This window comes from Pseudomonas sp. 2hn, from assembly GCF_019646095.1.
Classification (GTDB): domain Bacteria; phylum Pseudomonadota; class Gammaproteobacteria; order Pseudomonadales; family Pseudomonadaceae; genus Aquipseudomonas; species Aquipseudomonas peradeniyensis.
The window spans coordinates 1,526,103-1,583,347 of the sequence record NZ_CP081016.1 but is presented as its reverse complement, the minus strand read 5'-3'; the positions used below and the strand labels follow the sequence as shown (position 1 = coordinate 1,583,347).

The 57,245-nt window shown below is 65.2% G+C and carries 48 protein-coding genes (2 of these 48 cut by a window edge); 23 read left to right on the top strand and 25 right to left on the bottom strand.

What is annotated here, in order from left to right:
* The 10 genes from astD to acs all read right to left on the bottom strand — a co-directional run.
* Window positions 1-941, bottom strand: the 5' portion of a protein-coding gene (astD, locus tag K2O50_RS07355) for a succinylglutamate-semialdehyde dehydrogenase (protein WP_050706732.1). The gene continues 523 nt to the left of window position 1, outside the view; only the first 941 of its 1,464 coding nucleotides appear in the window; the start codon lies at window positions 939-941; the stop codon falls past the left edge of the window.
* Window positions 942-1,970, bottom strand: a complete 1,029-nt coding sequence (gene astA, locus K2O50_RS07350) for an arginine N-succinyltransferase (protein WP_050706733.1) — start codon at window positions 1,968-1,970, stop codon at window positions 942-944.
* Window positions 1,971-2,025: 55 nt separating this feature from the next.
* A complete protein-coding gene (gene aruF / locus K2O50_RS07345) occupies window positions 2,026-3,045 on the bottom strand; it encodes an arginine/ornithine succinyltransferase subunit alpha (protein ID WP_050706734.1) in 1,020 nt (339 codons plus the stop codon).
* Between the two features lie 136 nt (window positions 3,046-3,181).
* Entirely contained in the window at window positions 3,182-4,402 is a 1,221-nt protein-coding gene (locus tag K2O50_RS07340) for an aspartate aminotransferase family protein (RefSeq protein WP_050706735.1), read from the bottom strand.
* A 340-nt stretch (window positions 4,403-4,742) separates the two neighbouring features.
* On the bottom strand, window positions 4,743-5,723 hold the full coding sequence (gene argR, locus K2O50_RS07335; protein ID WP_050706736.1) for a transcriptional regulator ArgR: 981 nt from the start codon (window positions 5,721-5,723) through the stop codon (window positions 4,743-4,745).
* Window positions 5,724-5,826: 103 nt separating this feature from the next.
* Entirely contained in the window at window positions 5,827-6,591 is a 765-nt protein-coding gene (locus K2O50_RS07330; RefSeq protein ID WP_023630946.1) for an ABC transporter ATP-binding protein, read from the bottom strand.
* Between the two features lie 22 nt (window positions 6,592-6,613).
* A complete protein-coding gene (locus K2O50_RS07325; RefSeq protein ID WP_050706737.1) occupies window positions 6,614-7,312 on the bottom strand; it encodes an ABC transporter permease in 699 nt (232 codons plus the stop codon).
* Window positions 7,309-7,998 carry an ABC transporter permease gene (locus tag K2O50_RS07320; RefSeq protein ID WP_028691070.1) on the bottom strand — a complete coding sequence of 230 codons (690 nt, stop codon included), beginning with the start codon at window positions 7,996-7,998 and terminating at the stop codon, window positions 7,309-7,311. The genes K2O50_RS07325 and K2O50_RS07320 overlap by 4 nt, the downstream gene beginning before the upstream one ends.
* Before the next feature lie 91 nt (window positions 7,999-8,089).
* Window positions 8,090-8,875, bottom strand: coding sequence for an ABC transporter substrate-binding protein (locus tag K2O50_RS07315; RefSeq protein WP_050706738.1), 786 nt, complete (start codon window positions 8,873-8,875; stop codon window positions 8,090-8,092).
* Between the two features lie 548 nt (window positions 8,876-9,423).
* Window positions 9,424-11,385, bottom strand: coding sequence for an acetate--CoA ligase (acs, locus tag K2O50_RS07310; protein ID WP_050706739.1), 1,962 nt, complete (start codon window positions 11,383-11,385; stop codon window positions 9,424-9,426).
* Window positions 11,386-11,791: 406 nt separating this feature from the next.
* Here acs and K2O50_RS07305 point away from each other — a divergent pair, with 406 nt between their 5' ends.
* Entirely contained in the window at window positions 11,792-12,046 is a 255-nt protein-coding gene (locus K2O50_RS07305) for a DUF2790 domain-containing protein (RefSeq protein WP_023630669.1), read from the top strand.
* Window positions 12,047-12,218: 172 nt separating this feature from the next.
* On the opposite strand, the gene K2O50_RS07300 is transcribed toward K2O50_RS07305, so the two are convergent.
* Window positions 12,219-13,778, bottom strand: coding sequence for a sigma-54-dependent transcriptional regulator (locus K2O50_RS07300; protein ID WP_050706742.1), 1,560 nt, complete (start codon window positions 13,776-13,778; stop codon window positions 12,219-12,221).
* Window positions 13,779-14,034: 256 nt separating this feature from the next.
* Here K2O50_RS07300 and phhA point away from each other — a divergent pair, with 256 nt between their 5' ends.
* The 5 genes from phhA to K2O50_RS07280 all read left to right on the top strand — a co-directional run bounded on the left by phhA (window position 14,035) and on the right by K2O50_RS07280 (window position 18,189).
* Window positions 14,035-14,823 carry a phenylalanine 4-monooxygenase gene (phhA, locus tag K2O50_RS07295; protein ID WP_050706743.1) on the top strand — a complete coding sequence of 263 codons (789 nt, stop codon included), beginning with the start codon at window positions 14,035-14,037 and terminating at the stop codon, window positions 14,821-14,823.
* Window positions 14,824-14,861: 38 nt separating this feature from the next.
* Window positions 14,862-15,218, top strand: a complete 357-nt coding sequence (locus K2O50_RS07290; RefSeq protein WP_011534975.1) for a 4a-hydroxytetrahydrobiopterin dehydratase — start codon at window positions 14,862-14,864, stop codon at window positions 15,216-15,218.
* Window positions 15,215-16,411, top strand: coding sequence for an amino acid aminotransferase (locus K2O50_RS07285; protein WP_162232978.1), 1,197 nt, complete (start codon window positions 15,215-15,217; stop codon window positions 16,409-16,411). Before K2O50_RS07290 ends, K2O50_RS07285 begins: the two co-directional genes overlap by 4 nt.
* A 365-nt stretch (window positions 16,412-16,776) precedes the next feature.
* Window positions 16,777-16,905, top strand: a complete 129-nt coding sequence (locus K2O50_RS26600; protein WP_256206020.1) for a hypothetical protein — start codon at window positions 16,777-16,779, stop codon at window positions 16,903-16,905.
* 96 nt (window positions 16,906-17,001) lie between these two features.
* Complete coding sequence (locus K2O50_RS07280) at window positions 17,002-18,189, top strand: MFS transporter (RefSeq protein ID WP_050706745.1); 1,188 nt, start codon at window positions 17,002-17,004, stop codon at window positions 18,187-18,189.
* A 123-nt stretch (window positions 18,190-18,312) separates the two neighbouring features.
* Here the strand turns inward: K2O50_RS07280 and K2O50_RS07275 are convergent, their stop codons facing one another.
* Window positions 18,313-21,330 (bottom strand): FAD-binding and (Fe-S)-binding domain-containing protein, encoded by a 3,018-nt coding sequence (locus K2O50_RS07275; RefSeq protein WP_050706746.1) that lies wholly within the window; start codon window positions 21,328-21,330, stop codon window positions 18,313-18,315.
* A gap of 239 nt (window positions 21,331-21,569) precedes the next feature.
* Here K2O50_RS07275 and K2O50_RS07270 point away from each other — a divergent pair, with 239 nt between their 5' ends.
* Window positions 21,570-22,454: a LysR substrate-binding domain-containing protein gene (locus K2O50_RS07270; protein ID WP_050706747.1), complete on the top strand. Its 885-nt coding sequence runs from the start codon at window positions 21,570-21,572 to the stop codon at window positions 22,452-22,454.
* Window positions 22,455-22,524: 70 nt separating this feature from the next.
* Here K2O50_RS07270 and K2O50_RS07265 read toward each other — a convergent pair whose 3' ends face one another.
* From K2O50_RS07265 to K2O50_RS07240, 6 genes are all read right to left on the bottom strand, one after another.
* Window positions 22,525-23,943 carry an amino acid permease gene (locus K2O50_RS07265; protein ID WP_050706748.1) on the bottom strand — a complete coding sequence of 473 codons (1,419 nt, stop codon included), beginning with the start codon at window positions 23,941-23,943 and terminating at the stop codon, window positions 22,525-22,527.
* Between the two features lie 888 nt (window positions 23,944-24,831).
* On the bottom strand, window positions 24,832-25,896 hold the full coding sequence (rluB, locus tag K2O50_RS07260; protein WP_050706749.1) for a 23S rRNA pseudouridine(2605) synthase RluB: 1,065 nt from the start codon (window positions 25,894-25,896) through the stop codon (window positions 24,832-24,834).
* A gap of 174 nt (window positions 25,897-26,070) precedes the next feature.
* The gene (gene scpB, locus K2O50_RS07255) at window positions 26,071-26,832 is read right to left on the bottom strand and encodes an SMC-Scp complex subunit ScpB (RefSeq protein ID WP_050706750.1); all 762 of its coding nucleotides are present in this window, start codon (window positions 26,830-26,832) and stop codon (window positions 26,071-26,073) included.
* 14 nt (window positions 26,833-26,846) lie between these two features.
* Window positions 26,847-27,545, bottom strand: a complete 699-nt coding sequence (locus tag K2O50_RS07250; protein WP_162232980.1) for a ScpA family protein — start codon at window positions 27,543-27,545, stop codon at window positions 26,847-26,849.
* Window positions 27,546-27,670: 125 nt separating this feature from the next.
* Complete coding sequence (locus K2O50_RS07245) at window positions 27,671-28,300, bottom strand: L-threonylcarbamoyladenylate synthase (RefSeq protein WP_082337815.1); 630 nt, start codon at window positions 28,298-28,300, stop codon at window positions 27,671-27,673.
* A 13-nt stretch (window positions 28,301-28,313) separates the two neighbouring features.
* Window positions 28,314-29,174, bottom strand: coding sequence for a PHP domain-containing protein (locus K2O50_RS07240; protein WP_050706753.1), 861 nt, complete (start codon window positions 29,172-29,174; stop codon window positions 28,314-28,316).
* A 67-nt stretch (window positions 29,175-29,241) separates the two neighbouring features.
* On the opposite strand from K2O50_RS07240, the gene K2O50_RS07235 reads away from it, so the two are divergent.
* The 6 genes from K2O50_RS07235 to K2O50_RS07210 all read left to right on the top strand — a co-directional run bounded on the left by K2O50_RS07235 (window position 29,242) and on the right by K2O50_RS07210 (window position 33,491).
* Window positions 29,242-29,838, top strand: coding sequence for a septation protein A (locus tag K2O50_RS07235; RefSeq protein WP_050706754.1), 597 nt, complete (start codon window positions 29,242-29,244; stop codon window positions 29,836-29,838).
* A 1-nt stretch (window position 29,839) separates the two neighbouring features.
* A complete protein-coding gene (locus K2O50_RS07230; protein ID WP_050706755.1) occupies window positions 29,840-30,139 on the top strand; it encodes a YciI family protein in 300 nt (99 codons plus the stop codon).
* A gap of 163 nt (window positions 30,140-30,302) precedes the next feature.
* Window positions 30,303-30,695 carry a hypothetical protein gene (locus K2O50_RS07225; protein ID WP_050706756.1) on the top strand — a complete coding sequence of 131 codons (393 nt, stop codon included), beginning with the start codon at window positions 30,303-30,305 and terminating at the stop codon, window positions 30,693-30,695.
* Between the two features lie 7 nt (window positions 30,696-30,702).
* Window positions 30,703-31,380 (top strand): response regulator transcription factor, encoded by a 678-nt coding sequence (locus K2O50_RS07220; RefSeq protein WP_028691090.1) that lies wholly within the window; start codon window positions 30,703-30,705, stop codon window positions 31,378-31,380.
* 299 nt (window positions 31,381-31,679) lie between these two features.
* Window positions 31,680-32,096: a Spy/CpxP family protein refolding chaperone gene (locus K2O50_RS07215; protein ID WP_050706757.1), complete on the top strand. Its 417-nt coding sequence runs from the start codon at window positions 31,680-31,682 to the stop codon at window positions 32,094-32,096.
* 12 nt (window positions 32,097-32,108) lie between these two features.
* Window positions 32,109-33,491, top strand: coding sequence for a HAMP domain-containing sensor histidine kinase (locus K2O50_RS07210; RefSeq protein WP_050706758.1), 1,383 nt, complete (start codon window positions 32,109-32,111; stop codon window positions 33,489-33,491).
* 102 nt (window positions 33,492-33,593) lie between these two features.
* On the opposite strand, the gene K2O50_RS07205 is transcribed toward K2O50_RS07210, so the two are convergent.
* Window positions 33,594-34,151, bottom strand: coding sequence for an NAD(P)H nitroreductase (locus K2O50_RS07205; protein ID WP_050706759.1), 558 nt, complete (start codon window positions 34,149-34,151; stop codon window positions 33,594-33,596).
* Window positions 34,152-34,332: 181 nt separating this feature from the next.
* Between K2O50_RS07205 and K2O50_RS07200 the strand changes: the two genes are divergently transcribed.
* Window positions 34,333-35,787, top strand: coding sequence for a TrkH family potassium uptake protein (locus tag K2O50_RS07200; RefSeq protein ID WP_050706760.1), 1,455 nt, complete (start codon window positions 34,333-34,335; stop codon window positions 35,785-35,787).
* Here K2O50_RS07200 and K2O50_RS07195 read toward each other — a convergent pair.
* A complete protein-coding gene (locus tag K2O50_RS07195) occupies window positions 35,744-36,790 on the bottom strand; it encodes an AraC family transcriptional regulator (RefSeq protein ID WP_050706761.1) in 1,047 nt (348 codons plus the stop codon). The genes K2O50_RS07200 and K2O50_RS07195 overlap by 44 nt on opposite strands.
* A 154-nt stretch (window positions 36,791-36,944) precedes the next feature.
* Here K2O50_RS07195 and K2O50_RS07190 point away from each other — a divergent pair, with 154 nt between their 5' ends.
* Both K2O50_RS07190 and K2O50_RS07185 read left to right on the top strand, forming a co-directional pair.
* A complete protein-coding gene (locus K2O50_RS07190; RefSeq protein ID WP_050706762.1) occupies window positions 36,945-37,256 on the top strand; it encodes a DUF962 domain-containing protein in 312 nt (103 codons plus the stop codon).
* 102 nt (window positions 37,257-37,358) lie between these two features.
* Window positions 37,359-37,943, top strand: a complete 585-nt coding sequence (locus K2O50_RS07185) for an HD domain-containing protein (RefSeq protein ID WP_050706763.1) — start codon at window positions 37,359-37,361, stop codon at window positions 37,941-37,943.
* A 148-nt stretch (window positions 37,944-38,091) separates the two neighbouring features.
* Here K2O50_RS07185 and K2O50_RS07180 read toward each other — a convergent pair whose 3' ends face one another.
* A complete protein-coding gene (locus K2O50_RS07180; RefSeq protein ID WP_050706764.1) occupies window positions 38,092-38,907 on the bottom strand; it encodes a UDP-2,3-diacylglucosamine diphosphatase in 816 nt (271 codons plus the stop codon).
* A 124-nt stretch (window positions 38,908-39,031) separates the two neighbouring features.
* Here K2O50_RS07180 and K2O50_RS07175 point away from each other — a divergent pair, with 124 nt between their 5' ends.
* Both K2O50_RS07175 and K2O50_RS07170 read left to right on the top strand, forming a co-directional pair.
* A complete protein-coding gene (locus tag K2O50_RS07175) occupies window positions 39,032-39,799 on the top strand; it encodes an AraC family transcriptional regulator (protein ID WP_050706765.1) in 768 nt (255 codons plus the stop codon).
* 178 nt (window positions 39,800-39,977) lie between these two features.
* On the top strand, window positions 39,978-40,865 hold the full coding sequence (locus K2O50_RS07170; RefSeq protein WP_050706785.1) for a DMT family transporter: 888 nt from the start codon (window positions 39,978-39,980) through the stop codon (window positions 40,863-40,865).
* Here the strand turns inward: K2O50_RS07170 and K2O50_RS07165 are convergent, their stop codons facing one another.
* Window positions 40,866-41,147 carry a SelT/SelW/SelH family protein gene (locus K2O50_RS07165; RefSeq protein ID WP_050706766.1) on the bottom strand — a complete coding sequence of 94 codons (282 nt, stop codon included), beginning with the start codon at window positions 41,145-41,147 and terminating at the stop codon, window positions 40,866-40,868.
* A gap of 66 nt (window positions 41,148-41,213) precedes the next feature.
* On the opposite strand from K2O50_RS07165, the gene K2O50_RS07160 reads away from it, so the two are divergent.
* Window positions 41,214-43,400, top strand: coding sequence for a patatin-like phospholipase family protein (locus tag K2O50_RS07160; RefSeq protein WP_050706767.1), 2,187 nt, complete (start codon window positions 41,214-41,216; stop codon window positions 43,398-43,400).
* A gap of 95 nt (window positions 43,401-43,495) precedes the next feature.
* On the opposite strand, the gene K2O50_RS07155 is transcribed toward K2O50_RS07160, so the two are convergent.
* Together K2O50_RS07155 and recQ are read right to left on the bottom strand one after the other, a co-directional pair.
* Window positions 43,496-43,933 (bottom strand): MarR family transcriptional regulator, encoded by a 438-nt coding sequence (locus tag K2O50_RS07155; RefSeq protein ID WP_028691103.1) that lies wholly within the window; start codon window positions 43,931-43,933, stop codon window positions 43,496-43,498.
* Between the two features lie 138 nt (window positions 43,934-44,071).
* A complete protein-coding gene (recQ, locus tag K2O50_RS07150) occupies window positions 44,072-46,219 on the bottom strand; it encodes a DNA helicase RecQ (RefSeq protein WP_050706768.1) in 2,148 nt (715 codons plus the stop codon).
* Between the two features lie 244 nt (window positions 46,220-46,463).
* Between recQ and K2O50_RS07145 the strand changes: the two genes are divergently transcribed.
* Window positions 46,464-47,051 (top strand): YecA family protein, encoded by a 588-nt coding sequence (locus K2O50_RS07145; protein ID WP_028691105.1) that lies wholly within the window; start codon window positions 46,464-46,466, stop codon window positions 47,049-47,051.
* 8 nt (window positions 47,052-47,059) lie between these two features.
* The gene (locus K2O50_RS07140) at window positions 47,060-47,425 is read left to right on the top strand and encodes a YbaN family protein (RefSeq protein WP_050706769.1); all 366 of its coding nucleotides are present in this window, start codon (window positions 47,060-47,062) and stop codon (window positions 47,423-47,425) included.
* Between the two features lie 184 nt (window positions 47,426-47,609).
* On the opposite strand, the gene K2O50_RS07135 is transcribed toward K2O50_RS07140, so the two are convergent.
* The gene (locus K2O50_RS07135) at window positions 47,610-53,981 is read right to left on the bottom strand and encodes a retention module-containing protein (protein ID WP_050706770.1); all 6,372 of its coding nucleotides are present in this window, start codon (window positions 53,979-53,981) and stop codon (window positions 47,610-47,612) included.
* A 488-nt stretch (window positions 53,982-54,469) separates the two neighbouring features.
* Here K2O50_RS07135 and K2O50_RS07130 point away from each other — a divergent pair, with 488 nt between their 5' ends.
* Both K2O50_RS07130 and K2O50_RS07125 read left to right on the top strand, forming a co-directional pair.
* A complete protein-coding gene (locus K2O50_RS07130) occupies window positions 54,470-55,843 on the top strand; it encodes a TolC family outer membrane protein (protein WP_050706786.1) in 1,374 nt (457 codons plus the stop codon).
* A gap of 77 nt (window positions 55,844-55,920) precedes the next feature.
* Window positions 55,921-57,245 carry the 5' portion of a type I secretion system permease/ATPase gene (locus K2O50_RS07125; protein WP_156329665.1) on the top strand. Its footprint extends 811 nt past the window's final position, so only the first 1,325 of its 2,136 coding nucleotides appear in the window; its start codon is at window positions 55,921-55,923; the stop codon falls past the right edge of the window.

Here is a 57,245-nt window from a genome sequence, read left to right as displayed (position 1 = left end):
TGCTGGTCGAAGGCACCGACACTGATACCGCGGCTCACCTCGACCAGGCGCTGGATCAGCGCGTCACCCCAGGCACCCTGCGGCACCAGCAGGCGGCGGGCGCAGGTGCAGCGCTGGCCGGCGGAGATGAACGCCGACTGGATGATGGTGTACACCGCGGCGTCCAGGTCCTTGACCTCATCGACAACCAGTGGGTTATTGCCACCCATTTCCAGGGCGAGAATCTTGTCCGGGCGGCCGGCGAACTGCTGGTGCAGCAGGTTGCCGGTGCGACTGGAACCGGTGAAGAACAAACCGTCGATACCCGGGTTGGCGGCCAGCGCCACGCCGGTTTCGCGGGCGCCCTGGACCAGGTTGAGCACGCCGGCCGGCAAGCCGGCCTCGATCCAGCACTGCACCGTCAGCTCGGCGACCTTGGGGGTCAGCTCACTGGGCTTGAACACCACGCAGTTGCCGGCCAGCAGCGCTGGAACGATATGGCCGTTGGGCAGGTGGCCGGGGAAGTTGTACGGGCCGAACACCGCCACCACGCCATGGGGCTTGTGCCGCAGCACGGCGGTGGCGTCGGCCAGCGGGCCGCTCTTCTCGCCGGTGCGCTCGCGGTAGCTCTGCACCGAGATGGCGACCTTGTTGACCATGCTGGTCACTTCGGTGGCCGACTCCCACAGGGGCTTGCCGGTTTCTTCACCGATGCAGCGCGACAGCGCCTCGGCCTTGGCCTTGAGCTTGTCGGCGAAGGCCTCCAGCACGCTGATACGCGCTTCCAGGCTCAGCGATGCCCAGGCCGGGAACGCCTGGCGGGCGGCCTGCACGGCGGCTTCGACCTGGGCGGCGTCGGCGCCCTGCCCTTGCCAGATCACCGCCTGGGTGACGGGGTTGAGCGACTGCAGGGTTTCACCCTGGCCGGCCAGCCAGTGGCCTGCGATGTAATGCGTGTTCATTTACTGGGCCTCCCGACCGGCGGACAGCGGCACGGCGCGGACATTGTCGCCGGCGCCCAGGCGCAGGCGCTTGGCGGTCTGCGGATCGACCACCAGGGTGCCTGCCGCCAGGCGCGCCGGTGCGGCGGTGATGCGGCAGTCTTCGCGCTTGCGGTTGTGAATGATGTAAGGGGTGGCGTCGTCACCCGGGGTGCCGACGGCCAGTACCAGGGTCTCGCTGTCACGCACGGCGCGGATCTTCGAGGTCTCGCACTCGATGGCGGGACCGGCGTCGAAGATGTCAACGTAGCCCTGGTAGTTGAAGCCTTCGCGCTTGAGCATGGCCAGCGCCGGTTCCGTGTCGGTGTGCACGCGACCGATGACGTTGCGCGCCGCTTCCGAGAGGAAGCAGGTGTACAGCGGGAACTTGGGCATCAGCTCGGCGATGAACGACTTGTTGCCCACGCCGGTGAGGTAGTCGGCCTGGCTGAACTCCATCTTGAAGAAGTGCCGGCCCAGGCTCTCCCAGAAGGGCGAGCGGCCTGCCTCGTCGGACATGCCGCGCATCTCGGCGATGATCTTGTTGCCGAACAGCTGCGGGAACTCGGCGATGAACAGCATCCGCGCCTTGGACAGCAGACGGCCATTGAGACCGCTGCGGTAGTCGCTGCGCAGGAACAGCGAGCACAGCTCGGAGTTGCCGGTCAGGTCGTTGGCCAGGAACAGCGTGGGGATCTCGCGGTAGATGTTCAGCTCCTGCGAGGCGCTGACGGTCAGGCCGACCCGGTAGTTGTACCAGGGCTCGCGCAGGCCGACGGCACCGGCAATGGCGCTGATGCCGACCACCAGGCCTTCGTCGTTCTCCAGCACGAACAGGTAGTCGGTGTCGCCGCGCTCGGCTTCGCCGCGAAAGCTCTTCTCGGCCCAGCCGACGCGCTGGCCGAGGCGCTCCTCGTTGGCGGGCAGCGTGGTCAGCCCGGTGGTGCCGGTGCTGCGGGCCAATTCGATCAGCGCGGGTAAATCGCTGCTGCGTACAGGACGAACGATCATGCTATCTCCTTGTGCGGCGGTCTGTGCCTGCCGCGAAACTCTCTGTTCCGGCGGTTCAGACCGCGACCAGGCGCACGCTGGCGCCTTCGCCGACACCCAGGGCCTCGGCGGCTTCGCCGCTCAGGCTGACCGGCTTGCCCGGCACCCAGTCCAGCTCCAGCAGCACGGCGCGGTAATCCTGCAACTGGCCGTTGCACACCAGGTACGGACGGCCGCCCTTGACCGGCGTCTCGTCAAGCTTGACCGGCACCACCCGGCTCTGGGCGATGGAGCGGATGCCCGAGGCGCGGGCGTGCAGGGTCGGGCCGCCGTCGAAGATGTCGATGTAGTGCTCGGTCTCGAAGCCTTCGCGCATGAGGATGTCGAAGGTGATCTGCGCCCGCGGGTGCACCTGGCCCATGGCCTCCTGCGCTTCGTCGGCCAGCAGCGGCACATAGATCGGGTAGTGCGGCATCAGTTCGGCGAGGAAGGTGCGGCTCTTCAGGCCGCACAGGCGCTCGGCGTCGGCGTAGTTGAGGTCGAAGAAGTTGCGGCCGATGGCGTCCCAGAACGGCGACTCGCCCTGCTCGTCGCTGTAGCCGACGATCTCGGTCACCACCGAGTCGGCGAAGCGCTCGGGGTGCGAGGCCATGAACAGCAGGCGGCCCCGGGAGTTGAGCTCGGCGAAGGCGCTGCTCACCAGCTCCGGCACCACGTAGAAACTGGTCAGCAGGCTGTTGCCGGTGAGGTCGTGGCACAGCGACAGGACGTGGATCTTGTTGTGGATCTTCAGCTCGCGGGAGGCGTGTACGAAGGTCTCGTTGCGGAAGCTGTAGAACGGCTCGGAGTAGCCGGCCGAGGCGACGATGGCCGAGCAGCCGACCAGCTTGCCGGTGGCGCTGTCCTCGAGCACGAAGAAGTAGCTCTCCTCGCCATTGAAGCTGACCTCGGCGGCAAAGGAGGTTTCCGAGGCGGCGATCTTGTCGCCCAGGCGGCCGGCGTCATCCGGCAGCGAGGTGACACCAATGGGGCTGTCGGCAGCCATGCGCTGCACTTCGTTCAGATCAGCCATTTGCGCGGGGCGCATCACCAGCATGGTGTCACTCCTTTCGGGAAAGCGGGCCGATCACATCGGCACGGAAAAACGGCGGGCACGCGCCACCACCTGCAAGCAGGTGCCCGCACTGGAATTCGGGTATCGCCAGCCCCTTTTCGGGGCCGGCGAAGGGCGATCAGCCCTTGGTCAGTTTTGCCACGGCGCGTTCGAAACGATCCAGGCCTTCGTCGATGTCGGCATCTTCGACCACCAGGCTCGGGGCGAAGCGGACCACGTCGGGACCTGCCTGCAGGACCATCACGCCTTCTTTCTCGGCGGCGTTGAGGATGTCCTTGGCCTTGCCTTTCCAGGCCTCGCTCAGCACGCAGCCGATCAGCAGGCCGACGCCGCGCACCAGGGTGAACAGGCCGGTTTCCTGGCCGATCTTCTCCAGGCGGGTCTTGAAACGCTCATGCTTGGCCTTGATGCCCGCCAGGGTTTCCGGGGTGTTGACCACATCGAGCACGGCGCAGGCGACCGCGCAGGCCAGCGGGTTGCCGCCGTAGGTGGTGCCGTGGGTGCCGACGGCCAGGTGCTTGGCCAGCTCGCTGGTGGTCAGCATGGCGCCGATCGGGAAGCCGCCGCCCAGGCTCTTGGCGCTGGTGAGGATGTCCGGGGTGACGCCGTAGTGCTGGTAGGCGTACAGCGAGCCGGTACGGCCGACGCCGGTCTGCACTTCGTCGAAGATCAGCAGGGCGTTGTGCTCGTCGCACAGCTTGCGCGCGCCTTCCAGATAGGCCTTGTCGGCCGGGACCACGCCGCTCTCGCCCTGGATCGGCTCGATGACCACGGCGCAGGTCTTGTCGGAAATCTGCGCCTTCAGCGCTTCCAGGTCGTTGTACGGCACATGGCTGATGCCGGTGATCTTCGGCCCGAAGCCGTCGGAGTACTTGGGCTGGCCACCGACACTGACGGTGAACAGGGTGCGACCGTGGAAGCTGTTCACGGTGGCGATGATCTCGTGCTTCTCCGGGCCGAAACGGTCATGGGCGACGCGACGGGCCAGCTTGAAGGCGGCCTCGTTGGACTCGGCACCGGAGTTGCAGAAGAACGCGCGCTCGGCGAAGGTCGCGTCCACCAGCTTGTGCGCCAGGCGCAGGGCCGGCTCGTTGGTGAACACGTTGGAGACGTGCCAGAGGGTGTTGGCCTGCTCGGTGAGCGCCTTGACCAGCGCCGGGTGGCAGTGGCCCAAGGCGTTCACGGCGATGCCGCCGGCGAAGTCGATCAGCTCGCGACCGGTCTGGTCCCAGACTCGGGAACCCTCGCCTCGTACAGGAATGAAGGCCGCCGGGGAGTAGTTGGGAACCATGACCTGGTCGAAATCGGCACGTTGCACCGGGGCTTGCTCAACGGACATCTGAGTCTCCTGAAGAGGAACGCTGGCCTGGAAGTGGCGAGCGATGAGGGGATTGTAAGGACTGATCGGCGCCTGTCCTTGCTGCCAGGCGACAACTTGTTACAGCGCCAAACCGTGTTTTCACGGGGTTTTCGGCAATGCGACAAACAGTGTCGCAATCGCGCAGTGTAACGGGAGATAGGAATCGGGTGAACGACCGTTCACATATAAAAAGAGGTTGCCTGCACCGGCCTCTTCGCGGGTAAACCCGCTCCCACAGGATGGCACCGTACCTGAAAACAGCAGATTGCCTGTGGGAGCGGGTTTACCCGCGAAGAGGCCGGCACAGACAATAGAGAAATCAGCCCCGCTCGGCCGGCGCCGAGCTCAGCTCGAACGGGCTGCTATTGCGCCGCTGGTTACGGTCTTCACGCGGCGTGGCGCCAAAGAAATTGCGGTACGCACTGGAGAAATGCGGCCCCGAGGAAAACCCGCAGGACAGCCCGATCTGGATGATCGACTTGCTGGTCTGCATCAGCATCTGCCGCGCCTTGTTCAGGCGCAGCTCCAGGTAATACTGGCTGGGCACCCGATTGAGGTACTGCTTGAAGATCCGCTCCAGCTGGCGCCGGGACACGCACACATGCTGGGCGATCTCGTCGGTGGTCAGCGGCTCCTCGATATTGGCCTCCATCAGCAGCACTGCCTGGGTGAGCTTGGGGTGGCTGGAGCCCAGGCGATTCTGCAGCGGAATGCGCTGGCGCTCGCCCCCTTCACGGATACGCTCGACCACCAACTCTTCCGACACCGCGCCCGCCAGCTCCGCGCCATGATCGCGCGCCAGCACCGCCAGCAGCAGGTCGGTCACCGCCATGCCGCCGCAGGCGGTCAGGCGATCACGGTCCCAGTCGAACAGGTGGCTGGTGGCGATCACCTTGGGGTGGCGCTCGGCGAAATCGTCCTGCCAACGCCAGTGCACCGCGGCGCGGTAGCCATCGAGCAGGCCCAGCGCCGCCAGCGGGTACACACCGGCGGACAGGCCACCGATCATGCAGCCGCTGCGCGCCAGCTGCTTGAGCGCGGCGGACAGCGACGATCCGATCGCCGCCGGAGGCTCGTCGGCCAGCAGGAACAGCTTGTGGCAACCCTCGAGACGACCGCTCCAGGCCTCGCCCGGCAGGCGCCAGGCGCCCTCCTGCACGGCTTCGGCCTGCAGGTAGGCCAGCTCGTAGACCACGTCCGGATGCACCCGCTGGGCCACCTGCAGCACCTCTTCAGCCAACGCCAGGGTCAGCGGTTTGGTGCTTGGCCAGATGAGAAATCCGATTCGCTGGGTGGTCATAGGGCGTGGTCCGAAACCTGGGAGGAAGGGTTCGCGCTTGTGGCGCCAGGGCATGCCGCGCGGATGGCGCAGCATGCCCCATTATGGTGCAAATGTGCAGCGATTACTTCAGGCTGCCGGAAAGGAACTGCTTGAGGCGCTCGGACTGCGGATTGACCAGCACCTCGCGCGGACAGCCGCGCTCCTCCACCAACCCCTTGTGCAGGAACACCAGCTGGTTGGACACCTCGCGGGCAAAGCCCATCTCATGAGTGACCACGACCATGGTGCGACCTTCCTGGGCCAGCGACTGCATCACCTTGAGCACATCGCCCACCAGCTCCGGGTCGAGCGCCGAGGTCGGCTCGTCGAACAGCATCACCTCCGGCTCCATGGCCAGGGCGCGGGCGATGGCCACGCGCTGCTGCTCGCCGCCGGACATGTGACCAGGGAAGGCATCCTTGCGGTGGGACACGCCAACCTTGGCCAGGTAGTGCTCGGCCTTCTCCAGCGCTTCCTTCTTGTTCACGCCCAGCACGTGCACCGGCGCCTCGATGACGTTCTCCAGCGCCGTCATGTGCGACCACAGGTTGAAATGCTGGAACACCATCGACAGCCGCGAGCGCATGCGCTGCAGTTGTTTCGGGTCGGCGGCCTTGAGCGCGCCGTCCTTGCCGGCCACCAGCTTGAGCTCTTCGTTGTTGAGCAGGATCTTGCCCGCGTGCGGCTGCTCCAGCAGGTTGATGCAGCGCAGGAAGGTCGATTTGCCCGAGCCGCTGGAGCCAATGATGCTGATCACGTCGCCTGCCTTGGCTTCGAGGGAGACGCCCTTGAGCACCTCATGGCTGCCGTAGCGCTTGTGCAGGTCTTGGATTTGGAGTTTGTACATGCTGTCGGATCTCACAGAGCGGTCAGTGCTTGCGCGGCGCCAGGTAGCCGAGCCAGCGGCGTTCGGCCATCTTGAACAGGCGCACGAGGATGAAGGTCAGGCACAGGTAGAACACGCCCGCCGTGATATAGGCCTCGAAAGGCAGGTAGTACTGGGCATTGACCGTGCGCGCGGCACCGGTGATGTCGATCAGGGTGACGATCGACGCCAGGCTGGTGGTCTGCAGCATCATGATCACTTCGTTGCTGTACTGCGGCAGCGCCCGGCGCAGGGCCGATGGCAGGAGGATGCGGCGGTACATCTTCATGCGCGACATGCCGATGGCCTTGGCCGCCTCGATCTCGCCGTGGGGCGTGGCCTTGAGGCTGCCGGCGATGATCTCGGCGGTGTAGGCGCTGGTGTTGATGGCAAAAGCCAGGCAAGCGCAGAAGGTCGCGCTGGACAGCCACGGCCACAGGAAGCTCTCGCGCACCGCCTCGAACTGGGCCAGGCCGTAGTAGATCAGGAACAGCTGCACCAGCATCGGCGTGCCGCGGATCACATAGGTGTACAGCCAGGCGCTCATGTTCACCAGCGGCTGCTTGGAGACGCGCATCAGGCCCAGCGGAACAGCCGCCAGCAGGCCGAACAGCAGCGACAGCGCCAGCAGCTTGAGGGTGGTCAGCAGGCCGCCCAGGTAAAGCGGCATGGCCTCCCAGATGACGTTGTAGTCGAAGATCATAGTTCAGCCGCCTTGACGCCCACCGAGTAGCGCTTCTCGAGATACTTCAGCGCCAGCAGCGAGACACTGGTCAGCACCAGGTACAACGCCGCCACCGCGAGGAAGAAGGTGAAGGGTTCGCGGGTGGCGTCCGCCGCCTGCTTGGCCTTGAACATCATGTCCTGCAGGCCGACCACCGAAATCAGCGCGGTCGCCTTGGTCAGCACCAGCCAGTTGTTGGTGAAGCCCGGGATCGCCAGGCGGATCATTTGCGGCACCATGATCCGGAAGAACACCTGGACTCCGCTCATGCCATAGGCCGCGCCGGCCTCGGCCTGCCCCTTGGGAATGCCCAGGAAGGCGCCGCGGAAGGTTTCCGAGAGGTAGGCACCGAAAATGAAGCCCAGGGTGCCGATGCCGGCGACCAGGGGGTTCAGGTCGATGTAGTCGTCATAACCGAGCAGCGGCGCCACCCGGTTGATGATGTCCTGGCCGCCGTAGAAGATCAGCAGGATCAGGACCAGGTCAGGGATGCCACGGATCACCGTGGAATACAGATCCCCCAGCCAGGCCAGCCAGCGCACCGGCGACAAGCGCAGCGCCACGCCGATCAGGCCGAGGACGATGGCCAGGGCCATCGACGACAGGGCGAGCTGCAGCGTCAGCCACGCTCCGTCGAGGATGACTGCCCCATAGCCTTTCAACATGATTCGAATTCCTCAGGGCTTGGGAATGAAAAATGGTGCAAACCTCAGAGATTCTGCTGTTTGCACCATTGCACAGGTGAAACTCGATGGCTTACTTCGAGTCTGGACCGTAGATGTCGAAGTTGAAGTACTTCTTCTCGATCTCTTTGTACTTGCCGTTGGCACGGATCGCGTCGATGGCGGCGTTGATGCGCTCGGCGTTGGCGGTATCGCCCTTGCGCACGGCAATGCCGACGCCGTCACCGAAGTACTTGGTGTCGGTGAAGGCCGGACCCACGAAGGCGAAGCCCTTGCCGGCGTCGGTCTTCAGGAAGCCGTCCTCGAGCAGGGTGGCGTCGGCCACGGTACCGTCAAGGCGACCGGCGGCGACGTCCAGGTAGATTTCGTTCTGGGTGCCGTAAGGCACGACGGTGGCGCCTTGCGGGGCCAGGACTTCCTTGGCGAAGCGGTCATGGATCGAGCCGCGCTGCACGCCGATCTTCTTGCCCTTGAGCTCAGCCAGGCTGTCGCTGACGGCAGTGCCTTCCTTCATGACCAGGCGCGCCGGGGTCAGGTAGTAGCGCTTGGTGAAGTCGACCGACTTCTTGCGATCATCAGTGATCGACATGGACGACAGGATGGCGTCGATCTTGCGCACTTTCAGCGCCGGGATCAGGCCGTCGAACTCCTGCTCGACCCAGGTGCACTTGGCTTTCATCTGTTCGCACAGGGCGTTGCCGATGTCGTAGTCGAAGCCGGCGAGGCTGCCATCAGGCTGCTTGAAGGCGAAGGGTGGGTAGGCGGCCTCGATACCGATCTTCAACGGCTTCTCATCGGCCTGCGATACCAGGGAAAACACGGAAAGCGCCAGGGCGCCAAGCAGTGCGAGCTTCTTCATCAGGTAACTCCATCGGTACGGGGCAATACAAGGCAGTTGTAACGGCTGCCCGATATGCGAATGGGTACAGCGCGAGCCGCGCAGGTTTCGACCAAGGTCGCAGACCACGAGCGAGTGAGTGGCATTCTAGCGACAGCCCGGTGGTCGATATTTCTTCAAAGCGACAACTAATTACAGAAGCGCCAGGAACCGCGGCGGGCGATATTGACAGCTCCTGCGAGATATGCAAGAGCAAAAGAGAAATAACCTATACCCAAAGCAATAAGCGGGCCCATTATTGGCAAAGCCTTGTATTCCGGCAAGCGCAGCGTGCGACCCTGCACGAAATGCTCCCAGCAATGCACTCAAATGGCACATGAATGTTTCCACAAGCCCCGCATTTGGGCGAAATCGGTGACAGCCAGGGTTACCGATGAATGTCGGAGTAACAGTCTGTATCAGTAAAGCAAAAACCCCGCCGGGTGTGGGCGGGGCTTTTGTTGATGGCCTTATCGCGGGGCAAGCCCGCCCCACGACCTTCAGGAGCCGACTTGCCGCGACGCTTCGACTCAGGCGGTGGCCAGGCTCATCGCCTTGTGGGTGTCGATCAGGTGTTGTACCACGCCTGGGTCGGCCAGGGTGGAGATATCACCCAGTGCGTCGTACTCGCCGGTGGCAATCTTGCGCAGGATGCGGCGCATGATCTTGCCCGAACGGGTCTTCGGCAGCCCCGGCGCCCACTGGATCACATCCGGCGAAGCGATCGGGCCGATCTCCTTGCGCACCCAGTTCTTCAGCTCCAGGCGCAGTTGCTCGCTCGACTCCTCACCGGCATTGAGGGTGACATAGACGTAGATACCCTGCCCCTTGATGTCGTGCGGCACGCCCACCACCGCCGCCTCGGCGACCTTCGGATGCGCCACCATCGCGCTCTCGATCTCGGCAGTGCCCATGCGGTGCCCGGAAACGTTGAGCACGTCGTCGACGCGACCGGTGATCCAGTAGTAGCCGTCTTCGTCGCGACGGGCACCGTCACCGGTGAAGTACATGCCGCGGAAGGTCTTGAAGTAGGTGTCGACGAAACGGTCGTGGTCGCCGTACAGCGAACGCGACTGACCCGGCCAGGAGTCGAGGATCACCAGGTTGCCCTCGGCGGCGCCTTCGATCAGGTTGCCCAGGTTGTCCACCAGCGCCGGCACCACGCCGAAGAACGGACGGGTCGCCGAGCCAGGCTTCAGCGCGGTGGCGCCCGGCAGCGGGCTGATCAGCACACCGCCGGTCTCGGTCTGCCACCAGGTATCGACGATCGGGCAACGCTCCTTGCCGACGGTCTTGTAGTACCAGTTCCAGGCCTCGGGGTTGATCGGCTCGCCCACCGAACCCAGCAGGCGCAGGCTGGAGCCATCGGCACCGGCCACCGCCGCTTCGCCTTCGGCCATCATGGCGCGAATGGCGGTTGGCGCGGTGTAGAGGATATTGACCTTGTGCTTGTCGACGATCTTCGACACCCGGGTGATGTCCGGGTAGTTCGGCACGCCTTCGAACAGCAGCGTGGTGGCGCCGTTGGCCAGCGGGCCGTAGACGATGTAGCTGTGGCCGGTGACCCAGCCCACGTCGGCGGTGCACCAGTAGACCTCGCCCGGACGGTAGTCGAACACGCGCTCATGGGTCAGCGCGGCATACACCAGGTAACCGCCGGTGGTGTGCAGCACGCCCTTGGGCTTGCCGGTGGAGCCGGAGGTATAGAGGATGAACAGCGCTTCCTCGGCGCCCATCTCTTTCGGCGCGCAGTGGCTGGAGGCGACCTTCATCAGGTCTTCGTACCAGATGTCGCGGTGCTGGTGCCAGGCGATGTCGCCACCGGTGCGCTTGCACACGATGATCTTCTGCACGCTGTTGGTTTCAGGGTTGGTCAGGGCCAGGTCGACGTTGGCCTTGAGCGGGGTGCGACGACCACCGCGCAGGCCTTCGTCAGCGGTGATCACCACTTTCGACTTGCAGTCGATGATGCGTCCGGCCAGCGCCTCCGGCGAGAAGCCGCCGAACACCACCGAGTGGATCGCGCCGATGCGTGCACAGGCCAGCATGGCGACCACGGCCTCGGGGATCATCGGCATGTAGATGGTCACCACGTCGCCACGGTGCACGTCCTGGCCACGCAGGGCGTTGGCGAACTTGCAGACCTGCTCGTGGAGCTCGCGGTAGGTGATGTTGCGGTGCTCGGAAGGGTCGTCGCCTTCCCAGATGATCGCCAACTGGTCGCCGCGCTCGGCAAGATGGCGATCCAGGCAGTTATAGGAAACGTTCAGAGTGCCGTCGGCGAACCACTTGATGTCGACATGGTGGTCGTCGAACGAGGTCTGCTTGACCTTGGTGAAAGGCTTGATCCAGTCCAGACGCTGGGCCTGCTCGCGCCAGAAGCCGTCCGGGTTGATCACCGATTGCTGGTACATGGCCTTGTAGGTGGCCTCGTCGGTCAGGGTACTGGCCGCAACCTCGGGACGAACGGGATACAGTGGAGCCGCACTCATCTGTGTTACCTCGGTGTAATAGTTGTTTTTGTATGGAACCGTTTGTAACTGTACCAGAGCGGCCAAGACCATTCGACGTTGGTAGTAACGCGACGGGCCGTCGACTCACCGATCAGGCGCGACCGCTCTAGCACATGGCATGCAGCCATCGTCGAGAGAAAAAATCTGGGTTTCGGCGGGGATTGTTACAGATTCTGTCAAAAGACTTTATCAAAACCCCCTCTGTTTCAGCCGTGGGCGCCTCCCTAAAATTCATCTCGCCAGCAACGGCAACGCGATTAACTTGGTAACAGCCCCCACGAAGGCAGCGTTAATCCGCACCTCATCCCGATAGTTGAAACTTGCTGTACTCGCGGCGCCATAAGCGCCGCGTGCCCCCTCACGACCTTAGACAGGTAACTTGAAAATGAAAGCTTTACTGGTATTGGTACTTGGCGGTTTTTGCGGCGCGGCATTGGCCGGCGAAGCAAAAGATGTCGAGCAGATTCCGGTTGAACAGTACAGTTATTCGCAGCACCTGGACATCGCCCGCGTCATCTCCATGAGCGAAGTGCCGAACGTCTGCGAAGTGGTGCCGGCCCGCATGACCTACGAGGACTCCCAGGGCCAGAAGCACATTCTCGAATACCGCGTGATGGGGAACGGTTGTTCCAACGGCTGAGGCCAGCCCTTGCACTATCCCTGTAGGAGCGGCCTTGCGCCGCGAAAGGGCCGCGCAGCGGCCCCAGGTTTTCAGCGGCACGCCAAGATCGTCGGGGCCGCTTTGCGGCCCTTTCGCGGCGCAAGGCCGCTCCTACAGGAAAAAGTGTAACTTTCGAGGTAATTAGCCACACTCACTCCGCCGACTTGTTCAACAAATAATCCCGCAACTTGTTGGCAATGGTCGTATGGGAAACTCCCAATCTTTTCCCCAGCGCCCGGCTACTTGGAAACTCGCTCATCAGACTTTCCAATACCGCCTTTTCAAACCGTCCGACAATTTGCGAAAGATCGCCATCCAGGGAAAACTCACCCAATGGTTGGCGTGCGCCATAATCCGGCAAACGGATATGTTCGCTCTTCACCACCCCGCCCTCGCACAACGACACCGCCTGGAACAGCACGTTCTCCAGCTGGCGCACGTTGCCCGGCCAATGATATTGGGCAAGCTTGTCCATCGCCGCCGGCGCCAGGCGCGGCATCGGGCAGCCGATCTGCCGGCTGGCCTGGTCGAGGAAGTGCTGCACCAGCCCCTCCAGGCCATCCATGCATTCGCGCAGCGGCGGAATGTGCAGCGACAGCACGTTGAGGCGATGGTAGAGGTCCTGGCGGAACTCGCCCCGGGCGCACAGCTCGGACAGGTCGACCTGGGTCGCGCAGATCACCCGCACGTCCAGGTACACCTCTTCGTCACTCCCGACACGACGGAAACAGCCATCCTGCAGGAAGCGCAGCAGCTTGACCTGCAAGCGCGGGCTCATCTCCCCGACGCCATCGAGGAACAGCGTGCCACCGGCGGTAAGCTCCAGCAGCCCCAGCTTGCCTTCGGCTCGCGCGCCCTCGAACGCCCCCGGCCCGTAGCCGAACAGCTCGGTCTCGGCCATCGACTCCGGCAGGCCGGCGCAGTTGAGCGCCATCAGCGGCGCCTGGCCACGGGGGCTAGCCAGGTGACAGGCGCGCGCCAGCAACTCCTTGCCGGTACCGGTCTCGCCCTCGATCAACAGCGGCGCATCCAGCGGCGCCATGCGCCGCGCCTCGCGCACCACCGCGGCCATCACCCGCGAGCTCTGGAAGATGCTGTCGAAGCCACGCAGCTCCTGCTTGCGCACGTTGTAGATACGCTCGCCGATGCGATCGGCACGATGCAAGGTGATCACCGCGCCCGCCAGGGCCTCGCTGTCATCATGCTCCGACTGCAACGGCGCGATATCGGCGAGGAACACATCGCCCTTGACCTTGATGCGCAGGCCGTTGATCCGCGACTTGTTGGCGCGGATCAGCTCCGGCAGGTCGAAGTCCTCGACATAGCGCGACAACGGAATGCCCGGCACTTCGTCCACCCGTACACCGAGCAACTGCGCCGCGCCACGGTTGGCGGCAACGATGCTGCCGCCCATGTCGATCGACAGCACCGGGAAATCCAGTGCGCCCAGCAGCGCATTGAGCTCCATGTGCCGGCGCTCGCTGGGCATCAGGCCGACCCGCTTGACCCCGAATACCCCGGCGATCGACTCGAACTTCGGCCGCAGGGCCTGGAACTGCAGGTTGATCAGGTTCGGGCAGTGCAGGTAGATGGCGTTGCCATGATCGCCGCCCACCTCGCCGCGCAGCACGTTGATGCCGTACTCCACCAGCAGGTTGAGGATGTCCCGCAGGATGCCGATGCGGTTCTGGCAGTGCACTTTGATACGCATGAAAGCTCTCGAAGCGGCCAAGGTTTTTACTTGGCACGCGGAAAAGTCGTAAAGATAAGCTGACAGAATCGCCCTTCAACTCAGCTCGATGCCCGTGATTTTCCGGCACAAGGGCATTTTTGTAAAATTATCGTTACGAATTCAGGACCAGCGGATAGCCACAAGTGGCCTCAACCCCGGTGCAAAGCCGCGTTTGTAGGGATATTCCTAAGGCATGTCCTGTACATAACAAGAACGCCCTCACCAGGAGAGCCACATGAAACAGACGCAATACGTGGCACGCGAGCCCGATGCGCATGGTTTTATCGACTACCCGCAGCAAGAGCATGCGGTGTGGAACACCCTGATCACTCGCCAACTGAAAGTGATCGAAGGCCGGGCATGCCAGGAATACCTGGACGGCATCGAGCAGCTCAAGCTACCCCATGACCGCATCCCCCAGCTCGGCGAAATCAACAAGGTGCTGGGCGCCACCACCGGCTGGCAGGTCGCCCGCGTGCCGGCGCTGATCCCCTTCCAGACCTTCTTCGAACTGCTGGCCAGCAAGCGCTTCCCGGTCGCCACCTTCATCCGCACCCCGGAAGAGCTGGACTACCTGCAGGAGCCCGACATTTTCCACGAGATCTTCGGCCACTGCCCGCTGCTGACCAACCCCTTCTTCGCCGAATTCACACACACCTACGGCAAGCTGGGCCTGGCGGCGACCAAGGAACAGCGTGTGTACCTGGCGCGCCTGTACTGGATGACCATCGAGTTCGGCCTGATGGAGACCGCACAGGGTCGCAAGATCTACGGCGGCGGCATCCTCTCCTCGCCGAAGGAAACCGTCTACAGTCTGTCCGGCGAGCCGGAGCACCAGGCCTTCGACCCGATCGAGGCCATGCGCACGCCGTACCGCATCGATATCCTGCAGCCCCTGTACTTCGTCCTGCCGAACATGAAGCGCCTGTTCGACCTGGCCCACGAAGACATCATGGCCATGGTCAACCAGGCCATGCAGCTGGGCCTGCACGCACCGAAGTTTCCACCCAAGGTCGCTGCCTGAGCGCCCCTGTCGATAACAACTCAAATCGGAAAACACCCATGAATGCCTTGAACCAAGCCCACTGCGAAGCCTGCCGCGCCGATGCGCCGAAAGTCTCCGACGATGAACTGGCAGAACTGATCCTGCAGATCCCGGACTGGAACATCGAAGTCCGCGACGGCCACATGGAGCTCGAGCGCGTATTCCTGTTCAAGAACTTCAAGCACGCCCTGGCCTTCACCAACGCCATCGGCGAAATCGCCGAAGCCGAAGGTCACCACCCGGGTCTGCTGACCGAGTGGGGCAAGGTCACCGTGACCTGGTGGAGCCACTCGATCAAGGGCCTGCACCGCAACGACTTCATCATGTGCGCGCGCACCGACGAGGTCGCCAAGACCGCCGAAGGGCGCAAGTGATGCACTTCGCGGCCATCGGTCGGGTTCCTGGCGACCCGATCCTGGGGCTGATGGAGGCCTACGCCCGCGACGACAACCCGGCCAAGTTCGACCTGGGCGTCGGCGTGTTCAAGGACGCCCAGGGCCTGACGCCGATTCCCGCGGCGGTCAAGCAGGCCGAGCAGCGCCTGGTCGAGCGCCAGGCCACCAAAAGCTACATCGGTGGCCATGGCGACGCGGCGTTCGGCCACCTGGTCAGCGAGCTGGTGCTGGGCAGCGACTCGCCGCTGCTGGCCAGTCAGCGCGCCGGCGCCACCCAGACCCCGGGTGGCACCGGCGCCCTGCGCCTGGCAGCGGAGCTCATCGCCCACTGCCTGCCCGGCCGCGGGGTCTGGCTGAGCGACCCGACCTGGCCGATCCACGAGACGATCTTCGCCGGTGCCGGGCTCAAGGTGTCCCACTACCCCTACGTGGGCAAGGACAACCGCCTGAACGTCGACGGCATGCTCGCCGCGCTGGAACAGGCGCCGGAAGGCGACGTGGTACTGCTGCACGCCTGCTGCCACAACCCCACCGGTTTCGACCTGGGCCAGGACGACTGGCGCGTGGTGCTCGACATCGTCAAGCGCCGCAACCTGCTGCCACTGATCGACTTCGCCTACCAGGGCTTCGGTGACGGGCTGGAGGAAGACGCCTGGGCGGTGCGCCTGTTTGCCGCTGAACTGCCGGAACTGCTGGTCACCAGCTCCTGCTCGAAGAACTTCGGCCTGTACCGCGATCGCACCGGCGCCCTGCTGGTGTGCAGCCACGATGCCGAGAAACTGCTGGATGTGCGCAGCCAGCTGGCGTTCATTGCGCGCAACCTGTGGTCGACGCCACCGGACCATGGCGCCGCGGTGGTCGCCGAGATCCTCGGTGATCCGGCGCTCAAGGCGCTGTGGGTCGAGGAAGTGAACGCCATGCGCCAGCGCATCGCCGAGCTTCGCCAGGGCCTGGTGCAGGCGCTGGCGCCCCATGGCCTGGCCGAGCGCTTCGCGCACATCGCCGTGCAACGCGGGATGTTCTCCTACACCGGCCTGAACCCCGAGCAAGTGCGCCTGCTGCGTGAGCGGCACAGTGTGTACATGGTCGGTACTGGCCGGGCGAACATCGCCGGGGCGGATGCACGACGCCTGGAGCAACTGGCGGCGGCCATCGCCGACGTCTGTCGCTGATATCGCAGTACCTGTGGGAGCGGCTTTAGCCGCGAAGCAAGCGACGCGGTGGATGGCACCGGCTTCGCCGGTGTTCGCGGGTAAACCCGCTCCCACAGGATACGCGCTGCTTTGACATCAAGCGCTGTAACTGTGGGCGACGCAGCCTGCGATGAATCGAACGCTGGCAGTACAAGGCTGTTGCTCCCACAGAGTTTCCGGCGCCCGAACACAGTCGGCGGTGCGCTGATCGCCCGCTAAAACCGACCAGCGCCCGGCAAAAATCTCAAACTGTCATCCAGACTGCTGTATCCTGCCCCAGCTTTTCGAAGCCACACATGCGCCCTGGCGCCGCCTTTTCACTCACACTTGCGAGGAACGACGAGATGCATGAAATCCCGAATCTTCCCTTCCCAAGCCTGAACCCCGAAGAGCAATCCGTTGCCGCCCACGCCGAACCGACGCCCGCCGTCGACCAGGACGGTGACGATCAATCCAGCGCCGACCCGGAATAATCGCGCACCCCACCCGACTGTGTGAAAACGGCTGACCTGCGGGATATCCCCGTCATCGCGTTTTCACACCGTCCAGAACCTCTACCGAAGACCCTCATGCCCGACTCACCGCGCCCCCTTGCGGTCACCCTGCAAGTCGTTTCCATCGTCCTGTTTACCTTCATCGGCTACCTGAACATCGGCATCCCCCTGGCCGTGCTGCCCGGCTACGTGCACAACGACCTGGGCTTCAGCGCCGTGGTCGCGGGCCTGGTGATCAGCGTGCAGTACCTGGCCACCCTGCTCAGCCGCCCCACCGCCAGCCGCATCATCGACAACCTCGGCAGCAAGAAAGCGGTCATGTACGGCCTGTTCGGCTGCGGCCTGAGCGGCGTGTTCATGCTGGCCTGCAGCTTTCTTACCCACCTGCCCTGGCTGAGCCTGGCCTGCCTGTTCATCGGCCGCCTGGTGCTGGGCAGCGCCGAGAGCCTGGTGGGCTCGGGTTCGATCGGCTGGGGCATCGGCCGGGTCGGCTCGGAAAATACCGCCAAGGTGATCTCCTGGAACGGCATTGCCAGCTATGGCGCATTGGCCATCGGCGCGCCGCTCGGCGTCCTAATGGTCAAGCAGCTCGGGCTGTGGAGCATGGGCGCGAGCATCATCCTGCTGGGCGTCATCGGCCTGGTGCTGGCCTGGCCCAAGCGCGCCGCGCCGGTGGTCGCCGGCGCGCGCCTGCCGTTCCTGCGGGTACTGGGCAAGGTCTTCCCCCATGGCTCGGGGCTGGCCCTGGGCTCGATCGGCTTCGGCACCATCGCCACCTTCATCACGCTGTACTACGCCAGCCGCGACTGGCCCAATGCCGCGCTGACCCTGAGCCTGTTCGGCGCCAGCTTCATCTGCGCGCGCCTGCTGTTCGGTAACCTGATCAACCGCATCGGCGGTTTTCGCGTGGCGATTGCCTGCCTGTCGGTGGAGACACTGGGGTTGCTGATGCTGTGGCTGTCGCCCAGCGCCGAGATGGCCCTGGCCGGCGCGGCCTTGAGCGGGTTCGGATTCTCGCTGGTGTTTCCGGCACTCGGGGTGGAAGCCGTGAACCAGGTGTCGGCAGCCAACCGCGGCGCGGCGGTAGGGGCCTATTCGCTGTTCATCGACCTGTCGCTGGGGATCACCGGGCCGCTGGTGGGCGCGGTGGCGGCGGGGTTCGGATTTGCCTCGATGTTTCTGTTCGCGGCGGCGGCGGCGGGGTGTGGGTTAGTGTTGAGCTGCTATCTGTACCGACAAGCTCGACTGCAACGGGAACGCTAAAAGCCGGGGGGGGGGTGCTTTGCACCCCTTTCGCGGCACAAGGCCGCTCCTACAGAGGAACAAAACCTCCTGTAGGAGCGGCCTTGTGCCGCGAAAGGGCCGCAAAGCGGCCCCATCAATTGACTAGCGCTGCGCATACTGCAGCACCACCTCCAACGGATGGCGCAACTGCTTCTCGGTCATGCGCTTGACCTGGCTGCGGCAGGAATAGCCGGTCGCCAATGCCTCACCCTGCTTGTCCAGCTTGGTCGCCCAGGACTGCTCGAAGATGGTCCTCGAGGCTTCCTGGTTCCGCGCTTCATGCCCATAGGTACCGGACATGCCGCAGCAGCCGGTGGCCTCGGTGACCAGCTTCAGCCCCAAGCGGGCGAACACCTGCTCCCACTGTTTGGTACTGGCCGGCACATTGGTCTTCTCGGTGCAGTGGGCCATCAGGCGGAAGCTGTCGGCCTTGGCCGGCGCCTGCTCGGGCAGCACGTTCATCAGCCACTCCTGGGGCAACAGAACCGACGGGCACTCCACGCCATCGACCTTCTGGTACTCCTGGCGGTAGACCAGGGTCATTGCCGGATCCAGCCCCACCAGCGGCACGCCGCAGTCGGCCAGGGCCTTGAGCTGGGTGGCGTTGCGGATCGCCGCCCTGGCGAAGGCACCGAGGAAACCCTGCACATGCAACGGCTTGCCGTTGGCGCTGTAGGGCGCGAGGAACACCTTGTGCCCGAGGCGATGGGCCAGTTCGATGAACGAGGCCAGCAGTGGCGTCTCAAAATAGCGGGTGAAGGCATCCTGGACCAGCACGATGCTGCGCTCACGCTGGGCCGGGGTCAGCTCGCGCAGGGCCGGCACGCTCGCCACCTGAACCCGGCAACGGGTCAGGGTGGCCTGGAAGTTGAAACGGCTGATCAGCGGACTGTCGACCATGCCGACCTTGTCCGCCAGCAGCCTGCTCACCCACTTCGAGCCCATCACTGCGTTGTACAGGCCCGGCGCATGGGCCAGGTAAGGGATGGTGAACTCCAGCGAACCGATCAGGTAGTCGCGCAACGGACGCTGGTAGCGACCGTGGTACAGCTCGAGGAAGCGCGAGCGGAAGTCCGGCACATTGACCTTGATCGGGCACTGCCCTGCGCAGGACTTGCACGCCAGGCAGCCGGCCATGGCGTCGTATACCTCGTGGGAGAAGTCTTCCTGTCCCTGCTGGCGCGCACGGCTGTTGCGCAGGCGCGCCGGCAGTCCCTTGAGCCAGGACGCCTTGCGCTGGGCGGCGGCGAGCACATCGATGTTCGCCTCGCCCTGCAGGCGCAGCCATTCGCGGATCAACGAGGCACGCCCCTTGGGCGAATGCTGGCGTTCGCGGGTGGCCTTCCACGACGGGCACATGGCGTCGTTGGGGTCGTAGTTGTAGCAGGCACCGTTGCCGTTGCAGTGCACGGCGCTGCCGAAACTTTGCCAGACGCGCTCGTCGATACGGCGGTCAAGGTCACCGCGCAAGGTCACGCCATCCACCGGGGTCAGGCCTTCGGCGCTGTCCGGCGGGGTGCAGATCTTACCCGGGTTGAGCTGGTTGTGCGGGTCGAATGCGCCCTTGAGACGCTGCAGCGCCGGGTACAGTTCGCCGAAGTATTCTGGCACGTACTCGGAGCGCAGGCCTTTGCCGTGCTCACCCCAGAGCAGGCCGCCATAGCGCTGGGTCAGCGCCGCCACGGCATCGGAGATCGGCTTGACCAGCGCGGCCTGGGCCGGATCCTTCATGTCCAGCGCCGGCCGCACGTGCAGCACGCCGGCATCGACATGGCCGAACATGCCGTAGGCAAGACCATAACCGTCGAGCAGCGCGCGGAAGTCGGCGATGTAGTCAGCCAACTGCTCCGGCGGCACGGCGGTGTCCTCGACGAACGGCTGTGGCCGCACCTCGCCCTCGACGTTGCCCAGCAGCCCCACCGAGCGTTTGCGCATGGTGTAGACCCTGGTGACCGCCTCGGCACCTTCCGCCAGGGTGTGCCCAAGGCGTTCGACGCTGGTGTCGCGCTGCAGGTGCGCGACGAACGCCTCGACCCGAGCATTGACCTCGGCCGGCTCGTCGCCGCAGAACTCCACCAGGTTGATGCCCAGCGTCGGGCGCTCGGCGTCGGCCGGGAAGTACTCGGCGACGCTGTGCCAGACGATGTCCTTCATCGCCAGCATCAGCACCTTGGAGTCGACGGTCTCGATCGACAGCGGCTTGTGCGCCATCAGCGCGTTGGCGTCGCGCAGGGCGTCCATGAAGCTGCTGTAGCGCACGTTGACCAGCACCGCGTACTTCGGGATCGGCAGCACATTGAGCTTGGCCTCGACCACATAGCCCAGCGAGCCTTCGGCGCCGCATAGCACGCTGTTGAGGTTGAAACGGCCCTGCTCGTCGCGCAGGTGCGCCAGGTCGTAGCCGGTCAGGCAGCGGTTGAGCTTGGGGAAGATGCTTTCGATCAGCCCTGCCTGGGTTTCCTGGATCTCGCGGGCCATGCGATACACCTCGCCAACCCGGCCGGGCTCGGCGCAGGCCTGCTCCAGCGCCGCGTCATCGATCGGCAGGCTGTGCAAGCGCTCGCCACCGAGCAGCACGCTGTGCAGCTCGAGCACGTGGTCGCGGGTCTTGCCGTAAGTGCAGCTACCCTGGCCGCTGGCGTCGGTGTTGATCATGCCGCCGACGGTGGCGCGGTTGGAGGTGGACAGCTCCGGTGCGAAGAACAGCCCATGTGGCTTGAGCGCGGCATTGAGCTGGTCCTTGACCACGCCCGCCTGAACCCGCACCCAGCGCTGCTCGACATTGATCTCGAGAATGCTGTTCATGTGCCGCGACAGGTCGACGACGATGCCATCGGTCAGCGACTGGCCGTTGGTACCGGTGCCGCCACCACGCGGGGTCAGCTTGATGTCGCGAAAGCGTGGCTCGGCCATCAGCGTGGCGACCCGCGCCACATCGTCGGCATCCAATGGGAACACCGCCGCCTGGGGCAGGCGCTGGTAGATGGAGTTGTCGGTGGCCAGCACGGTGCGGGTGCCGTAGTCGGCACTGATCTGGCCACGGAAGCCGCTGTTCTTCAGGCCTTCGAGGAATTCAGGGTAATGGGCGGCGGGCGCACGGGGCGGAAGCTGGGCGATCATCGAAGGATGGCCTCTATTCGATATTGGCTAATTCACGGGTTCCAGGCATTACAACATTTCGTGGGAGCGGGCTTGCCCCGCGATGACGCCATCGCGGGGCAAGCCCGCTCCCACGAAATGCCGTGTTTCCTGCGACTACGGTATGAATGTTCTATACCGCATGACGAATGCGCCCATGTTCCTGTAGTTTCGCGCCAGGGGCAAACGGATATTCCTGCCGCTATCGATGAGCTTTATGAATGAATTACCGCCACCTCACCCCGTCCATGTCGCTGCTGCTGGCCTTCGAGGCCGCCGCGCGGCATGAAAGCTACACCCGCGCCGCCGCCGAGCTGTCGCTGACCCAGAGCGCGGTGAGCCGCCAGGTGCAGGCGCTGGAGCAACAGCTGGGGCTCACCCTGTTTCGCCGCGAGGGGCGCCAGGTGCAACTGACCGATGTCGGCCGCCTGTACCAGCGCGAGCTCAGCGAGGCCCTCGGACGCATCCGCAGCGCCACCCTGCAGGCCCTGGCCTATCAGTCCGGGGTCGGCACATTGCGCCTGGCGACCCTGCCGACCTTCGGCTCGAAATGGTTGCTGCCGCGCCTGCATGCGTTCTACAGCGCCCACCCCGGCATGCTGGTGCACATTCATTCCCGTATCGAAGCGATCAACTTCGACACCAGCGAGATCGACGCCGCCATCGGCGTGGCCACCCACGACCTGCCCGGGCTGGTCTGCCATCGCCTGCACGCCGAGGAGCTGGTGGTGATCCTGCCGCCGGACAGCGCTCGCGACGGCCAGCACTGGTGCCCGGCGCGGATCAGCGAAGAGGTGCTGCTCAACGTCGCCAACAACCCCCATGCCTGGGGGGAGTGGTTCTCCCACCACGCCCTGCCCCACCGGGCGATGCGCCTGGGGCCGAGTTTCGAGCTGACGTCGCACCTGATCCAGGCGGTACGGGCGGGGATAGGGATCGGCCTGGTGCCCAGGATTCTGGTGGAGGAGGAACTGGCCAGCGGCGAGCTGTTCAGCCCCGGCGAGCCGTTTGCCAGCCAGCGTAGCTATTACCTGATCTATCCACCCAGGAATGAGGCACTGCCTTCGTTGCGGGCGTTTCGCAGCTGGCTGCTGGAACAGATCTGAGGCTGGCACAGACAACAAAAAACCCGATGCCAGTCACCCGGCATCGGGTTTTCTCGAAGCGCCTCGGCGCTTACTTGACCACGCTACCGGCAGCGCCGTTGACCTGCGCCCCACGCTTGCTCTTGAGCACGTAGAACACATACATCACCACCAACCATACCGGCATGGCGTACACCGACACCTGGATGCCCGGGATCTGCAGCATGATGCCGAGGATCAGCACCACGAAGGCCAGCACCAGGTAGTTGCCGTACGGGTACCACAGCGCCTTGAACAGCGGCTTCTGACCGGTGCGGTCGAGGTGCTGGCGGAACTTCAGGTGCGAGTAGCTGATCATCGCCCAGTTGATCACCAGGGTCGCCACCACCAGCGACATCAGCAGTTCCAGGGCGTTCTGCGGCATCAGGTAGTTGAGCAGCACCGCGATCAGGGTCACGGCCGCCGATGCCAGGATCGAGCGTACCGGCACGCCGCGACGGTCGACCTTGGCCAGCGCCGCCGGGGCATCGCCCTGCTCGGCCATGCCCAGGAGCATGCGGGCGTTGCAGTAGGTACCGCTGTTGTACACCGACAGCGCCGCGGTCAGGACCACGAAGTTCAGCAGGTGCGCGGCCACGTCGCTACCCAGCAGCGAGAAGACCTGGACGAACGGGCTGCTGCCGTAGCTGCCGCCGGAAGCGTCGATGCTGGCCACCAGGCTGTCCCACGGGGTCAGCGACAGCAGCACCACCAGGGCGCCCACGTAGAAGATCAGGATGCGGTAGATGACCTGGTTGATCGCCTTGGGGATCACGGTCTTCGGTTTGTCGGCCTCGGCCGCGGTGAAGCCGAGCATTTCCAGGCCACCGAAGGAGAACATGATGAAGGCCAAGGCCATGACCAGGCCGCTGACGCCATGCGGGAAGAAGCCGCCATGGGCCCACAGGTTGGTCACCGACGCTTCCGGGCCGCCACTGCCGCTGGTCAGCAGGTAGGCACCCAGGCCGATCATGCCGACGATGGCGGCGACCTTGATGATCGCGAACCAGAACTCGGCCTCGCCGAAGAACTTCACGTTCATCAGGTTGATGGCGTTGATCAGCAGGAAGAACGCCGCCGCGGTGACCCAGGTCGGGATCTCCGGCCACCAGTAATGGACGTACTTGCCCACCGCCGACAGCTCCGACATACCCACCAGGATGTACAGCACCCAGCAGTTCCAGCCCGACAGGAAGCCGGCGAAACCGCCCCAGTACTTGTGCGCGAAATGGCTGAAGGAGCCGGCCACCGGCTCTTCGACGATCATCTCGCCGAGCTGGCGCATGATCATGAAGGCGATGAAGCCGCAGATCGCATAGCCGAGGATCATCGACGGACCGGCGGACTTCATCACGCCGGCCGAGCCAAGGAACAATCCGGTGCCGATCGCGCCACCCAGGGCGATCAGTTGGATATGGCGGTTCTTCAAGCCACGCTTGAGTTCGCCAGACTGTGAGTTATGTCCACTCATGAACGAAGTCACCTGCTTGTTTTTATCTGTGACGGAATCGGACCCACCGCACTCGTGGCGCAGCGGAATGGGCAAGGTAGTTACCTTGGATACTTATGACGGGCAGTCGCTCGTGGCCTTGGTGGCCAGGGGCGGATCAACCGGGTGTCAGCAAGCGTGCGCGGTACGCAAGGGGGTCACAGGTAAAACGCGGCGCATTGTATACCCCTGCAAACGCGCAGGCGTCAACGCGTTGCATCGTTTCCTGTGGAAAAAACGCAGCGGTCCTGGGGTGAAGGCCTGAAAAGGCGGAGTGATCGGCGTGCATGGCGCCTCCATTTTGTTGTTTTAAGTGCCTGGCGATCCTGCCTGGCTCTGCACACGGCAATGGCGCTATCTCAGCGTTTGGGCGGGGGTTTGGGAAGGGGGTGAAGGGTGATGGGGAGGCTCTGGCGCGCAAGTCTTGGAAAGATTTTGTGACGAAGAGCGGGAAAGTACAGGCAAGCCGGGGAAAAGGCCAAGAATCGTATAATTTTCTTTACAAGGTGGTTTGAAAATTTGCCACTGGTCGGGAAAATTTCTGTCTGTTCAGGCACTTGGGGCCGCTTTGCGGCCCATCGCGGGGCAAGCCCGCTCCTACACAGGGCTGCGTATCGAGGGTCTTCCTTTTCACAGGCACAAAAAAGCCACCCCGAAGGCTAATGCCAGTCAGTTAAGCCAATTGGGGTCGCTGCGCGACCCTTCGCGGGTAAAACCGCTCCCACAGGTACGGCGCTCGATTCAGCGTTTGCGCGATCCTGTGGGAGCGGGTTTACCCGCGAAGGGCTGCAAAGCAGCCCCAATAAGTGCGATGAAGCGCTAACTGACTGGCACTAGCCCGAAGGCTGGCTCTTTCGCTACCGGGGCGAATCAGCCACGCGGCTTGCCGCGGCCACGACCTGCTGGCTTGTCGCCTTCAGGACGGGCAGGACGCTTGCGCATCTCGCTCGGGCGCTCGGCCACCGTGCTGCCACGACCACTTTTGCGCGGTGCAGACTCTTCACGCGACGCGCGCGCCGGGCGCTCGGCCTGCCCTTCGGCGGCCGGGCGCAGGGTGCGCACACGCTCGCCACGGCCCAGCGGACGGGTCGACTTGCGCTGCAGACGCTCGAGCTTGTCCTTGGCCTTGAGCTTCATCTCCGGCAGCGCCACCGGCTGCAGGCCGACTTCAGCGGCGAGGATGTCGATCTCGCCCTGGCTCATTTCGCGCCAGCGGCCCATCGGCAGGTCGGAGTTGAGGAACACCGGGCCGAAACGCACACGCTTCAGGCGGCTGACCACCACGCCCTGGGATTCCCACAGGCGGCGCACCTCACGGTTGCGGCCTTCCATCACCACGCAGTGGTACCAGTGGTTGAAGCCTTCGCCGCCCGGTGCCTTCTGGATGTCGGTGAACTTGGCCGGGCCGTCCTCGAGCACCACACCGGCCTTGAGGCGGTCGACCATGTCGTCATCGACCTCGCCGCGCACACGCACGGCGTACTCGCGGTCCATTTCATAGGACGGGTGCATCAGGCGGTTGGCCAGCTCACCATCGGTAGTGAACAGCAGCAGGCCAGTGGTGTTGATGTCCAGGCGACCGATGTTGATCCAGCGGCCCTCTTTCGGGCGCGGCAGACGGTCGAACACGGTCGGGCGGCCTTCCGGGTCGTCACGGGTGCAGATCTCGCCGTCGGGCTTGTTGTACATGATCACACGGCGGGTCGCCTCGGCGGCCTCGACACGCTTGATCAGCTTGCCGTCGACGGTGATGGCGTCGTGCAGGTCGACGCGCAGGCCCAGGGTGGCCTCGACGCCGTTGACCTTGATACGGCCCTGGCCGATCCAGGCCTCGACGTCACGGCGCGAGCCGACGCCGATGCGCGCCAGTACTTTCTGCAGCTTTTCGCCGGACGGCGGGGTGGGTTGTTGGTCTTGCAGGTCTTTGTCACTCATCTGGGCACCTCCCGGTGTAGTAGTGAAAGCGGGCGCGCATCATACGCGGTTCGGCGGGGGAACGCACTGGAGGGTAGAAGGTTTTTGGTGATCGCCCTGCAGATTCTGCCCAAAGGTAGGTATTGACGGTGCCGGCCTGATCGCGGGGCAGGCCCGCTCCCACAAAGCCGGCAGTCAGGCCTTTGGTTCATCCTCGGGCTCGATGGACGCCTCATCGCGCAAATCATCGAAATCGGTCTTGAGCCCCTCTTCCATCGCATCCAGCTCAACCAGCAGCGAACGGAAACTGGTCTCCTCCTTGGGCTCCACCTCTTCACCCTCCTCGCCCAGGCTGGCATCGGCCAGGGCCTGCAGGTGAGCGGGCACCGGCGCCTCGTCCGGATCGAGCAGCGGCTCAGGCTCCATCTCGCGCAACTCGGCCAATGCCGGCAGCTCGTCGAGGCTCTTGAGGTTGAAGTGATCGAGGAACGCCTTGGTGGTGGCGAACATCGCCGGCCGGCCAGGCACCTCGCGGTAGCCGACGATGCGAATCCACTCGCGCTCCATCAGGGTCTTGATGATGTTGCTGTTGACCGCCACGCCGCGCACATCCTCGATCTCGCCACGGGTGATGGGCTGACGGTAGGCGATCAGCGCCATGGTTTCCAGCAGCGCGCGGGAGTAACGCTGCGGGCGCTCCTCCCACAGGCGGCCGACCCAGGGTGCATAGTCTTCGCGGATCTGCAGGCGGTAGCCGCTGGCCACTTCCTTGAGCTCGAAGGCGCGACCGTTGCAGGACTTGCCCAGTATGTCCAGGGCCTTCTTGAAAACGGCGGGGGCCGGGCGCTCGGCCTCCTCGAACAGCTCGTAGAGGCGCTCGAGGGATTGCGGCTTGCCCGAGGCGAGCAGGAAGGCCTCGATCAGCGACGCCAGTTCGCGGGGTTCGTTCAGGTTCATCGGTAGTCGTCAGGTCACTCTGCCCGGGCACGGACGTGGATCGGGGCGAAAGGCTCATTTTGCACGAGTTCGATCAGCGATTCCTTCACCAGTTCGAGAATCGCCATGAAGGTGACCACCACGCCGAGCTTGCCCTCCTCGGCGGTTAACAGCTCGACGAACGGCACGAAGACCCCGCCCTTGAGGCGTTCGAGCACGTCGCTCATGCGCTCGCGGGTCGACAGCACCTCACGGGTGATCTGGTGGCTCTCGAACAGGTCATTGCGGCGCATGACCTCGGCCATGGACAGCAGGATCTCCTCGAGAGCGACCTCCGGTAGCAGCTTGCGCACCTTGGCCTGAGGGGCCTCGAGGCGAGGCACGACGACGTCGCGACCAACCCGCGGCAGCTCGTCGATGCCCTCGGCGGCGGCCTTGAAGCGCTCGTACTCCTGCAGGCGGCGGATCAGTTCGGCGCGCGGGTCGCCCTCCTCTTCCTCGATCTCGCTGGAGCGCGGCAGCAGCATGCGCGACTTGATCTCGGCGAGCATGGCGGCCATCACCAGGTATTCGGCGGCCAGCTCCAGGCGCACGCTCTTCATCAACTCGACATAGCCCATGTACTGGCGGGTGATCTCGGCCACCGGGATGTCGAGGATATCGATGTTCTGCTTGCGGATCAGGTACAGCAGCAGGTCCAGCGGGCCTTCAAAGGCCTCGAGGATCACTTCCAGCGCGTCCGGCGGGATGTACAGGTCTACCGGCAGTTCGGTCAGCACCTCCCCGTAGACCAGGGCCAGCTGCAACTGCTGGGGGGCATCGGCCTCCTCGGCCGGCGCCTCGGGCGCTTCCATCTGGCTCATGCGTTGACCAGGAACGGCGTCGGATCCCCGCACCCTTCGCGAATCAGCTCCGGCTCGTCACCGGACAGGTCGATGACAGTCGAAGCCTTCAAATCACCAAAGCCGCCGTCGATGATCAGGTCGACGTGGTGCTCCAGACGCTGGCGGATCTCGTAGGGATCGGTCATCGGCTCATCGTCGCCCGGCAGGATGAGGCTGACGCTCATCAGCGGCTCGCCAAGCTCTTCGAGCAGGGCCAGGACAATGGGGTTGGACGGCACGCGCAGGCCGATGGTGCGGCGCTTGTCGTGCAACAGCAGGCGCGGCACTTCACGGGTGGCGTTGAGGATGAAGGTGTAGGGGCCTGGAATGTGCGCCTTGAGCAGGCGGAACGTCGCCGTGTCGATCTTGGCGAAGGTACCCATCTCGGACAAGTCGCAGCACAGCAGGGTGAAGTTGTGGTTCTTGTCCAGCTGGCGCAGCCGACGCACCCGCTCGATGGCGCCCTTGTCGCCGATCTGGCAGCCCATCGCATAGGCCGAGTCGGTCGGGTAGACCACCACCCCGCCCTTGCGGATGATCTCGACCGCCTGCTTGATCAGGCGCGCCTGCGGGTTTTCCGCATGGATCTGGAAAAATTGGCTCACGTAGTCGTCCTGTTCATACCGCCATAGACTGTTCATGTCGGAATCGACGCCACAGAGGTGGCAGGTCCTCAGGCAATGGCCGGTAAGCACCGATCTCGCCCCAGGTGCCAGGGCCGTGGAAGTCACTGCCGGCGCTTGCCAGCAAGCCGAACTCACGAGTGAGGATCGACATTGTCCCCACCTGCTCGGGCGGCATCATCCCATTGACCACTTCCAGTGCCTGCCCCCCTGCCTGAATATAGTCGGCAATCAGCCGTCTGCGCTTGCTGCGGGTCAGTTCGTAGTGCATGGGATGAGCCAGGCTCACCCAGGCATTGGACTCGCGCAACGTGGCGACGGTTTCCTCCAGCGTCGGCCAGTGCAGCTTGACGTCTCCCAACTTGCCGGCGCCCAGCCACTTGCGAAAGGCCTCGCCACGGTCCTTGACGAAGCCTGCGCGCACCAGGAATTCGGCGAAGTGCGGGCGCGCCGGGGCGTTGCCGCTGTCACCCAATTCCTGCTGCACGGCCCGCGCGCCGTCGAGCGCGCCCGGCATGCCCTTGGCCGCCAGCTTGCGGTCGATTTCCTCGGCGCGCAGCCAGCGGCCTCGGTGCAGGTTGTCGATGGCCTCGAGCAAGGGCGGGGCATCGAGCGAAAAATCGTAACCCAGCACATGGATGGTGGCGCCGCCCCAGGTGCACGACAACTCTACCCCGCTGACCCACTGCATGCCGTTGTCCAGGCAGGCCTGGCGGGCCTCGGGCAGGCCTTCGAGGGTGTCGTGGTCGGTGAGCGACAGCGTCCGCACCCCGTGCTCATGGGCCCGGGCGACCAGTGCCGTGGGCGACAGGGCGCCGTCGGAGGCCGTGCTGTGACAGTGCAGATCAACATTCATGGAGGAGCGCTTTCGCAGGATTCGATGTTTGTTATTATGCCGTCACATCCCGCTTCTGGCTGCCACTGTGAAACAATTCATCGATTTCATCCCGCTGCTGCTGTTCTTCATCGTCTACAAACTGGACCCGCGCCCGGTCGAATTCGCCGGCCAAAGCTTCGAGTTCGGCGGGATCTACAGCGCCACCGCCATGCTGATCGCCAGCTCCGTGGTGGTCTACGGCGCGCTGTTCCTGCGCCACGGCAAGCTGGAAAAGGGCCAGTTGCTGACCCTGGTCGCCTGCCTGGTGTTCGGCGGCCTGACCCTGGCCTTCCACAGCGAGACCTTCCTCAAGTGGAAGGCGCCGGTGGTCAACTGGCTGTTCGCCCTGGCCTTCGCCGGCAGCCACTTCATCGGTGACCGGGTGCTGATCAAACGCATCATGGGCCACGCCCTGACACTCCCTGAAACAGTCTGGACCCGCCTGAACCTGGCGTGGATCGGCTTCTTCCTGGTGTGCGGCGCCGCCAACCTGTTCGTCGCCTTCACCTTCCAGGACATCTGGGTCGACTTCAAGGTCTTCGGCAGCCTGGGCATGACCGTGCTGTTCCTGGTGGCCCAGGGTGTCTACCTGTCGCGCCACCTGCACGATGCCGACCCTTCCACCTCCAAACCCAAGGACTGACATGCTCTACGCCATCATCGCCAGCGACGTCGAAAACTCCCTGGAAAAACGCCTGGCCGCCCGCCCCGCCCATATCGAGCGCCTGCAGCAGCTCAAGGCAGAAGGCCGTGTGGTGCTCGCCGGCCCGCATCCGGCCATCGACAGCAACGACCCGGGCGCTGCCGGTTTCAGCGGCAGCCTGATCGTCGCCGAGTTCGATTCGCTGGCCGCCGCCCAGGCCTGGGCCGACGCCGACCCGTACATCGCCGCGGGCGTCTACGAAAAGGTCGTGGTCAAGCCGTTCAAGCAAGTCCTGCCCTGATCCGAAACCGCATCGCCTTTTTCGCGGGTAAACCCGCTCCCACAGGCGCCGCACGCCTCTGTGGGAGCGGGTTTACCCGCGAATGAGGCCAACTCGATACCCGCCTCATCTAATCCGACAACCGGCCGACAACCTCCTGAATCGATACGAATCAGGAGTTCCAATGCGTCAAGGTCCGATGTCCCTGCTGCTTTGCCTGTTACTGCTGTCCCCTTTCGCCGCAGCCGAGCAGCCGCTGTCGCTGGAAGCCGGGGCGCGGATTACCGAGCTGCAGCAGCGCCTGGAAGAGAGTGAGAAACAGCGCGACGCGCTGACCCTGCAACTGCAGAACCAGGACAGTGAGCGCGAAAGCGCCCAGCTCTCGCGCCTGCGCCAGGACAACCAGCGCCTGAAGCTGGCGGTCAAGGAGCTGCAGGCCGCCAGCAGCGCACCCCAGCGCCTGCTCACCGACCAGCAGCAGTGGTTCCTGATCGGCTCGGTCGTTGCACTGTTGTCGGCAGTCTGCGGTATCTTAGCCAGCGGCGGACACAGAAGACGCCGGCAATGGTTGAATTGAGTGAGACATGAGCGAGCTGTTACTGATTGATGATGACCAGGAACTGTGCGAGCTGCTCGGCAGCTGGCTGACCCAGGAAGGGTTTGCGGTGCGCGCCTGCCACGATGGCCAGAGTGCGCGCCAGGCCTTGGCCACCCACGCCCCGGCGGCGGTGGTGCTGGATGTCATGCTGCCCGACGGCAGCGGCCTGGAACTGCTCAAACAGTTGCGCAGCGAGCACACCGACCTGCCGGTGCTGATGCTCTCGGCCCGTGGCGAGCCGCTGGACCGCATCCTTGGCCTGGAGCTGGGCGCCGACGACTACCTGGCCAAGCCCTGCGACCCCCGCGAGCTCACCGCCCGCCTGCGCGCCGTCTTGCGTCGCAGCCACCCCAGCGCGCCCAGCAGCCAGGTCGAGATCGGCGACCTGACCTTCAGCCCGGTGCGCGGCGTGGTCAGCATCGACGAGCGCGAGATGACCCTCACGCTGTCCGAGAGCCGCATCCTCGAGGCGCTGCTGCGCCAGCCCGGCGAGCCGCTGGACAAGCAGGAACTGGCGCAGATCGGCCTGGGTCGCAAGCTCACGCTCTATGACCGCAGCCTGGACATGCACGTCAGCAACCTGCGCAAGAAGATCGGCCCGCACCCGGACGGACGGCCGCGCATCGTCGCCCTGCGCAGCCGCGGCTACTACTACAGCCTCTGACAGCGACTACCCCCTGTAGGAGCGGCCTTGTGCCGCGAAAGGGCCGCAAAGCGGCCCCGGCGATCTTTGCAAAAACGCTGAAATCCCGGGGCTGCTGCGCAGCCCTTTCGCGGCACAAGGCCGCTCCTACAGAGATCACGCCAGTTGAAAGATCTTAGCAAGACAGTTGCTCCTACAGGGTTCGCACGACGGCTACCGGCATCTTTACCCTCCCTTTACCCTGGCCTGACCGCCCTTGACCTTGATCTCCCTAGACTGGGCTCATCCGGTAACCACCGGCCCCTGAAAGGAGAGACACCATGCGCAAGACCCTGATCGCCCTGATGTTCGCCGCCGCCCTGCCGACCGTGGCCATGGCCATGCCTGACGGCGGTCCGCGCCACGACGGCCCGCATCATCGCGGTGACGCGCCTTTCGCCCAGCTGGACCTGAGCCGCGACCAGCGCCAGCAGATCGGCAAGCTGATGGGCGAGCAGATGCAGCAGCGCCGCGACATCACCGAGCGCTACATGGCCAAGCTGCCGGTCGCCGAGCAGAAAGCCATGAAGGACGAACTCAAGGCCAGCCACGACAAGACCGACGGCCAGATCCGCGCCCTGCTCAAGCCCGAGCAGCAGAAGAAGTTCGACGAACTGCAGAAGGAACGCGCCGCGCGCAAGGCCGAATGGAAGGAGTTCCAGGCCTGGAAGGCTGAAAAAGCCGGCAAGGCCCAGTAAGCTGTCAGCCCGATGCCCGGCCCGCGCCCCCGCGGGCCGGGCTTTCGCCCTTTCTCGGAGGTGCTCTTCTTGCGTTCACTGTTCTGGCGCATCCTGGCCAGCTTCTGGCTGGCCATCGCCCTGGTCGCCGGGCTGTCGATCCTGCTCGGGCACATGCTCAACCAGGACACCTGGATCCTCAGCCGCCATCCGGGCCTGAACAACCTGGCCAGTCACTGGGCCCAGCACTATGAACAGGACGGCCTGGAATCGTCGCAGCGCTTCCTGGAGCGACGCAAGCAGCGCTACAAGATCGACGTGCAGGTGCTCGACGACAGCGGCGATGCCGTGGTGCCCGGCACCTTCCCGCGCCGCGCCGCAGCCTTCGAGGCGCGCCAGCACAACGACGAGCGCCGCCTGCCCTGGCGCCGCCTGACCGAGGAATACACCAGCCCCACCAGCGGCGAGACCTACCTGCTGATCTACCGCATTCCCCACCCCGAACTGGCCGCCTGGCACCGCGAGAGCCTGATCTGGCCGCTCAGCGCCCTGGGGATCGCCCTGGTGGTACTGACTCTGTTCAGCCTGCTGGTGACCCTGTCGATCACCCGCCCGCTCAGCCGCCTGCGCGGCGCGGTGCACGACCTGGGGCAGACCAGCTACCAGCAGAACAGCCTGGCACGGCTGGCGGTGCGCCGCGACGAGTTCGGCGTGCTGGCCAACGACTTCAACAAGATGGGCGCGCGCCTGCAGAGCCTGATCGGCAGCCAGCGCCAGCTGCTGCGCGATGTGTCCCACGAACTGCGCTCGCCGCTGGCGCGGCTGCGCATCGCCCTGGCCCTGGCCGAGCGCGCCGAGCCGGAGCAGCGCCAGGCCCTCTGGCCGCGCCTGACCCGCGAGTGCGATCGCCTGGAAGACCTGATCAGCGAGATCCTGGTACTGGCCCGGGTCGATGCCGACCAGGCCCATGCCGAACCCGTGGACCTCAATGCCTTGCTGGGCGGCGTGCGCAAGGACGCCCAGCTGTCAGCGCCGGAACAGGACGTGCGACTGGAGGCGCAGGCAGGCCTGACCTTGCACGGCTGGCCAACCTTGATCGAACGGGCAGTGGACAATTTGTTGCGCAATGCCCTGCGCTTCAATCCGGCCGGGCAGCCGATCGAGGTGCATGCCCGCCGCGAACAGGATCGCATCGTGCTGAGCGTGCGCGATCATGGACCGGGGGTGGCGGCCGAGCACCTGGCGCAGCTGGGCGAGCCGTTCTTCCGGGCGCCGGGGCAGGAGGCGCCGGGGCATGGCCTGGGGCTGGCGATTGCGCGCAAGGCGGCGGAGCGGCATGGCGGTAGCCTGGTGCTGGGGAATCATCCGCAGGGTGGGTTCGTGGCGACGCTGGAGCTGCCCTTGGCGCATGAATAGCTGACAGTGGTGATGAACCCATCGCGGGGCAAGCCCGCTCCCACGCATTCCCGTGGGGCGAGCTTGCGTGGGAGCGGGCTTGCCCCGCGATGACCTGATGCTTCAGTTACCCCAGGCGCTGACGTACTGGGCCGTCTCCAGGACCGGCGCCGTGCGCGGCTCGCCCATCGGCGTGCCGACATACAGGTAGCCAATCACCTCTTCATTCGCCTCCAGGCCCAGGCCCTCGTGCACATGGGCATCGAAGGCCATGTCACCGGTACGCCACACCGCGCCGATGCCCTGGGCATGGGCGGCGATGAGGATGCCGTGGGCGGCGCAGCCAGCGGCCAGGCGCTGCTCGATCTTCGGCACCTTGAAATGATCCTGCAGCCGAGCGATCACCACGATCAGCAGCGGCGCCCGCAGCGGCATCGCCCTGGCCTTGTCCAGCGCGGCCGGAGTGGCATCGCCCTTGGCCTGCACCGCCTCGGCGAACAGCTCGCCGAGCTTCTCGCGGCCCTGCCCCTCGATGGTCAGGAAGCGCCAGGGGCGCAGCTGGCCATGGTCCGGCGCGCGCAACGCGGCCTGGAACAGTGCCTCGCGCTGGGCGGCATTGGGCGCCGGTTCAGTCAGGCGTGGCACGGAAACACGGTTGAGCAATGCGTCGAGAGCCTCCATGGGCTACCCTCCTGGCAGATTGAAAGTGCGGCCATTCTGCACCATAGCGCCGCCCTCGTGGGAGCGGGATTGCCCTGTCGCAGGACCAGCAGCGCTTCCACGACACGCTCAATCGTACGTTTACATCACCTCCCCCACAGGTAGAATGGCGCCCTTTCCGTAGCGAGTCAGAGCAGATCACATGGCGTTGCCGACCTTAAGGATCATTGGTTTCATCATCGGCATCTTCCTGATCACCCTGGCAGTGAGCATGGTGGTGCCCATGGCGACCCTGGTGGTCTTCGAGCGCACCGGCGACATGCCCTCGTTCCTCTGGTCGAGCCTGATCACGTTCCTCGCCGGGCTCGGCCTGGTCATCCCCGGCCGCCCCGAGCACGTGCACCTGCGCCCCCGCGACATGTACCTGCTGACCGTCAGCAGCTGGCTGGTGGTCTGCGTGTTCGCCGCCCTGCCGTTCCTGCTGACGCAGCACATCAGCTACACCGACGCCTTCTTCGAAAGCATGTCCGGCATCACCGCCACCGGCGCCACCGTGCTCAGCGGCCTGGACAACATGTCGCCGGGCATCCTGATGTGGCGCTCGATGCTGCACTGGCTGGGCGGCATCGGCTTCATCGGCATGGCGGTGGCAATCCTGCCGCTGCTGCGCATCGGCGGCATGCGCCTGTTCCAGACCGAGTCCTCGGACCGCTCGGAGAAGGTCATGCCGCGCTCGCACATGGTCGCCAAGTCGATCGTCGCGGTGTATGTCGGCATCACCGTGCTTGGCAGCCTGGCGTTCTGGTGGGCGGGCATGAGCCCGTTCGACGCGATCAACCACGCCATGTCGGCGATCTCCACCGGCGGGTTCTCCACTTCCGACCAGTCCCTGGCCAAGTGGGACATCCCCGCGGTGCACTGGGTCGCGGTGGTGGTGATGATTCTCGGCAGCCTGCCGTTCACCCTTTACGTGGCCACCTTGCGCGGCCACCGCAAGGCATTGATCAAGGACCAGCAGGTGCAGGGCCTGCTGGCCATGCTGCTGGCCACCTGGCTGGTGCTCGGCACCTGGTACTGGGCCACCACCGACCTGCATTGGCTCGACGCCCTGCGCCACGTGGCGCTGAACGTCACCTCGGTGGTCACCACCACCGGTTTCGCCCTGGGCGACTACAGCATGTGGGGCAACTTCTCGCTGATGCTGTTCTTCTACCTGGGCTTCGTCGGCGGCTGCTCGGGCTCCACCGCCGGCGGCATCAAGATCTTCCGCTTCCAGGTCGCCTACATCCTGCTCAAGGCCAACCTCAACCAGCTGATCCACCCACGGGCAGTGATCAAGCAGAAGTACAACGGCCATCGCCTCGACGAAGAGATCGTGCGCTCGATCCTGACCTTCTCGTTCTTCTTCGCCATCACTATCTGCATCATCGCCCTGCTGCTGTCGCTGCTGGGCGTGGACTGGATGACCGCGCTGACCGGCGCCGCCGGCACGGTGTCGGGCGTAGGCCCCGGGCTGGGCGAGGTGATCGGCCCGGCCGGCAACTACGCCAGCCTGCCGGACGCGGCCAAGTGGATCCTCTCCGGCGGCATGCTGCTGGGCCGCCTGGAGATCATCACGGTGCTGGTGTTGTGCATGCCGGCGTTCTGGCGTCACTGACCGACAGCCGCGTGCGGTACTCGCTCGGGGTGGTGTCGAACCAGCGGCGGAACGCCCGGTAGAAGTTGCTCGGATCGGCGAAACCCAGCAGGTAGGCGGTCTCCAGCAAGGTGGTGCCGGGCTGCGCCAGGTACTGCTCGGCCAGTTCGCGGCGGGTGTCGTCGAGCAGGGTCTGGAAGCTGGTGCCTTCGTCCTGCAGACGCCGTTGCAAGGTGCGCTGCGACAGGTGCAGGGCCTGGGCCACGGTCTCGCGCTTGGGCTCGCCTTGGGGCAGGATGCGGCACAGCACCTGGCGCACCCGGTGGGTCACGCGGCTTTCCGAGAAGCGCGCCAGGTATTCCCCGGCAAAGCGATCATGCAGCACCGCCATCGCCTCGTTGGCGGTCGGCAGCGGCGCCTCCATGTCGGCACGCTCGAGCACCAGCGCGTCATGGGGCGCGCCAAACACCAGCGGTGCATGGAAGGCCACCTTGTACGGCTCGACATTCTTCGGCTGGCCGCCCTGGATCAGCACCCGCCGCGGCTGGATCGGCCGCCCGCTGAGCCAGGTGCACAGGGCCAGGGCGCAGGCCAGGGACGCCTCGGCGCTGTGCCGGGTCGGCGGCAGGTGGTCGCCATGCACGGTCAGCACCAGGGCGTAGCCGTCGGGCTCGCGGCGAAAGCTCAGGTCCGAACTCTCGGCGATGATCCGCTGGTAGCGCACCAGGCGTTCGAAACCCTCGGCCAGGGTGCGGCTGGACATCAGCGCATAGCCCACCACATGGAACGAGGCCGGACGCACCACCCGGGCCATGTTCAGGCCGATAGCCTCGTTGCCCGACAACTCGACCGCCAACTGCCACAGCCGGGTCATCGAATCCTGGGTGAATCGCGCATCGGGGTCGTCGAGGGCGGAAAAGTCGAGCCCGAGCTGCTTGAACATGGCCGGACAATCGAGCCCTTCCAGCTCGAGTGCCTTGACGATCCCTGATGCCCAGCTGGCTGACGTGGTTCTCTCACTCATGACAGGCTCTTGTGCTGACCGCTCCTGCGGTGAACCGAAAGGATACTCAATTGGCGCCTATTGTCACTGGCCACTGCCCTCAGTGACTCTAGACTCGATTCAGGCTCCACGCCGTGTATCCTGTAAGCACGCCCCGCAGATCCGGAAACCCGCCATGACCCGCACAGCGCAGTTCCGCAGTTTTGCCGAGTTCTATCCCTACTACCTGGGCGAGCACAGCAACGCCACCTGCCGCCGCCTGCACTTCGTCGGCACCAGCCTGGTGATCGCCCTGCTCGCCTACAGCATCGGCAGTGGCCAGTGGCTGTTGCTGCTGGCCGTGCCGCTGGCCGGCTACGGCTTCGCCTGGATCGGGCATTTCTTCTTCGAGAAGAACCGGCCGGCCACCTTCACCCATCCCTGGTACAGCCTGGTCGGCGACTTCGCCATGTTCCGCGACATCCTGCTGGGCCGGCTCAGCCTCTGAATCGGCCCGCAAGGCCAGGTTCGCGTCCCGGCCGGCCACTGCCAAAGCCCGCGTCCTGGCCAACACTGCCAGGCATGTCCCCGACACGAGTGGCCCGCGGCGATGAACAAGCAAGCGAACTTCAGCCACATGCGCGACGGCACCGCCCAGGACTGGGCGATCATCGCCGACGACTTTCGCGCCTATGCCCGGCAGTTGCCCCAGCGCATCCTCGCCCACCTGCGCCTGCTCGATGGCGACTTCGGCGGCTTTCCCATCGATCGCCTGAGCCACTCGCTGCAGACCGCCACCCGCGCCTACCGTGACGGCCGCGACGAGGAATACGTGGTCTGCGCCCTGCTGCACGACATCGGCGACACCCTCGGCAGCTACAACCACCCGGATATCGCCGCGGCGATCCTCAAGCCCTTCGTCAGCGCCGAGAACCTGTGGATGATCGAGAAGCACGGGATCTTCCAGGGCTACTACTTCTTCCACCACCTGGGCATGGATCGCCACCTGCGCGAGCAATTCAGCGATCACCCGCAGTACCAACGAACCATCGAGTTCTGCGCGCGCTACGACGCGGCGGCGTTCGACCCCGAGTACCCGAGCCTGCCGCTGTCGTTCTTCGAACCGATGATGGAGCGACTGTTCGCACAGCCCAGGCAGTCGATCTACAAGGCGGCCTTGAAGGCCTCGGCCTGATTCCAGCTACCCGCCATCTGTAGGAGCGGCCTTGTGCCGCGAATGGGCTGCGTAGCAGCCCCGACGATCTTGAGACATACCCGAGATCCTGGGGCCGCTGCGCGCCCCTTTCGCGGCACAAGGCCGCTCCTACAGGGCTGAAACCGACCTAGGCCGGTTCGCCCAGTTCCGCCAGGCGCGAAGCGGCTTCGCGCGCCTGCGCCTCGGCGAACCGGTACAGTTCGATCCGCCCGTCCCAATGCTCGATCAGCGCCGTGCACGACTCCACCCAGTCGCCGCAGTTGAGGTACTCCACCTCACCCACCCGGCGAATCTCGGCATGGTGGATATGTCCGCACACCACGCCCTGGAAGCCACGCCGGGTGCACTCGTGGGCAATGGCGTCCTCGAAATCGCTGATGAAGTTCACCGCGCCCTTGACCTTGTGCTTGAGGTACGCCGACAACGACCAGTAGCCATAGCCATAACGGGCGCGCCAGTGGTTGAGCCAGCGGTTGAGCACCAGGGTGAACTCGTAGGCCCGGTCGCCGAGAAACGCCAGCCACCGGTGGTAGCGGGTGATCACGTCGAACTGGTCGCCGTGGATCACCAACAGCCGCCGACCGTCGACGGTAAGGTGCTCGGCTTCATCCACAAGCTGGATGTTGCCCAGGATCAGTTTCGAGTAGCGGCGCAGGAATTCGTCGTGGTTGCCGGTGACGTAGATCACCTCGGTACCGCGCTTGCTCAGGGTCAGCAGGCGACGGATGACGTTGGTGTGGGCCTGGGGCCAGTAGATGCCGCCGCGCAGTTTCCAGCCGTCGATGATATCGCCGACCAGGTAGATGCGCTCGGCCTGGTAGCCCTTGAGGAAGTGCGCAAGGTGTTCGGCCTGGCAATCCCGGGTGCCCAGGTGCACATCGGAAATCCACAGGGTACGGACCCGCTGCTTGCGTGACGGGCGGAGAGGTTCGGCGTGGGTCATGGGCAGGCTCCGGCGCTGTTTGCTGGAGACTGGCAGGCACAGGTGACAGATTGGTGGCAGGCACATGACCATCCTGCGCCCGCCCGGAGGTGTACACTCTTCACCTGCTTCGTGAGGACTCACCATGACCGCCGCCCCCCTGCTTTCGCTGCGCCATTATCGCCACGACCTGATCGCCCACAGCCACGACCACCCGCAACTGGTGTTCGGCCTGGGCGGGCGCCTGGACTTCGAGGTGGATGGCCGCGGCGGCCGGGTCGGTCGCCAGGACCTGATGGTGGTGCCTGCCGGGGCCCACCACACCTGCGGCAGCCCCGAGGGCAGCCACTGCCTGGTGCTGGACGTGCCGGGCGGGCACTGGCTCGGCGACCACCTGGGCGAGCACGCCGACAACAGCCGCCGCCTGCTCGACCGCCCCGGCCCCCTGGGCCTGAACAGCCGCCAGCAGCAGTTGGTCGACTGGCTGGCGGCAAGCCCGGTGGACGACCCATTGATTGCCCGCCAGGGCGCGGTGCTGTTGCTGGCCAGCCTCAACCTGCAGGCCGGTGCCCCGGTACTCGCCAGCAGGCGCTTGCCCTATGCCGCCTTCGACCGGCATATCGAGCAGCACGCCGCCTATCCGTTGCAAGTCGCCGACCTGGCGCGCCTGGCCGGGCTCTCCAGCGCACGACTGCACGCGCGGTTTGCCAGCGAGTGCGGCATGACGCCGATGGACTATATCCGTCAGCGGCGGTTGTCGATGGCGCGGCGACTGTTGCGTGAGACACTGTTGCCGGTGGGTGAGGTCGCGGCGCGGGTGGGGTATGGCTCGCAGAGCGCCTTCAGCGCGGCGGTGATGCGGGCGTTCGGCTGCACGCCGCTGGCGTTGCGGCGCGAGTCTGGCGACAACTGAAGCGAGATGCGCGACAGACACGGGCAGACCAGGCTCTTACACTGAGCGCCAAGATCGTCTCTGCCTGTGCCGGCCTCTTCGCGGGTAAACCCGCTCCCACAGGTCAGTGCGAAACCTGTGGGAGCGGGTTTACCCGCGAAGAGGCCGGCACAGGAACCTGCGAATGCAAAGGACCACCATGAACCACCGCACCGCCCTCGGCGCCCTGCATATCGGCGCGCTGTTCTTCGGCCTGACCGGCGTCTTCGGCAAGCTGGCCGCCAGCGCCAGTCCCTCGATCATCGTCTTCGGCCGCGCCCTGTTCGCGGTGCTGGCGCTGGCACTGTTCGCCAGCCTGGCGCGCCAGGCCTGGCAACCGCTGCGCGGCCAGGACCTGCGTCGCCTGCTGCTGGGCGGCGTGCTGCTGGCCGGGCACTGGGTGAGCTTCTTCATCGCGGTCAAGGTCGGCGGCGTGGCCATCGCCACCCTCGGTTTCGCCAGCTTCCCGGCCTTCACCGTGATCCTCGAGGGCCTGCTGTTCCGCGAACGCATTCGCCGCAACGAAGCGCTGCTGGTGCTGCTGGTGAGCATCGGCCTGGTGCTGGTCACCCCGGCCTTCGACCTGGCCAGCGAGGCCACCGGCGGGCTGCTCTGGGCGCTGCTCTCGGGCCTGCTGTTCTCGCTGCTGTCGCTGACCAACCGCGCCGGTTCCGGGCGCCTGCCCGCCGTGCAGGCGGCGCTGTGGCAGAACCTGGTGGTGAGCCTGTGCCTGCTGCCGTTCGCCGTGCCCGGCCTGGGCGCGGTGGCACCGCTGGACTGGCTGTGGATCGCCCTGCTCGGCGTCTTCTGCACCGGCGTCGCCCACAGCCTGTTCGTCGCCAGCCTGGCGGTGATCAAGGCGCGCACCGCCGCCGTGGTGTTCGGCATGGAGCCGGTGTACGGCATCGCCGTGGCCTGGGTGGTGTTCGCCGAACAGCCGACCCTGCGCATGCTCGCCGGCGGCGCCTTGATCATCTTCGCCATCGTGCTGTCCAGCCGCCTGGCCGCCGAGCAACCGGCCCGTCAGCCGCAGCCCGAAAGCGCCTGATCAGCGATCGTTGTGGCCCAGGTCGCGCTGCGGATCGATCTGGTCACGCACCCGCTGCTTGAGCACCTTGGCCTCGGGAAAACCGCCGTCGGCCTTGCGTTCCCAGATCTGCACGCCGTCGCAGGTGATGCGGAACACCCCGCCGGTACCGGGCTCCAGCGCCACCTGGCCGAGGTCGTCGGCAAAGGTGCTGAGCAGCTCCTGGGCCAGCCAGGCTGCGCGCAGCAGCCACTGGCACTGGGTGCAATAATTGATGACGATTTGTGGCTTGCTGTCTGCCATGCAGGGAAACTCCGTAGGAAGGGCCGCTTATACTAGCGGTCTTTATCCTCTGGTTTGAGACTCACGATGCGCCGCCTGCTGTACTGCCTCCTGCTGATGCTCACCTCCTTCACCGTGCTGGCCGCCGAAGCGACACGACCAAAGATCGGCCTGGTGCTGTCGGGCGGTGCCGCCCGCGGCCTGGCCCATATTGGCGTGCTCAAGGCCCTGGAGGAACAGGGCGTGCGCATCGACGCCATCGCCGGCACCAGCATGGGCGCGGTGGTCGGCGGGTTGTACGCCTCGGGCTACAGCATCGCCGAACTGGAAAAACTGGCCACCACGCTGGACTGGCAGCAGGCGTTGTCCGATGCGCCGCCGCGCAAGGATGTGCCGTTCCGACGCAAGCAGGACGACCGCGACTTCCTGGTCAAGCAGAAGCTGAGCTTTCGCGACGACGGCAGCCTGGGCCTGCCGCTGGGGGTGATCCAGGGCCAGAACCTGGCCCTGCTGCTGGAAAGCAAGCTGGCCCACACCGCCGACATCCGCGACTTCGACAAGCTGCCGATTCCGTTCCGCGCCGTGGCCACCGACATCACCAGCGGCGAGAAGGTGATCTTCCGCCGCGGCCACCTGCCCCAGGTGATCCGCGCCAGTATGTCGATCCCGGCGGTGTTCGCCCCGGTGGAACTGGACGGCCGCCTGCTGGTGGACGGCGGCATGACCGACAATATCCCGGTGGACGTGGTGCGCGAGATGGGCGTGGACCTGGCCATCGTCGTCGACATCGGCACCCCGCTGCGCAACCGCAAGCAGCTGGCCACGGTGGTGGACGTGCTCAACCAGTCGATCACCCTGATGACCCGGCGCAACTCCGAGGAGCAACTGGCCACCCTGCGCCGCGAAGACATCCTGGTACAGCCGCCGCTGTCAGCCTTCGGCGTCACCGATTTCGGCCGCGCCCAGGACATGATCGACGCCGGCTACCGCGCCACCCGCGCCCTCGACCCGCGCCTGGCGGCGCTGCGCCAGCCCGAGGGCGACAGCAACCTGGCGGTGGCCCGCTCACCGAAACAGCGCACGCCGATCATCACTGCCATCCGGGTGGAGAACGACTCCAAGGTCAGCGACGACGTGATCCGCTACTACATTCGCCAGCCCATCGGTGAGCCGCTGGATCTCGGCCGCCTGCAGACCGACATGGGCACCCTCTACGGCCTGGACTACTTCGACCAGGTGCAGTACCGCGTGGCGCACAAGGGCGACGAGCATACCCTGGTGATCAACGCCCGTGGCCGGCGTGGCGGCACCGACTACCTGCGCCTGGGCCTGAACCTGTCGGATGACCTGCGCGGCGACAGCGCCTTCAACCTCGGCGCCAGCTACCGGGTCAACGGCATCAACCGGCTCGGCGGCGAATGGCTGACCCGCGCGCAGATCGGCGACGAGCAGGAGCTGTACAGCGAGTTCTACCAGCCGCTGGACGTGGGCTCGCGCTACTTCATCGCCCCCTACCTGGCCCTGGGCTCGCAGAACGTCGAGGCGACCCTGGACAACGACCCGGTGGCCGAGTATCGCCTGGAGCGCTACGGCTTCGGGCTCAATGTCGGTCGGCAGATCGGCACCTATGGCGAGGTGCGCCTGGGCGTGGGCAAGGCCTGGGGCAATGCCGAGGTGCGCATCGGCGACCAGGACCTGCCCAAGGTCAGCTTCAACGAGGGCTTCTACGAGCTCAAGTACTCGTTCGATACCTTCGACAACGTCTACTTCCCCCACAGCGGCGAGGACATCGGCCTGACCGTGCGCAAGTACGACAAGTCACTGGACTCGGACCAGGATTACCGGCAGTGGCTGTTCAACCTGGACAAGGCCATCAGCAGCGGGCCGAACACCCTGGTGCTGGGCGGGCGCTACGGGCGCACCCTGGACGATGCCGAAGTGGTCACTTCCAGCTTCGTGTTCGGCGGCGCCCGGCAGCTGTCTGGGTTCCGTCAGGATTCGATCTCCGGGCAGAACATGAGCCTGCTGCGCATGGTCTACTACCGCCGCCTGACGCCACGGGCCTACCTGCCGCTGGATTTCCCGCTGTACCTGGGCGGCTCGCTGGAGCGTGGACGGGCGTGGAACAACGACAATGAGTTCGACAGTGGCTACATCAATGCGGCGAGCATCTTCCTGGGGCTGGAAACGCCGCTGGGGCCGTTGAACCTGAGCTATGGGGCCAACGATGCCCATGAGAAGGCGGTGTACCTGAACCTGGGGCATACCTTCTAGAAATGATCGCGGGGCAAGCCCGCTCCCACAAGTCATGCGGCCTATTGTGGGAGCAGACTCGTGGGAGCGGGCTTGCCCCGCGATTGATGAAGGGTTCAGGACTTCTCGAGATTATCGAGAATCTTCGCATGCACGCGCATGCACACTTCCATGTCGGCCTCGTCTATGCCGGTGAACAGCTCGAGGCGCAAGGCGTTGGCGATGGTCTCGATCTGGTCGATCAGTGGCTTGGCCGGCGGGCACAGCAGGATCTTCTTGGCCCGGCGGTCTTCCATCACCGCCTGGCGGCGCACCAGCCCCTGGCTCTCGAGGCTGTCGAGCAGACGCGCCAGGGTCGGGCCCTCGACGCCCACGCTCTGGGCCAGCTCACGCTGGGTCGGCGCCTCGTCGAACCTGGCCAGGTGCAACAGCACCAGCCAACGGGCTTGCGACAGGTTGAGCCCGGCCAGGCGGCGGTCCAGTTCGGCACGCCAGCCCCGGGACATCTGGGCCAGCTGCATGCCGAAGCGGTGTTGGTTGTCGGTCAGGGGCATAAGCAACTCAATGAATAGAACTAATTATTAGCCAGCTAATCATGGCCCGGCCAATCAGGCAAGGTTGGACGCCTCGGAAATGGCTGATAATCATGTAAGGGTATGACAAAGGTCAGCAATTGGCGCAAATGCCGGCAATCACAGGCCGAACTCCACCGCCAGCGCCGCCCGTACGCAATGCAGGACGCCTTCCGGCACCCGCTGGCCGAACAACGGCGCCACGCCGGACACCGGCGGCAACTCGCCCTCGCCGTCGAGGAAGGCGTCCTGCACTTCCATCATCAGTTCTTCCGGCAAGTCCAGCGCCTGCTCCAGGCTCAGTTCCTGGCGGCCGATGGCCTCGGCCAGCAGGCTGTAGACGTTCTTCTCGGTGCAGTTCAGCTGCCCGGCGATCTGCGCCGGGGTCATGCCGGCGCGGGCCAGGCTGACCAGTTCGTGGCGTAGGTCGAGCACCACCTTCGGCGCCTCCTCGGTGCCACCGGCGCCGTTGAGCACTTCGAGGAAGGCCTGGCCGTAGCGCTCCAGCTTGCGCGCGCCGACACCGCTGACCTGAGCCATGTCGCTGAGGCTGGTGGGCATGCTGCGCAGCATCTCCAACAGGGTGGAGTCGGGGAAGATGACGTAGGGCGGCACGCTGTGCTCCTCGGCCAGCTTGCGCCGCAGGGTGCGCAGCGCTTCCCACAGCTCGCGCTCCTCGGCCCGTACCAGCTGGCTGGCCGGGCTGCCGCCACCGCTGGAGGAAGACTTGGCCACGGTCTGCGGCTTGAGGTCGCGGCGCAGCTGCAAATTCACCTCGCCGCGCAGCAACGGCCGGCAGCTGTCGGACAGACGCAGGCCACCGTAGCCTTCCAGGTCGATATCCACCAGGCCGCGCGCCACCAACTGGCGGAACAGCGAGCGCCACTCGGCTTCGGCCAGCGCCTTGCCGACGCCGAATACCGACAGCTTCTCGTGGCCGAAATTGCGCACTTTTTCGGTGTCCTTGCCCAGCAGCACGTCGACCAAGTGGCCGACGCCGTAGCGCTGGCCGGTGCGGAACACCGCCGACAGCGCCTGGCGCGCAGGCTCGGTGGCGTCCCAGGTCTGCACCTGGTCGACGCAGTTGTCGCAATGCCCGCACGGTTGCTCGAGCACTTCGTCGAAGTAGGCCAATAGCGACTGGCGGCGGCAGCGGGTCTCCTCGCACAGCGCCAGCATGGCGTCGAGCTTGTGCTGCTCGATGCGCTTGTGGCGCTCGTCGCCCTCGGAGTTCTGCAGCATCTGCTTGAGCATCACCATGTCCTGCAGGCCGTAGGCCATCCAGGCGTCCGAGGGCAGGCCGTCACGGCCGGCGCGGCCGGTCTCCTGGTAATAGGCCTCGAGCGACTTGGGCAGGTCGAGGTGGGCGACGAAGCGCACGTTGGGCTTGTCGATGCCCATGCCGAAGGCGATGGTCGCGACCATGATCAGCCCTTCCTCGTTGAGGAAGCGGTGCTGGTTGGCGGCGCGGGTCTCGGCGGCCAGGCCCGCGTGGTAAGGCAGCGCCGGGAAGCCCTGGTCGCAGAGGAAGGCGGCGGTCTCGTCGACCTTCTTGCGCGACAGGCAATAGACGATGCCGGCGTTGCCGCGGCGCTCGCCGAGGAAGGCCATCAACTGCTTGCGCGGCGACTCCTTGGGCACGATGCGGTAGAAGATGTTCGGCCGGTCGAAGCTCGACAGGAAGCGCTCGGCGCCCTGCAGGTGCAGGCGCTGGACGATCTCCTCGCGGGTGCGCATGTCGGCGGTTGCGGTCAGGGCGATGCGCGGCACATGCGGGAACAGCTCGGCGAGCTGGCCCAGTTGCAGGTACTCGGGGCGGAAGTCATGGCCCCATTGCGACACGCAGTGGGCCTCGTCGATGGCGAACAGGGCGATGTCCAGGCCGCGCAGGAAGTCCAGCATGCGCGGCTGGACCAGGCGCTCGGGGGCCAGGTAGAGCATCTTCACCTCGCCACGGCGCAGGCGCCCGGCCAGGTCGCGCTGCTGCTCGGCGCTGAGGGTTGAGTTCAGCGCCGCGGCGGCCACGCCCAGTTCGTCGAGGGTGGCGACCTGGTCGTCCATCAGCGCGATCAGCGGCGAGACCACCACGGTCAGGCCCGGGCGCAGCAGGCCAGGCACCTGGAAGCACAACGACTTGCCGCCACCGGTGGGCATCAGCACCAGGGCGTCGCCGCCGCCTGCCACACATTCGATGATCGCTGCCTGGCGCCCGCGGAAACTGTCGTAACCGAAGACATCCTTGAGGACGCGCTGAGCCTGTTCGAGCATTTGCCACTCCAAAATCGCCGTACCATCCTGGACTCAGGCTGGACGATAAATGCGCCGCGCACACATCGAATGCGTAAGCGGTTTTTGCCGGATGGCCGCAAAACGCCACCGGGCACGAAAAACCGCGGAGTATACCCGACTGCCGCGCTGTGCCGCATGCCCCGGTGACAGACGTTCCCTTTGCCCCGCAGCCGCCGCAAGGTGCTAGAATTCACTATCGTTTATTCCCCAAGGTAGCCCTGTAATGTCCTTCGCCGAGCAACTGACCCGCCTGCAAGCCTTCCTCGACGCCGATGAGCTGCACGAAGAAGCGCTGGACTACGTCGCCGCACACGGCTACCTGACCGCGCTGTCGATCTGCTCCGAGGAAGTTCCAGAACGCGAATGGATCGACGCGCTGTTCGCCGAAGAACCGCACTACGCCAGCGATGCCCAGCGCACTGAGATCGAGGCCACCCTGGTCGCGCTCAAGGCGCACATCGCCCGCCAACTGGCCAGCGACGAGGAATTCGACCTGCCCTGCGAGCTGGACCTGACCGACGAGCCGGACGATTCCGACCTGCGCGGCTGGTGCATCGGCTTCATGGAGGGTGTCTTCCTGCGTGAAGAGGCCTGGTTCGAGAACGCCGAGGAAGAAGTCAGCGAAATGCTGCTGCCGATCATGGTCGGCTCGGGCCTGTTCGACGAGCAGCCGGAGTTCGCCGACATCGCCGGCAACGCCAACCTGCAGGACGATATGATCGTGCAGATCCCCGAGGCACTGAGCGCGCTGTTCCTGCTGCTGCACGCCCCTGAAGAGAAGCCTGCCCTGCTCAAGCCGCGCCACCACTGATCGACGTGGTGCGCTACCTGCTGCTGGCCGCCGGCTGGCTCAGTGTCGCGCTCGGGGTGGCGGGGATCTTCCTGCCGGTGCTGCCCACCACCCCGTTCTTGCTCTTGGCGGCGGCCTGCTTCGCCCGCAGCTCGCCGCGCTTTCACCATTGGCTGGTGAATCATCCGAAACTCGGGCCGTGGATCCGCGACTACCTCAGCGGCGAGGGGATCCCCCTGCGGGGCAAGGTCTATGCGATCGGATTGATGTGGGCCAGCATCGGGCTGTCCTGCTACCTGGTGCCGTTGTTCTGGGCACGGGTGTTCATGCTGACCAGCGCGGTGCTGGTCAGTGCCTGGATCCTCAGGCAGAAGACCCTGCAGCGACCGAATTGAGCCGGATGGCCAAGCACAATCCCCCTGTAGGAGCGGCCTTGTGTCGCGAAAGGGGCGCGAAGCGGCCCCAGGATTTCAGCATTGATGCAAAGATCGCCGGGGCCGCTTTGCGGCCCTTTCGCGACACAAGGCCGCTCCTACAGGGGAATGCGTAACAGCACGCCTCGGTTCATCTCCCCGCCGCTTACACCGTATCCACCTTCAACGAATGGTCATTGAGCATGCCGGTGATGATGGTCGCGGTGTCATGCCCTGCCGCGATCACCCCGCCCGCCCCGGCCGCGACCCCGTAGTGTTGTGCCAGGTCTATCCCGGCCAGGTCGATGGTCTGGGTCGGCGCCGCGCCGGCGACGCTGCTGACTTCGATGGTCGACACCACGTTGACGCCGCTGCCACTGACCTTGAAGTGCAGGTAATCATCCAGCGATGCGCTGGTGGCGTTCTCCCCCTGCAGCAGTTGCGACAGATCCAGCCGATCGCTGCCCGGGGTGAAGTCGGTCACGGTGTCGTGCCCGGTGTCGCCCTTCAGCCAGACGAAGGTGTCGTTGCCGCTGCCACCGGTGAGGGTGTCATCGCCGCGCCCGCCGATCAGGATGTCGTTGCCGGCGCCGCCCCTGAGCACATCGTTGCCCGCGCCGCCGTTGAGCAGGTTGTCGCCGTCGTTGCCGGTCAGGGTGTCGTTGTAGTCCGAACCGATCAGGTTCTCGATGCCGTTGAGGGTATCCAGCCCCGCGCCGACGGTGTTCTGCTGGCCGACATGGCCCAGGTCGACAGTCACGCCACTGGTTGCCCTGGCATAGCTGGCGGTGTCGTTGCCGGGGCCGCCGTCGAGCAGATCATTGCCCGGCCCACCGATCAGCAGGTCATCGCCATCGCCGCCATACAGGCTGTCGTTGCCTGCGCCGGCCACCAGCACATCGTTGCCGGCGCCGCCGTGCAGGGTGGTGTCGCCCGTTCCGGCCAGCAGCACATCGTCCCCTGAAGTACCGGTGAGGGTATTGCCGGCCTGATAGGTGATGTCCACCGCGCCGGTTGCCGTGCCACCATGGTTGTCGCTGACGCTGTAGCTGCCGTGGTAGTCGTCATTGCTGGCGTTGCTGTAGTCCACCACCAGGCTCAGCTTGTAGTTCTCGGCGGCCTTGCTGTTGCCCGAGGCGTTCTCGGTGTTGATCACGTGGATGCTGTACACGCCGTCATGGGTGGCGGTGAAGCTGCCGCCATCGGCGATGGTCTGGTAGCTGCCGCTGGCATCCTTCCACTCCATCAGCAGGTTGCCGGCAGGCCGGTCATGGTCGAGGGTCAGGGTCTCGCCCTTGCGCAGGGTGACCGTCAGGGTGTCCTCGTCGTTGGCGTTGGCACTGCTGATCGAGCCCAGGTAACCGGCCACCACCAGAGCGGCGGTCATGCTGCCGTTGAGGCTGGTGAACTCGCTGCGGGCCAGGTCGCGCAACTGGTTCTCGGCCTTGTTGGCGGTGGCGTTGAAGGTGATGGTCTGCGCCTGCGTGCCCGCCGTGAAGCCCGCGCCCTTGTCGGCGAAGTTGGTATTGAAGGTAGTCGGCGCGGCGCTCAGGGTGTCGTGGTCCGGGTCGCTGTCATTGGCCAGCAAGGCCTCTGCCGGCACGCTCAGGGTGGCGCCCTTGATGTTGGTGATGATGTGGTCGGCGCCAGCGACCGGCCCGCCGTTGCTGTTGATGTTCACCGTCAGGCTGGCGCTGCGGGTGTCGCCGTCGTTGTCGCTGGCGATGAAGCCGAACTTCTCCACCTGGCCGCTGCCGTTGTCCTTCGGCGGCGTGTAGGTGAACTCGCCGTTGTCCATGTTCACCACCAGGGTGCCGCCCAGGCCGGTCTTGATGTTCAGGCTGTTGCTGACGGTGTCGAACGTGGCCTTGTCCACCCCGCCACTGACCGCATAACCGCCCTGCCCACCATTGGCCTTCGGATCGTAGGTGTAGGTGGTGCCGTCCACCAGCAGCGCCTTGATGAAGCCGCCGTCGGCACCGAAGTCGCCGCCGCTCATCAGGCTGCCGGTGATCGGCGCGCCCTGCACCGTGCCGGAGAGCACCGCACTCAGCTGGCTGAGGTCGGTGACCACCACCGAGTTGGTGTCGGTATGGCTGCTGCCGTCGTAGGCCAGCGGGTCGAGGTTGCCCTCGTTGACGCCGCTGCCCATGCCGATGGCGTAGGACTTGATGCCATTGTTGTCGAGGAAGTTTTCCCAGGCAGCCTCGCGCGGCGCCGTCATGGCGTGGCCGTTGGTGGGCTCGCCGTCGGAGAAGAAGTAGCTGATGTTCTGCGCACCCACCAGTTTGCCGGTGGTGGCAAAGGCTTCCTGGGCCTTGGTGGCCGCCGAGTCGTAGTAGGTCGAGCCGCCGGGAGTGAGCCCGGCGATCAGGCTCTTGGCTTCGCTGATCGAGACCCACACCGGCGTCTTCATCTCGGCGCCGGTGCCGAAGGTGACGATCTGCACCTTGATGTCGCCCATCTCGTCGTACTTGTCGAGCAAGGCGCTGATGGCCTGCTTGGCCAGCTCCAGGCGGGTCAAGCCCGGCACGCCGGAGCTTGCGGCCATGCTGCTGGAAACGTCCACCACCAGCAGGATGTTGGAGTCCACCTGGCCGGGCGTGATGCTGCGCACCGCGCATTGCACCGTCGGCACATCGTCGACGATGTTGATGGCGATGGTGCTGGTGACGCTGTTGCCCAGGGCGTCGGTGGCCTTGTAGGTGAAGTACTCATTGACGGTGTTGGCCCCGTCGTTGGCGCCACCCGGGGTCTTCGGCGCCGAGGTCAGGGTGTAGGTGTAGGAGCCGTCACCGTTGAGCTGGATCTGGCCGTACTGACCCACGGCATTGCCGACCAGGCTGTAGGTCAGTGCGCCGACGCCGCCATGCACCGAGCCGACCAGGCTGCCGGAGGCGGTCTCGCCGGTGGAACCCGGGTCGCTGCCGGTCACGCTGCCGGCGGCCAGGTCGTTGCCATCCTTGTGCAGGTCCAGGGCTTTTTCGTAGACGGTGACGTCGTTGTCCTCGCACGCCACCAGCTTGCTGTCCTGGACATTGATGCGAATGGTCGTGGTGCTCTCGTCGCCATCGGCGTCGCGGATGGTGTAGACGAAACTGTCGGTCGCCCCGGCGGGCGGCACGCTGTCGGGGTTGGCGTGGTAGGTGGCGTTGCCTTGGCTGTCCAGGGTCAGGTAGCCGTACTGACCGACGATGCTGTCGCCGACATGGCCGATGGCTGACGTCGAGGTGTCAGAGCCTGCTCGCACGCCGACCACGTATTGTCCGTCGGTACGCACATCGGCGCCGACCACGTCGTTGTCCAGCACGTTGCCGCTGACACTGGCGCCCTCCTTGACCGAAGCCACATCGCAATGGGCCTTGGGCACGTCGTCGACGATGCTGACCACGATGGTGCTGGTGGTGGTGTTGCCGAGCGAATCCTTCACCTGATAAGTGAAGCTCTCGGTGACCACATTCGGGCCATCGTTGGCGTGGTTGGGCGAGTTCGGCGCCGAAGTCAGGGTGTAGGTATAGGTGCCATCGCTGTTCAGCTGGATCTGGCCATACTGCCCGGCGGCATTGCCCACCAGGGTGAAGGTCAGGGCACCGATGCCGCCACTGACCGAACCGGCCAGCGAGCCGCTGGTGGTTTCCGTGGTGGCGTGCGGGTCACTGCCGGTGACGGTGCCAGCGGCCAGGTCGTTGCCATCCTTGGTCAGGTCCAGGGCTTTCTCGTAAACCTTGGCCGTGTCGTCGGGGCAGGCGACCAGCGAGATATCGTGCACGTCGATGGTGATGGTGGTGGTGCTCTCGTCGCCATCGGCATCGCGGATGGTGTAGACGAACACATCCGTGGCACCGGCCGGCGCCACGCTGTCAGGGTTGGCGTGGTAGGTGGCGTTGCCCTGGGCATCGAGGGTCAGGTAGCCGTACTGCCCAACCACATTGCTGCCCAGCTGGCCGATGGCCGAGGTCGACGTGTCGCTGCCTGCGCGCACGCCGACCACATACTTGCCATCGGCCGGCACGTCCGCGCCGATCACATCGTTGACCAGCACATTGCCGCTGACGGTGCCACCTTCGTAGACATTGGCGAAGTCGCTGTGAGCCTTGGGCACGTCGTCGACGATGCTGATCACGATGGTGCTGGTGGTCGAATTGCCGAGCGAATCCTTCACCTGGTAGGTGAAGGTTTCCGTCAGCACGTTCGGGCCGTCGTTGACGTGATTCGGCGAATTCGGCGCCGAGGTCAGGGTGTAGGTGTAGGAGCCATCGGCATTCAGCTGGATCTGGCCGTACTGGCCGGTGGCATTGCCGACCAGGGTGAAGGTCAGCGCCCCGGTTCCGCCACTGACCGAACCGGCCAGCGAGCCGCTGGCCGTCTCGCCAGTCGAGCCTGGCTGGCTGCCGTCCACATTCCCTGGGGCCAGGTCGTTGCCATCCTTGGTCAGGTCGAGGGCTTTCTCGTAGACCGTGACCTCGCTGTCGGCACCGGCGATCAGCGAGCAATCGCGCACGTCGATGGTGATGGTGGTGGTGCTTTCGTCACCGTCACTGTCACGCACGGTGTAGACGAACACGTCCGTGGCCCCGGCAGGTGCCACGGCGTTGGGGTTGGCGTGATAGGTGGCGTTGCCCTGGGCATCCAGGGTCAGGTAGCCGTACTGGCCCTGGACCTGGGTGCCCAGCTGGCCGCTGGCCGAGGTCGAGGTATCGGCGCCGGCCCGCACGCCGACCACGTACTTGCCATCGGCGCGCACGTCCGCACCGGAGGTGTCGTTGTCGAGCACGTTGCCACTGACCGTGCCGCCTTCGACGACACTGGCCGAATCGGGATTGGCCTTGGGCAGGTCATCGACGATATTCACGTCCAGCGAGCCGTTGGCCGTGCTGCCGTCGGTGTCCGTGGCCGTGACGGTAAAGTGCTCGGACAGGCTGTTGGCGCCGTCGCCGTTGGCGTGGCTCTCATTGTCCAGCAAGGTGTAGCTGTAGCTGATCACGCCCGTGGCCGGGTTGTAGCCGGTGATGGTCAGGGTATTGCCCAGGGCCGTGGTCATCGACTGCGGGAAGCTAGCCGCCACGCCGCCGCTGACCACGCTGATGCCGCCGACGCTCAAGGATTGCAGGCCATCCGGTGCGCTGACCGTGAAGGTGCCGCTCTGGGTCAGTGCACTTGGGTTCGGCGCGCTGCCGTCGGCCAGGTTCTTCTCGTAGACAGTCAGTTCGCCACCGTTCACGTTCAGACCGCCCAAGGTCACCGGATCGTCGAGGTTGCTGATGTTGAGGGTCAGGGTCGCGGTGCTGGTATCGCCGTCGGCGTCCTTCAGGGTGTAGGTGAAGGTCTCCACCCCATTGCCACCGCCGTGCAGGCTCTTGAAGTCCGGGTCGTTGGTGTTGAGGGTGTAGGTGTAGGAACCGTCCGCCGCCAGGACCAGGGTGCCGTAGGTGCCGACGAAGGTGCCGGCCACCACTGGACCGCTGGGGATGCGGTCCGCCCCCTGGATATCGTTGCTCAGCACATTGCCGCTGAGTTCCACATGCTGCTCGGTGGCAGCGGTCGCATTGGTGTCGTTCACCGCCCGAGGCACATCGTCACGGATGATCACGTCGAGCGTGCCACTGGCGACGTCGCCATCCGTGTCGCTGACCAGCACCGGGAACTGCTCGCCCAGGGTATTGCTGCCCGCGCCGTCCGGGTGGTGCTCGGCGCCGGTCAGGGTGTAGCTGTAGCTCACCACGCCGGTGGCCGGGTTGTAGCCGGTGATGGTCAGCACATTGCCGAGCCCGGTGACGATGGACTGCCCGACGCCGGTGACCACGCCCGCCGTGACCACATTGATGCCGCCGACACTGAGGTTGAACACGCCGTCGGCGGCCACCACCGTGAAGCTGCCTGACTGAGTCAGGGCCGCCGGGTTGCTGGCCGACCCCTGGGGCAGGTTGGCCTCGTCCAGGGTCAATTCGGCGGGGCTGATATCCAGGCCATCGAGGCTGACCGGATTGTCGATCACGGGTGCACTGGCCAACACCGGCCCGTCATCGTTGCCGTCAAGACCGCCGAGTTCGAGATTGGCCAGCAGGGGGAAACCATTGAATCCCGCGGTGGGGAAGCCGATGGTGGGATCCACCCGGGCGCCCACCTCGGTCAGTATCACGAAACTGTGCCCCCCGCCGAGCGCCCCCGACACACCCGACGGGTTGCCGCCCGCCGCCGTCGCCTCGGCCTCCTGGGTGGGGTCGGCGCCTGCGGCAATGGCTTTTTGCAGTTGCTCGACATCGCTGAGCTGGGCGTCGCTGGGCTGCGCGTCCGGCGCCTGCACATGGGGCGCGCGATTGGCCAGCAGGTCGGTGGTCATCTCCAGGCTGCTGTCGCGGCCCAGGGTCAGCTGCGCGCCATTTTGCAGCCGCACCGCCACGGCGCCCTCGCTGCCGGTCTCGAGCTGTTCGCCGGCGAACAACCGGTCGCCCTCCACCAACAGGCGGCGATGACCATCGTCGCCCACCGCGAATACCTGGCCGATCACCTTGCCGACTACACCGACTAATTTAGCCATGAGCGTACGCCTCCCCTGCCGATGGGCTTTTCGCAGATCAAGGCGTGCCGGGTAATGTGCGCAACGTTCCGAATGCCATGGCTGGTGGATCGTTGCTGTCACGTTCGTGAGAAACCACGCTCCTTGTGACGACTGCCGCGATAGCGAGAAGGGCGAATGGCCATTATTGAGTGCCATTTTTCTGTCGCCAAATTCCGCTTTCGCCTTCCTCCCCTGTCTCCTTAGCTGCAAAAAATCTGGAACTTTCACCAAGGCCCGAAAATCGCCTGTCCCAGCCAATTCCCGTAACCGCCTGAATGAAACAATGTCCCGGATTCTTTAGACCGCATAAGTTTTTTTTCGCATATATCTTATGAAAAAATCTTCTTAGCTCGCCCGGTAAATGTTCTTAGCTCTGTTGTTACAAACCTGAAACGGTTTGATTCTAATTTTTCGTCATTTTTTTGGCGATTAGCAGGACATTATTCAAGACCAGGGAGATGTACCCCATGCGCGCTTTAACCCCCATCACCAGTGCGATTTTGTTGGCCATGGCGTGTGCCAACAGTCAGGCGATGTCGATCACCGAGGCTGTCCAGAACGCCGTGGACCAGCATCCCGAGATCAGCGCCAGCCGCAACAGCAGGCTGTCGGCCGACGAGGATGTGAAGTTCGCCCGCGGGGGGTACTACCCAACCGTCGATCTGGTCGCCGGCTACGGCCGGCAACGCTCGGACAACACCAACACCCGCGGCTTCAACCCCGACGGCACGCGTAACCACAACAAGGAAACCCTCAACTACACCCAGTCCGAACTGCGTCTGCGGCAGATGCTGTTCGACGGCTTCAACACCTCCAACGAGGTCGCCCGCACCGAAGCGGTGGCCACCTCGCGCGCCTACTACACCCAGGCAACCGCCGAAAGCATCGCCCTGCGCGCCATCGAGGTCTACCTCGAGGTACTCAAGCGCCGCGAACTGGTGACCCTGGCCAAGAACAACCTGCAGGCCCACCTGCGGGTCAACGACCAGATCGGCCTGCGCAGCGAGCGTGGCGTGGGCAGCACCGCCGACCTCGACCAGTCCCGCGCCCGTCGCGCCCTGGCCGAGAACAACCTGGACACCGCCGAGGTCGACCTGGCCGACGCCGAGGCCAACTTCTACAGCGTAGTCGGGCGCATGCCGGACGAGCTGGAAACACCGGTCACGATCAAGGGTGAAGTACCGGCTGACTTGCTCAATGCCCGCCAGGGCATGCTGGAGAACAACCCCTACCTGAAGTCGGCCCAGGCTGACGTGCGCTCCGCCGAGCAGCAGTACGAAGTGGCCAAGTCGCCCTTCTACCCGCGCCTGGACGCGGTGCTGGCCACCGGCGCCAACAACAACATCGGCGGCCAGAAGGGCCACGACAACAACGACTGGCAGGCCGGCGTCGAGCTCAGCTACAACCTGTTCCGCGGCGGCAGCGACAAGGCCCGCCTGCAGTCCGACGCGCACAAGATCAACCAGGCGATGGACATCCGTAACAACGCCCTGCGCGAGCTGAACGAAAACCTCAGCCTGGCCTGGAACGCGATGAACAACGCCCGCAAGCAGACCCCGAGCGCCCGCGAGTACGCCGAAACCACCCAGCGCGTGCGCGCCGCCTACCAGGACCAGTTCGGCCTGGGCCAGCGCACCCTGCTCGACGTGCTCGACAGCGAGAACGAGCTGTACAACGCCAACCGGCGCTACACCGAAGTGCGCTACACCGAAGAGTTCTCCATGTACCGGGTCCTGGCGACCATGGGTGAGTTGCTGAGCAAGCAGCACATCTCGCTGCCGCCCGAGGCCATCGCCAAGACCGAAGTACGCAACGAGGCGAAACTGCCCGACATGCGTTAGGTTCTGACGAGACAAGGGACTTTTCGCCAGCGCCCATTTCCCGTCCACCGCGGCAGGAGTAGGCCATCGTGACCAGTATGCAAAGCGCGCAACCGCGCCTGGATGTTGATGATCCGTTGCTCGATGGCCTGCTGATCCTGTGCAAGCTGCACGGCTGCCCTGCCAGCCGCGCCAGCCTGTGCAGCGGCCTGCCGCTGGCCGAGCAACGCCTGCCCCTGGGCCTGCTGCCCCGCGCCGCCGCGCGGGCGGGGTTGCAGGCGCGGGTGCTGCAGCGTGAACTGGACGCCATCTCGGCACTCAACCTGCCGGTTCTGCTGATCCTCAACAACGGCCGTAGCGCCGTGCTGCAGCGCTGGGGGGAAAACGGCCGGGCCCTGCTGCTGCCGTGCGAAGCCGAAGGCGGCGAGCAGTGGGTCGAACGCGATGCCCTGACCGAGGCCTACAGCGGCCAGGTCCTGTTCGCCCGTCCTCGCCATACCCTGGAAGAGGTGCGCGCCCCGCTGATCCCACGGGTCAATGCCTGGTTCCGCGATACCCTGCGCCACTCCCGCTGGCTGTATGGCGATGCCCTGCTGGCCAGCCTGCTGATCAACCTGCTGGGGTTGATGGTGCCGCTGTTCGTCATGCAGACCTACGACCGCGTGGTGCCCAACCAGGCGCTGTCCACCTTGTGGGTGCTGGTGGCCGGCCTGTTCATCGGCACCGCCTTCGAGCTGGTGCTGCGCATGGTTCGTGCGCACCTGCTGGACCAGGCCGGCAAGAAGACCGACCTGATTCTCTCGGCCACCCTGTTCGAACGCATCACTGGCATGAGCATGAAGGCGCGACCCGCCACCATCGGCGGCTTCGCCCAGAGCATCCATGACTTCCAGGGACTGCGTGAATTCCTCACCGCGGTCACCCTGACCAGCATCATCGACCTGCCGTTCGTGGCGCTGATGCTGCTGGTGATCGGCCTGCTCGGCGGCTGGCTGGTGGTGATCCCGCTGATCGCCTTCCCGCTGGCCGTGGGCCTGGCGCTGTTCATCCAGGTACGCCTGCGTGACACGGTGCAGAAGAGCCTGAGCCTCGGCGCGGTGCGCCAGGCGCTGCTGATCGAGACCCTCGGCGGCCTGGAAACCCTCAAGGCCTGCGGCGCCGAAAGCGAGCGCCAGTACCAGTGGGAACACACCAACGGCGCCATCGCCCGCCTCGACGCCCATGCCCGCAACCTGTCTTCGCTGGCCAGCAACGGCACGCTGTTCATCCAGCAGTTCTGCGGCATGGCCACCATCGTCGCCGGGGTGTACAGCATCATCGCCGGCAACCTCAGCGTCGGCGCGCTGGTGGCCAGCTACATGCTCGGCAGCCGGGTCCTCGCGCCGCTGGGCCAGATCGCCGGGCTGATCACCCGCTACCAGCA

What these genes read in the sequence shown, in the direction of transcription:
- K2O50_RS07220 (WP_028691090.1), top strand. Translation starts at nt 30,703, where the DNA reads ATGAGCGAGCTGTTACTGATTGATGATGACCAGGAACTGTGCGAGCTG.
- K2O50_RS07135 (WP_050706770.1), bottom strand. Translation starts at nt 53,981, where the DNA reads ATGGCTAAATTAGTCGGTGTAGTCGGCAAGGTGATCGGCCAGGTATTC.
- K2O50_RS07155 (WP_028691103.1), bottom strand. Translation starts at nt 43,933, where the DNA reads ATGCCCCTGACCGACAACCAACACCGCTTCGGCATGCAGCTGGCCCAG.
- phhA (WP_050706743.1), top strand. Translation starts at nt 14,035, where the DNA reads ATGAAACAGACGCAATACGTGGCACGCGAGCCCGATGCGCATGGTTTT.
- K2O50_RS07160 (WP_050706767.1), top strand. Translation starts at nt 41,214, where the DNA reads ATGCGCCGCCTGCTGTACTGCCTCCTGCTGATGCTCACCTCCTTCACC.
- K2O50_RS07200 (WP_050706760.1), top strand. Translation starts at nt 34,333, where the DNA reads ATGGCGTTGCCGACCTTAAGGATCATTGGTTTCATCATCGGCATCTTC.
- K2O50_RS07330 (WP_023630946.1), bottom strand. Translation starts at nt 6,591, where the DNA reads ATGTACAAACTCCAAATCCAAGACCTGCACAAGCGCTACGGCAGCCAT.
- K2O50_RS07205 (WP_050706759.1), bottom strand. Translation starts at nt 34,151, where the DNA reads ATGGAGGCTCTCGACGCATTGCTCAACCGTGTTTCCGTGCCACGCCTG.
- aruF (WP_050706734.1), bottom strand. Translation starts at nt 3,045, where the DNA reads ATGCTGGTGATGCGCCCCGCGCAAATGGCTGATCTGAACGAAGTGCAG.
- K2O50_RS07340 (WP_050706735.1), bottom strand. Translation starts at nt 4,402, where the DNA reads ATGTCCGTTGAGCAAGCCCCGGTGCAACGTGCCGATTTCGACCAGGTC.
- K2O50_RS07275 (WP_050706746.1), bottom strand. Translation starts at nt 21,330, where the DNA reads ATGATCGCCCAGCTTCCGCCCCGTGCGCCCGCCGCCCATTACCCTGAA.
- K2O50_RS07300 (WP_050706742.1), bottom strand. Translation starts at nt 13,778, where the DNA reads ATGCGTATCAAAGTGCACTGCCAGAACCGCATCGGCATCCTGCGGGAC.
- scpB (WP_050706750.1), bottom strand. Translation starts at nt 26,832, where the DNA reads ATGAACCTGAACGAACCCCGCGAACTGGCGTCGCTGATCGAGGCCTTC.
- K2O50_RS07320 (WP_028691070.1), bottom strand. Translation starts at nt 7,998, where the DNA reads ATGTTGAAAGGCTATGGGGCAGTCATCCTCGACGGAGCGTGGCTGACG.
- K2O50_RS07145 (WP_028691105.1), top strand. Translation starts at nt 46,464, where the DNA reads ATGTCCTTCGCCGAGCAACTGACCCGCCTGCAAGCCTTCCTCGACGCC.
- K2O50_RS07170 (WP_050706785.1), top strand. Translation starts at nt 39,978, where the DNA reads ATGAACCACCGCACCGCCCTCGGCGCCCTGCATATCGGCGCGCTGTTC.
- argR (WP_050706736.1), bottom strand. Translation starts at nt 5,723, where the DNA reads ATGACCACCCAGCGAATCGGATTTCTCATCTGGCCAAGCACCAAACCG.
- K2O50_RS07280 (WP_050706745.1), top strand. Translation starts at nt 17,002, where the DNA reads ATGCCCGACTCACCGCGCCCCCTTGCGGTCACCCTGCAAGTCGTTTCC.
- K2O50_RS07165 (WP_050706766.1), bottom strand. Translation starts at nt 41,147, where the DNA reads ATGGCAGACAGCAAGCCACAAATCGTCATCAATTATTGCACCCAGTGC.
- K2O50_RS07315 (WP_050706738.1), bottom strand. Translation starts at nt 8,875, where the DNA reads ATGAAGAAGCTCGCACTGCTTGGCGCCCTGGCGCTTTCCGTGTTTTCC.
- K2O50_RS07265 (WP_050706748.1), bottom strand. Translation starts at nt 23,943, where the DNA reads ATGAGTGGACATAACTCACAGTCTGGCGAACTCAAGCGTGGCTTGAAG.
- K2O50_RS07190 (WP_050706762.1), top strand. Translation starts at nt 36,945, where the DNA reads ATGACCCGCACAGCGCAGTTCCGCAGTTTTGCCGAGTTCTATCCCTAC.
- K2O50_RS07130 (WP_050706786.1), top strand. Translation starts at nt 54,470, where the DNA reads ATGCGCGCTTTAACCCCCATCACCAGTGCGATTTTGTTGGCCATGGCG.
- K2O50_RS07270 (WP_050706747.1), top strand. Translation starts at nt 21,570, where the DNA reads ATGAATTACCGCCACCTCACCCCGTCCATGTCGCTGCTGCTGGCCTTC.
- K2O50_RS07215 (WP_050706757.1), top strand. Translation starts at nt 31,680, where the DNA reads ATGCGCAAGACCCTGATCGCCCTGATGTTCGCCGCCGCCCTGCCGACC.
- K2O50_RS07185 (WP_050706763.1), top strand. Translation starts at nt 37,359, where the DNA reads ATGAACAAGCAAGCGAACTTCAGCCACATGCGCGACGGCACCGCCCAG.
- K2O50_RS07325 (WP_050706737.1), bottom strand. Translation starts at nt 7,312, where the DNA reads ATGATCTTCGACTACAACGTCATCTGGGAGGCCATGCCGCTTTACCTG.
- acs (WP_050706739.1), bottom strand. Translation starts at nt 11,385, where the DNA reads ATGAGTGCGGCTCCACTGTATCCCGTTCGTCCCGAGGTTGCGGCCAGT.
- K2O50_RS07230 (WP_050706755.1), top strand. Translation starts at nt 29,840, where the DNA reads ATGCTCTACGCCATCATCGCCAGCGACGTCGAAAACTCCCTGGAAAAA.
- astA (WP_050706733.1), bottom strand. Translation starts at nt 1,970, where the DNA reads ATGATCGTTCGTCCTGTACGCAGCAGCGATTTACCCGCGCTGATCGAA.
- K2O50_RS07305 (WP_023630669.1), top strand. Translation starts at nt 11,792, where the DNA reads ATGAAAGCTTTACTGGTATTGGTACTTGGCGGTTTTTGCGGCGCGGCA.
- K2O50_RS07180 (WP_050706764.1), bottom strand. Translation starts at nt 38,907, where the DNA reads ATGACCCACGCCGAACCTCTCCGCCCGTCACGCAAGCAGCGGGTCCGT.
- recQ (WP_050706768.1), bottom strand. Translation starts at nt 46,219, where the DNA reads ATGCTCGAACAGGCTCAGCGCGTCCTCAAGGATGTCTTCGGTTACGAC.
- K2O50_RS26600 (WP_256206020.1), top strand. Translation starts at nt 16,777, where the DNA reads ATGCATGAAATCCCGAATCTTCCCTTCCCAAGCCTGAACCCCGAAGAG.
- rluB (WP_050706749.1), bottom strand. Translation starts at nt 25,896, where the DNA reads ATGAGTGACAAAGACCTGCAAGACCAACAACCCACCCCGCCGTCCGGC.
- K2O50_RS07240 (WP_050706753.1), bottom strand. Translation starts at nt 29,174, where the DNA reads ATGAATGTTGATCTGCACTGTCACAGCACGGCCTCCGACGGCGCCCTG.
- K2O50_RS07290 (WP_011534975.1), top strand. Translation starts at nt 14,862, where the DNA reads ATGAATGCCTTGAACCAAGCCCACTGCGAAGCCTGCCGCGCCGATGCG.
- K2O50_RS07175 (WP_050706765.1), top strand. Translation starts at nt 39,032, where the DNA reads ATGACCGCCGCCCCCCTGCTTTCGCTGCGCCATTATCGCCACGACCTG.
- K2O50_RS07210 (WP_050706758.1), top strand. Translation starts at nt 32,109, where the DNA reads ATGCCCGGCCCGCGCCCCCGCGGGCCGGGCTTTCGCCCTTTCTCGGAG.
- K2O50_RS07225 (WP_050706756.1), top strand. Translation starts at nt 30,303, where the DNA reads ATGCGTCAAGGTCCGATGTCCCTGCTGCTTTGCCTGTTACTGCTGTCC.
- K2O50_RS07195 (WP_050706761.1), bottom strand. Translation starts at nt 36,790, where the DNA reads ATGAGTGAGAGAACCACGTCAGCCAGCTGGGCATCAGGGATCGTCAAG.